General features: G+C 35.3%; 40 protein-coding genes, 3 tRNA genes and 1 pseudogene. 1 reads left to right on the forward strand and 43 read right to left on the reverse strand.

The features are described 5' to 3' along the window. Positions 1–185: 185 nt before the first annotated feature. From MWH30_RS07385 to MWH30_RS07585, 43 genes and pseudogenes are all read right to left on the reverse strand, one after another. The gene (locus MWH30_RS07385) at positions 186–794 is read right to left on the reverse strand and encodes a class I SAM-dependent methyltransferase (protein ID WP_248663427.1); all 609 of its coding nucleotides are present in this window, start codon (positions 792–794) and stop codon (positions 186–188) included. A gap of 13 nt (positions 795–807) precedes the next feature. After that, the gene (locus tag MWH30_RS07390; RefSeq protein ID WP_248663428.1) at positions 808–1,080 is read right to left on the reverse strand and encodes a metal-sensitive transcriptional regulator; all 273 of its coding nucleotides are present in this window, start codon (positions 1,078–1,080) and stop codon (positions 808–810) included. Between the two features lie 78 nt (positions 1,081–1,158). Further along, positions 1,159–2,637: a lysine--tRNA ligase gene (lysS, locus tag MWH30_RS07395; RefSeq protein WP_248663429.1), complete on the reverse strand. Its 1,479-nt coding sequence runs from the start codon at positions 2,635–2,637 to the stop codon at positions 1,159–1,161. Positions 2,638–2,668: 31 nt separating this feature from the next. Beyond that, positions 2,669–3,142, reverse strand: a complete 474-nt coding sequence (greA, locus tag MWH30_RS07400; protein ID WP_248663430.1) for a transcription elongation factor GreA — start codon at positions 3,140–3,142, stop codon at positions 2,669–2,671. A gap of 163 nt (positions 3,143–3,305) precedes the next feature. After that, entirely contained in the window at positions 3,306–4,382 is a 1,077-nt protein-coding gene (locus MWH30_RS07405; RefSeq protein ID WP_248663431.1) for a shikimate dehydrogenase, read from the reverse strand. Between the two features lie 48 nt (positions 4,383–4,430). After that, positions 4,431–5,336 (reverse strand): DUF8754 domain-containing protein, encoded by a 906-nt coding sequence (locus MWH30_RS07410; RefSeq protein WP_248663432.1) that lies wholly within the window; start codon positions 5,334–5,336, stop codon positions 4,431–4,433. 162 nt (positions 5,337–5,498) lie between these two features. Next, a complete protein-coding gene (dusB, locus tag MWH30_RS07415; RefSeq protein WP_248663433.1) occupies positions 5,499–6,467 on the reverse strand; it encodes a tRNA dihydrouridine synthase DusB in 969 nt (322 codons plus the stop codon). 17 nt (positions 6,468–6,484) lie between these two features. Continuing rightward, on the reverse strand, positions 6,485–7,249 hold the full coding sequence (locus MWH30_RS07420; RefSeq protein WP_248663434.1) for a type III pantothenate kinase: 765 nt from the start codon (positions 7,247–7,249) through the stop codon (positions 6,485–6,487). Positions 7,250–7,277: 28 nt separating this feature from the next. Next, positions 7,278–7,802, reverse strand: coding sequence for a biotin transporter BioY (locus MWH30_RS07425; RefSeq protein ID WP_248663435.1), 525 nt, complete (start codon positions 7,800–7,802; stop codon positions 7,278–7,280). 11 nt (positions 7,803–7,813) lie between these two features. Beyond that, the gene (locus MWH30_RS07430; protein WP_248663436.1) at positions 7,814–8,809 is read right to left on the reverse strand and encodes a biotin--[acetyl-CoA-carboxylase] ligase; all 996 of its coding nucleotides are present in this window, start codon (positions 8,807–8,809) and stop codon (positions 7,814–7,816) included. Positions 8,810–9,450: 641 nt separating this feature from the next. Beyond that, entirely contained in the window at positions 9,451–9,813 is a 363-nt protein-coding gene (panD, locus tag MWH30_RS07435; RefSeq protein ID WP_248663437.1) for an aspartate 1-decarboxylase, read from the reverse strand. Then, the gene (gene panC, locus MWH30_RS07440) at positions 9,807–10,664 is read right to left on the reverse strand and encodes a pantoate--beta-alanine ligase (protein WP_248663438.1); all 858 of its coding nucleotides are present in this window, start codon (positions 10,662–10,664) and stop codon (positions 9,807–9,809) included. Before panC ends, panD begins: the two co-directional genes overlap by 7 nt. Positions 10,665–10,686: 22 nt before the next feature. After that, positions 10,687–11,493 carry a 3-methyl-2-oxobutanoate hydroxymethyltransferase gene (panB, locus tag MWH30_RS07445; protein ID WP_248663439.1) on the reverse strand — a complete coding sequence of 269 codons (807 nt, stop codon included), beginning with the start codon at positions 11,491–11,493 and terminating at the stop codon, positions 10,687–10,689. A gap of 6 nt (positions 11,494–11,499) precedes the next feature. Further along, a complete protein-coding gene (locus MWH30_RS07450; RefSeq protein ID WP_248663465.1) occupies positions 11,500–12,393 on the reverse strand; it encodes a Rossmann-like and DUF2520 domain-containing protein in 894 nt (297 codons plus the stop codon). 218 nt (positions 12,394–12,611) lie between these two features. Next, positions 12,612–14,291 (reverse strand): formate--tetrahydrofolate ligase, encoded by a 1,680-nt coding sequence (locus tag MWH30_RS07455; RefSeq protein WP_248663440.1) that lies wholly within the window; start codon positions 14,289–14,291, stop codon positions 12,612–12,614. 566 nt (positions 14,292–14,857) lie between these two features. Further along, positions 14,858–16,789, reverse strand: a complete 1,932-nt coding sequence (ftsH, locus tag MWH30_RS07460) for an ATP-dependent zinc metalloprotease FtsH (protein ID WP_248663441.1) — start codon at positions 16,787–16,789, stop codon at positions 14,858–14,860. Positions 16,790–16,892: 103 nt separating this feature from the next. Further along, entirely contained in the window at positions 16,893–17,444 is a 552-nt protein-coding gene (gene hpt / locus MWH30_RS07465; RefSeq protein ID WP_248663442.1) for a hypoxanthine phosphoribosyltransferase, read from the reverse strand. 22 nt (positions 17,445–17,466) lie between these two features. Beyond that, positions 17,467–18,879 (reverse strand): tRNA lysidine(34) synthetase TilS, encoded by a 1,413-nt coding sequence (tilS, locus tag MWH30_RS07470; RefSeq protein WP_248663443.1) that lies wholly within the window; start codon positions 18,877–18,879, stop codon positions 17,467–17,469. 66 nt (positions 18,880–18,945) lie between these two features. Beyond that, the gene (gene spoIIE / locus MWH30_RS07475) at positions 18,946–21,393 is read right to left on the reverse strand and encodes a stage II sporulation protein E (protein WP_248663444.1); all 2,448 of its coding nucleotides are present in this window, start codon (positions 21,391–21,393) and stop codon (positions 18,946–18,948) included. 194 nt (positions 21,394–21,587) lie between these two features. After that, a tRNA-Met gene (locus MWH30_RS07480) sits at positions 21,588–21,664 on the reverse strand. A 30-nt stretch (positions 21,665–21,694) separates the two neighbouring features. Then, positions 21,695–21,771, reverse strand: a tRNA-Met gene (locus tag MWH30_RS07485). Between the two features lie 112 nt (positions 21,772–21,883). Continuing rightward, positions 21,884–21,973, reverse strand: a tRNA-Leu gene (locus tag MWH30_RS07490). A gap of 126 nt (positions 21,974–22,099) precedes the next feature. Continuing rightward, the gene (locus tag MWH30_RS07495; RefSeq protein ID WP_248663445.1) at positions 22,100–23,005 is read right to left on the reverse strand and encodes a Ppx/GppA phosphatase family protein; all 906 of its coding nucleotides are present in this window, start codon (positions 23,003–23,005) and stop codon (positions 22,100–22,102) included. Further along, entirely contained in the window at positions 22,983–23,561 is a 579-nt protein-coding gene (locus tag MWH30_RS07500) for a DUF501 domain-containing protein (protein ID WP_248663446.1), read from the reverse strand. Before MWH30_RS07500 ends, MWH30_RS07495 begins: the two co-directional genes overlap by 23 nt. Before the next feature lie 99 nt (positions 23,562–23,660). Continuing rightward, positions 23,661–24,020 carry a S1 RNA-binding domain-containing protein gene (locus MWH30_RS07505; RefSeq protein WP_248663447.1) on the reverse strand — a complete coding sequence of 120 codons (360 nt, stop codon included), beginning with the start codon at positions 24,018–24,020 and terminating at the stop codon, positions 23,661–23,663. A gap of 109 nt (positions 24,021–24,129) precedes the next feature. Next, positions 24,130–26,271 (reverse strand): Tex family protein, encoded by a 2,142-nt coding sequence (locus tag MWH30_RS07510; RefSeq protein WP_248663448.1) that lies wholly within the window; start codon positions 26,269–26,271, stop codon positions 24,130–24,132. Continuing rightward, positions 26,252–26,608: an FtsB family cell division protein gene (locus MWH30_RS07515; protein WP_248663449.1), complete on the reverse strand. Its 357-nt coding sequence runs from the start codon at positions 26,606–26,608 to the stop codon at positions 26,252–26,254. Before MWH30_RS07515 ends, MWH30_RS07510 begins: the two co-directional genes overlap by 20 nt. Before the next feature lie 83 nt (positions 26,609–26,691). After that, on the reverse strand, positions 26,692–27,126 hold the full coding sequence (yabQ, locus tag MWH30_RS13970) for a spore cortex biosynthesis protein YabQ (RefSeq protein WP_372494149.1): 435 nt from the start codon (positions 27,124–27,126) through the stop codon (positions 26,692–26,694). 46 nt (positions 27,127–27,172) lie between these two features. Beyond that, positions 27,173–27,427: a sporulation protein YabP gene (gene yabP / locus MWH30_RS07520; protein ID WP_248663450.1), complete on the reverse strand. Its 255-nt coding sequence runs from the start codon at positions 27,425–27,427 to the stop codon at positions 27,173–27,175. Positions 27,428–27,500: 73 nt separating this feature from the next. Continuing rightward, positions 27,501–27,689: a hypothetical protein gene (locus MWH30_RS07525; protein WP_248663451.1), complete on the reverse strand. Its 189-nt coding sequence runs from the start codon at positions 27,687–27,689 to the stop codon at positions 27,501–27,503. A 78-nt stretch (positions 27,690–27,767) separates the two neighbouring features. Then, a complete protein-coding gene (locus MWH30_RS07530; RefSeq protein WP_248663452.1) occupies positions 27,768–28,712 on the reverse strand; it encodes a SpoIID/LytB domain-containing protein in 945 nt (314 codons plus the stop codon). Positions 28,713–28,775: 63 nt separating this feature from the next. Further along, on the reverse strand, positions 28,776–29,942 hold the full coding sequence (locus tag MWH30_RS07535) for a D-alanyl-D-alanine carboxypeptidase family protein (RefSeq protein ID WP_248663453.1): 1,167 nt from the start codon (positions 29,940–29,942) through the stop codon (positions 28,776–28,778). Further along, a complete protein-coding gene (gene yabN / locus MWH30_RS07540; protein WP_248663454.1) occupies positions 29,939–31,423 on the reverse strand; it encodes a bifunctional methyltransferase/pyrophosphohydrolase YabN in 1,485 nt (494 codons plus the stop codon). Before yabN ends, MWH30_RS07535 begins: the two co-directional genes overlap by 4 nt. A 1-nt stretch (position 31,424) precedes the next feature. Continuing rightward, positions 31,425–33,032 (reverse strand): stage V sporulation protein B, encoded by a 1,608-nt coding sequence (spoVB, locus tag MWH30_RS07545; RefSeq protein ID WP_248663455.1) that lies wholly within the window; start codon positions 33,030–33,032, stop codon positions 31,425–31,427. 165 nt (positions 33,033–33,197) lie between these two features. Beyond that, positions 33,198–33,758: a stage V sporulation protein T gene (gene spoVT, locus MWH30_RS07550; RefSeq protein WP_248663456.1), complete on the reverse strand. Its 561-nt coding sequence runs from the start codon at positions 33,756–33,758 to the stop codon at positions 33,198–33,200. Positions 33,759–33,964: 206 nt separating this feature from the next. After that, on the reverse strand, positions 33,965–37,483 hold the full coding sequence (mfd, locus tag MWH30_RS07555; RefSeq protein WP_248663457.1) for a transcription-repair coupling factor: 3,519 nt from the start codon (positions 37,481–37,483) through the stop codon (positions 33,965–33,967). Positions 37,484–37,565: 82 nt separating this feature from the next. Further along, a pseudogene (locus MWH30_RS13975) lies at positions 37,566–37,685 on the reverse strand (anti-sigma-F factor Fin); the annotation flags it as partial. A 157-nt stretch (positions 37,686–37,842) separates the two neighbouring features. After that, positions 37,843–38,400: an aminoacyl-tRNA hydrolase gene (pth, locus tag MWH30_RS07560; protein ID WP_248663458.1), complete on the reverse strand. Its 558-nt coding sequence runs from the start codon at positions 38,398–38,400 to the stop codon at positions 37,843–37,845. Between the two features lie 77 nt (positions 38,401–38,477). Beyond that, entirely contained in the window at positions 38,478–39,149 is a 672-nt protein-coding gene (locus MWH30_RS07565) for a 50S ribosomal protein L25 (RefSeq protein WP_248663459.1), read from the reverse strand. Between the two features lie 144 nt (positions 39,150–39,293). Then, positions 39,294–40,241: a ribose-phosphate diphosphokinase gene (locus MWH30_RS07570; protein WP_248663460.1), complete on the reverse strand. Its 948-nt coding sequence runs from the start codon at positions 40,239–40,241 to the stop codon at positions 39,294–39,296. A 40-nt stretch (positions 40,242–40,281) separates the two neighbouring features. Beyond that, the gene (glmU, locus tag MWH30_RS07575; protein ID WP_248663461.1) at positions 40,282–41,643 is read right to left on the reverse strand and encodes a bifunctional UDP-N-acetylglucosamine diphosphorylase/glucosamine-1-phosphate N-acetyltransferase GlmU; all 1,362 of its coding nucleotides are present in this window, start codon (positions 41,641–41,643) and stop codon (positions 40,282–40,284) included. A 248-nt stretch (positions 41,644–41,891) separates the two neighbouring features. After that, the gene (locus tag MWH30_RS07580; protein WP_248663462.1) at positions 41,892–43,451 is read right to left on the reverse strand and encodes an N-acyl-D-amino-acid deacylase family protein; all 1,560 of its coding nucleotides are present in this window, start codon (positions 43,449–43,451) and stop codon (positions 41,892–41,894) included. A 109-nt stretch (positions 43,452–43,560) separates the two neighbouring features. Then, on the reverse strand, positions 43,561–43,947 hold the full coding sequence (locus tag MWH30_RS07585; RefSeq protein WP_248663463.1) for a MerR family transcriptional regulator: 387 nt from the start codon (positions 43,945–43,947) through the stop codon (positions 43,561–43,563). 221 nt (positions 43,948–44,168) lie between these two features. Here MWH30_RS07585 and MWH30_RS07590 point away from each other — a divergent pair, with 221 nt between their 5' ends. Then, positions 44,169–45,263 carry a PRK06851 family protein gene (locus MWH30_RS07590; protein ID WP_248663464.1) on the forward strand — a complete coding sequence of 365 codons (1,095 nt, stop codon included), beginning with the start codon at positions 44,169–44,171 and terminating at the stop codon, positions 45,261–45,263. Positions 45,264–45,609: the final 346 nt, after the last annotated feature.

Raw genomic sequence — 45,609 nt, forward strand, 5'->3', positions numbered from 1 at the left:
TTTCGGCGAGGCACAAAAGGCCTCTTTCTTTCAGGCGACATTTAACAGTCTAACATATAATCTAAACCTTGTCAAGAAAAAAATCTTTTTATTTATAAATCAATCTTCTTCCCTTTAAATGGTAATAGTTATTTTAACACATTTATAATAACTTGTCAAGAAATATAGCCAATCCAAATTAACTACTACCTCTGACAAACAGCTACCATTAAATAATACTTTTGATCCTTTTTAGCAACTTCGATTCTATCATTGATTTGATAATGCATTTCTACTTTTGAAAAAGGAGTTAGTAATTGTCGAAACTCTTCCTCGCGATACTGACGATAATGATAAGGATTAGCACAAGGCTCTTTTCTACCATTACCAAAAGGAGTAGAAATTATCAATCTCCCCTCCTCCTTTAACAGTCTAATTAAGTTATCAATAAAAGCATAATCATCTTTTATATGTTCTATTGTTTCTAAGCTAACTATGGTATCAAACCTGCCAATCTCATCAACTAAGCTTTTATCCTTAGCATCACCTACTTTAAAAGTAATCCAGGGATGCAAATAATGCTGGCGAGCATAATCTATTACTTCAGCCTCTACATCGACCCCTACTATCTCTTTAATTCCTTCCCCTAAAGCTAATAACATCTCTGTCCCATAGCCAACTCCACAAGCAATATCCAAAACTCTACCTTGGCAGTACTGGCTAGCAAATCTATATCTAGCTTGATGTTCAATCAATAATCCATTTTCAGGATTCATTTTTTTAGGAATTACTCTTTCTTCAGTTAATTCCAACATATTTTATCATCACCTACTTATTAAACTTAGCCATTATCTCTAAAGTTTCTTTAATAGTATCCTCTACACTATTATCCTCTTCAATAGAAGAAATAATACATTCATAAGCATGGTTTTCGATAATTGCTAAACCAATCTTATTTATTGAAGACTTAATAGCCGATATTTGAACCAGAATATCTAAACATTCTTTTTCTTCCTCAATCATCTTTTCAATTCCGCCGATATGACCCTTTAAAGTCTTCAGCCTGTTAAGCAAATCTTTTTTCATCTTTTCCTCTTTCATCAAACTGATCACCTTCTAATTTAAAGTTATATATTTAGACCATAGGCTTCAACCCATGATCTAAATACATTTTTCTAACTATTTTTCAGGCCTCATATGTGGAAATAAAATCACATCTCTGATAGAACTAGAATCAGTCAGCAACATAATTAATCTATCAATTCCTATTCCTAATCCTCCGGCCGGAGGCATACCATACTCTAAGGCTCTAATAAAGTCCTCATCCATCATATGCGCTTCATCATCACCAGCTTCCCGCTGCTGCATCTGCTTTTCAAATCTCTCTTTTTGATCTAATGGATCATTGAGCTCAGAAAAAGCATTAGCAATTTCATTTCCAGCTATAAACAGTTCAAAACGCTCTGTAAAATCCTCATCATCTTCTTTACGTTTAGCTAAAGGAGAAACCGCTAATGGATAATCAATAATAAAAGTAGGCTCAATTAACTTCTCCTCCACAAACGCTTCAAAAAAGCTATTAATAATTTTACCTACAGAATCCTCTTCTTCAAGCTCTAACTTATATTCAGCAGCTAACTCTTTAGCCGCAGCCAAATCATCAACTTCACTAAAGTCTACTCCTACCTCTTCTTCAATAGCTTCCAACATAGTCATTCGCTTCCAGGAAGGAGATAAATCAATCTTTTCTCCTTGATATTCAATCTCCAAATTTCCTAAAACTTCTTCAGCAATCTGGACAATAATATTTTCAGTAATCTCAATCATGTCTTCATAGTCAGCATAGGCCTGATAAAGCTCTAGCGAAGTAAACTCGGGATTATGTTTAGTAGAAATGCCTTCATTTCTAAGGTTCTTGCCAATTTCAAAAACCTTTTCAAAGCCACCTACAATTAATCTTTTCAAGTATAACTCCGGTGCTATTCGCAAATAAAGCTCCATATCCAAAGCATTATGATGAGTCACAAAAGGTCTAGCTGCTGCTCCACCAGCAATAGTATGCATTAAAGGAGTTTCTACTTCCAAAAAATCTTCCTCTTCCAAATAACTGCGCATACTATGAATAATTTTACTTCTAGTAATAAAGGTTTCTTTAACTTCAGGATTGACTATTAAGTCTACATACCTTTGTCTATACCTTAGTTCAACATCAGTTAAGCCGTGCCATTTTTCAGGTAAAGGACGTAAAGATTTAGCTAATAACCTAAAATCCTCAATCCATAAGGTAATCTCACCTCGCCTAGTCTTAAAAAGAGTCCCTTCTACTCCAATATGATCTCCAATATCCAAAGAAGCAAAAAGTTCATAAAGCTCTACTCCTAAATCATCCTCTTTAGCATATAACTGAATTTCAGCTGACATATCTGCTAAGTCAGCAAAACTAGCCTTACCATGGCTTCTGACAGCCATTAACCTTCCAGCTAAGCTAATAGTTGTATCTTCATCGAAGTCAGCAAAGTTATTTAAAATTTCTTGAACTTGGTGACTTCTCTCGTACTTTTCACTATAAGCTGGAATCCCTTTTTCTTTGAGCTCCTTCAACTTCTTTCTTCTCTCTTTTCTCAACTCATTCAGTTCATTCAATTCTTCTTCAGACATTAATTATTAACCCCCAATTTAAACTGCTTATTTACTTTTTAATACCTAGAATTTTATATTTAATTTTACCTACTGGAGCTTCTACTTCTACCACTTCTCCTACTTTATGACCAATTAAGGCTTTCCCTACTGGAGAAGCATTTGAAATTTTACTATTTAACGGATCAGCTTCAGTAGTACCTACTAATTTATAAGTGTTTTCCTCTTCAGTTTCTAAATCCTTAATAGTAACTATAGTCCCTATATTAACTTCTGTGGTTTTAACTTCATCTTCGTTAATTACTTCAGCATTTTTTAACATTCTCTCAATTTCTTTAATTCTACCTTCTACAAAGGCCTGTTCATTTTTAGCATCATCATATTCTGAATTTTCACTAATATCTCCAAATTCTAAAGCCTGCTTAATCCGCTTAGCCACTTCTTTACGTTTATTACTCCTTAGATATTCTAACTCTTCTTCTAAATTTTTTAGTCCTTCTTTAGTCAAAATAACTTTTTCACTCATAAAAACTAACCCCTTCTTATTAAATTTAATTTGATTTACCTAACTTAAACAAAGATTCCCATTTAATTATGACAAAAATATAAAATAGTGTCAAGAAATATTTCTTGACACTATTTTTATATTAACTATTAGTAATCAATTATAAGCTAATGTTTTATCTTTGTCAAGTTAGTAAAGCAGCCTCTTTTACTTGCTTAAAGTCTTCTTCCTTAACCGGTCGCTTTAAATTACGAAGTCCAGCTAAACTAAAGCCGTGCTTTTCTCCTAATCTTTTAATCTCTTGTATTTTCCGCAAAGAGATATCTCTACCCAAAGTATAATTTTCATACTTATTTTCTAAAGCCAAAATCATAGTTTCAGCCATACAAGCATAGACACTCCCAGGTGGCAAACCAAAATCAAAGTTAAGCTTTACCGGGCCCGGCGGAGCTACTAAACCACCTTCAATAACTAGCACATCTTCTCGAACTTCACTTACCTGCTGTGCTACATCCCTCGGTCTAGCTATATCACAGACTATAGCGCCTGGCTTTAAATATTGAGCTTGAACTAAAGCATCTACAGAGCTGGAAACAGTAATTACAATATCCGCTTGGGGAAGCAAGCTATTAATATCTGTAGAATAGCCCAATTCTGTACTACTAAAGATGTTTTCTGTTAAGTAATTAATTAATCTTTTTAACTTAACTTCATTTCTAGCCGCTAAAGTTAAACTTTCCACTTCGGAAGCTAATAGTTTACTACAGGCCTTACCAATCGAACCGGTAGCTCCAATTATCGCTAAGTTGCTTTCACTCAATTTTAAGTCCAATTTTTGAGCAGCTAATTTAACAGCTTCTAAAGCAGTAGCTACAGTATAGCTATTACCGGTAGTTACTGGCACTTCTAACTGCTTAGCTACTTCAACTCCTGCTTGACCTACAATAGAGGTATAAGCTCCTAAGCCTATAATTTCTGCCCCTAAATCTATTGCTTTTTTAGCAGCACTTACTATTTGTTTTAAAACTTTATCTTGAGGCAAAGTCAGTATCTGCTTTGAAGTTAGAGTACAAGCTACAAAGTAACCTTCAGCTTCAACTCCTTGTTGAGATCTTAATCCTGTTAAGCGGGAAAGATTAATTGGGGGTAGATATCTAAGAACTTTCTCCAAAATAACGTCTGGAATCCAAGAACTAAAAGAAAACTTGCGTGCTAAATCCTGCAAATGCAAAGGATGAACAATAAAGCCAAACTTATGCAAAGAAACCCCTCCTATAACATATAATTACTCTATAAATAGCCTCTATCTTTACTCTAAAGCTTCAACTCTAGGCTGAAAATCTAGTTTATCAAATATCTTTAAGTAATCCTTAGTTCTAATTTCAGCTAAAGACTTATCCAGTATAGCAACTAACAAGGCTTCTAAAAGATTAGTTCCAAAAGATCTGCCTCTAAACTCAGGAGTAGTAGTTACTAAAGTACTAACCCCTCTTTCCTTTAATAACTTCACTTCAGCAGAGGTTATAGTATTAGTAATCACCGTTTTATCCGTTAAATCCAGAGGTAAATACTTTTTAATTAAATGAAAGTCCCCCGCGATCACATCAGCCCATTGATAATAGCTTGCAAACTTCTTATTTCCTGTAGTTTCTTGTTCAGCTCCAGTAGGATAAATAGTCTTAATAGGTAAAAGCTTCACTAGAGGAGCTAATAACCTAATCAGTACTTCCATTTTTGCTGCTGACTTAATTGGTAAAGGCAAAGCAAAAGCAAAGATTAAGTCACCATAGCAAAGATTACAGTCCAACTCTTCGAAGGCATTAGCCATCCCTAATCTATCAGCAGCACTAGTTAATAGTACATTTTTCCCTTTTAGATTTAACTGATAGTCCTTTTCTAAACTCTTAATAACTCTTTTTTCTAAAGAAATTTTCAAACCACTACCATCAACTACGGGAGTTTCTTCAACATCACTAATTAGCTTAGCTGCTTCTCTTAATTTATACTTTTTAACTTGAGAACGAATATAAAGATCTATCCCCCCTAATCCTAGAGCAGCTACTTCTCCATCCAGTTCCATTAACATCTTTTTAGCTTTTTTCAAGCTACCATCGGTTCCAAGTCGCTCTAAACTAAACTTCTCTCCTAATACTTCAAGCTCTACTGAATAATCTCTAGTAGATGAACCTAAGCTGACGCTTACTACTCTCTTCATTTTTTCAACTCCTGCTCTTTCTTCGCTCTTAATATGTGTAATTAATAGAAATTTAATACCAGTTTAATCATAAACAGCAATAAGTTCATCAAGTTATAGTTCCCTTAATAAAGAATAAGCCTAATACAGATTATCTGCATTAGGCTTAAGCAATTACTTTTCTCATTTTTTCAGTTTTTCAGCATATTCGAATAATATTCTTTCCATCTCTTTTTGACTTTGAGCATTATTCGCCTGCCTTTTAACTTCAGTACAGTTAGGTAACCCTTTAACATACCAGGCTATATGCTTTCTCATTTGTCGAACTCCTACGTCTTCGCCTTTATATTTCACTATAGACCGCAGATGTTTAATAAGCATTTTAAGCTTCTCTTGAGCAGTAGGTGCAGCTAACAACTCATCCTCTACTAAGTAATGAATAACTCTCTTGAAAAGCCAAGGGTTTCCTTGAGCACCCCGACCAATCATTATTCCATTGCAACCGGTCTCCATTAACATCTGCTTAGCATCTTGAGGCTTAAATATATCTCCATTGCCTATTACTGGAATACTCAACTCCTGACTAACTTCTTTGATAATACTCCAATCTGCCTCTCCTTTATAAAACTCTTCTCTTGTCCTGCCGTGAACTGCTACCGCCTGCGCTCCCTGCTTTTGAGCAATCAAAGCAATCTCTACAGCATTGACACTGTCTTCATCCCAACCTTTTCTCATTTTAACTGTAACCGGTCTGCTAGCTGTCTCCACTAAAGCTGATATGATTTCGGCTACTCGCTGCGGTTCCTTCATTAATGCTGATCCTGCCCCGTTCTTAACTATTTTACGGGCCGGACAGCCCAGATTCAAATCTATAATATCCGGCTGATACTCCTCAACTATTTTTACAGCTTCTGCCATTATTTCTGGATCTCTACCAAATAACTGTAAAGAAACAGGTCTCTCTTGAGGATTAATAGTTAACATTTCTTTAGTTCGCCTACTGCCATAAACCAAGCCTTTAGCACTTACCATCTCCATACAGACCAAAGCACAGCCCATCTCCTTAACTAACTGTCGATAAGGAAGATCTGTTACTCCAGCCATAGGTGCTAAAATTACTGGGTTATCTAACTTAACGTTACCAATTTCCATTAATCCATTACCTCCACTTAACTATTTAGTTCCGCTATCATCTCTAACCCCTCTAAAGTTAATAAAGGATTAACTATATCAATTTCTTCAGAATCATAGCTAATTAACTCAGCTAAACCACCAGTGGCAACTACTTGAGCTTCTTGTGCAAGCTCTTCCTTGATTCTACTTACTATCCCATCTACCTGACCTATCGCTCCATAAATTACTCCCGACTGCAAACTATCCACAGTATTTTTGCCTACAATACTCTGTGGCTTGCTCATCTCCACCTTAGGCAGCTTAGCAGCATAAGTAGATAAAGCCTCCAAAGAAATATTAATTCCAGGAGCAATAATTCCGCCTAAATAGTCACCTTGAGCCGAAACCAAGCAAAAAGTAGTAGCAGTACCAAAGTCGACAATAATCAAAGGCCCTCCATAAAGTTTATGAGCAGCTACAGCATTTACTATTCTATCGGCTCCTACCTCTTTAGGATTATCCATTTCAATATTAATTCCTGTTTTTAAACCGGGCCCTACAATCATCGGTTCCACCCCAAAATACTTAACAGCCATCTCCTCCAAAGCATTAACCACTGGTGGTACTACACAAGAAATAATAACTCTATCAATATCTTCAACCTGTAGTTCATTATAGTTGAATAGATCAAAAAATAACATCCCGTATTCATCGGCCATCTTCTGCCTTTCAGTAGTTAATCTCCAATCAACTATTAATTCCTGCTCTGCAAACACTCCTAATACAGTATTAGTATTACCTACATCGATTGCTAAAATCATTTTCTCTACTCCTTTGAATATTCTATTTCTAATAACTTATATTTTTAAGCCGTAAAGTCAAATAGGAACCCGCAATAATCTTAATAATATCAGGAATTATAAAAGGTAAAACTCCAGATATAATAGCAGCCTTAATTCCCATTCCAGTAACAATCATCAAACCAATAACTCCTAAAAGATAAATTAAAGCTAAAGCCAATAACATAGACTTGAAAACTGATTTGAAGTCTAAACTTCTTTTTTCTTCTACTAGACTACCCGCTAAATAAGCAGCTAAAGGAAATGAAAATAAAAACCCGGCTGTGGGCCCTACTAAATAAGCTATTCCGGCTGTACCACCAGCATAAACCGGCACCCCTACAGCTCCTAATAACAGATAAAGCACCTGGCTTAAAGCCCCTAACTTAGCTCCTAACAAAGCTCCAGCAGTTAAGGTGAAAAACACCTGTAAAGTTATTGGAGTAGTTCCTATTGGAATTGCTAATAACGAACCTACTCCTGTTAAGGCTGCAAATAAAGATACTACGACCATTTCTTTGACTGTTAATTTCATTCTCTTACCCCCTAAGTATACTCTTTTTCTAAAGTTACATCTCCAGCTACTACTTTTTTTACTCTACCATCAGCTAATTTAATTAATAAAGCTCCTGTGGAATCAATATCTACGGCTTTGCCTACTAAAACTTCTCTGCCGTTATCAACCTGCACCTCCTGCCCTAAAGTAAGATTATACTCTTTCCAGTCTTCAATAATACTTATAAATCCCTGTTCTTGAAACTTAAAATAAGCCAATTCTAACTCAGTAATTAAGCTTAAAAAGAACTCCAACTTCGATACCCTTTCTCCCAACTCCCTTTGCACAGAGCTTGCCTTATTAACTAGATCAGCTGGAAACTGATCTAAGTCAATATTTAAATTAATCCCAATTCCCATTACTAAGTAATTAATCTGATCAACTTCTGCACTTAGTTCCGTTAAAATCCCACTCACCTTACGCCCATTAACTAAAATATCATTAGGCCACTTAATTCCAGGCTTTAAATCAGTTAACTTATCTATAGTCTTAGCTAAAGCTATCACCCCAATAAAGTTCAACTGAGCAACAAAATCAGGTCTCAAATTCGGTCTTAAAATTACTGAAAACCAAATTCCTCCGGGAGGACAAAAAAAGCTACGGCCTAATCTCCCTTTGCCTGCTGTTTGCTCGCCAGCTATCACAATAGCACCTTCAACAGCCCCCTCTTTAGCTTCAGCTATAGCTATCTTATTAGTAGACTCTACTTTTTCATAGTAAATGACTTCTTGACCTAAAATTTCAGTTTCTAAATCTTTTTTTATTTCCTCAGGCGATAGAATATCAGGAGCTTTAACCAAGGAATAACCTAAGCGAGAAGAGGAATCAATTAAATAGCCTTGTTCTCGCAAAGACTGAATATACTTCCAAATAGTAGTCCGAGAAACATCCAGCTTATTACTTAATTCCTCTCCAGATACATAGTCTGCTTCAGTCTCATATAAGATTTGTAAAACCTTTTGCTTTCGCTCTGAAGTTTCTTTCATGTTTTCACCTGCACTTATCTAATTTTTTAGCACGATTAAATTATATATAATTTCCAACACTTTGTCAACCTTGAAATATATTTAGGTAACAATGATGGCTAATTAAATAATTAAGTTCAAGTTTTAAAAACAAAACAATATCGTTCTAATGTTTCAGAGGATAGATGATAAATGATAAAGGATAGATTAAGATCAAGAAATAAAGTTCAAAGACAATTAGACGCAGCGCCCCGTAGGAAGTGCCCTTGGGGTGACTAAGTTCTGACAAAATCTGACTAAAACATAAAACCTTAAAAAACATTAAAACTTTTGAAACCACGAATGAGCACCAATCAACACGCGCCCTGAAAGGATATTAATCCTTGAAGAAGTAGTCTTGGGCTGAATAAAACCTAAAGCTTTAGTTCAAGCTTAATTATAATTTTATGTTTTAAGGTCTAGTCAGAACTTAGTCAGATTTTAGTCTGTATCCAATAGCTTTTAATCTCTTGAACTTATCTGTGTTAAATCTGCGTCTATCTGTGCAATCTGTGTCAGATTTGTCTTTGAACTTGACTTCAATAATATAACAATATTATGGTGATGAAATTCAGCTCTGAACTTCAATTATTAACTATACACTATTAACTTTATAAATAATATTAGTTCAAATCTTGCTCAATTATTTGATTATCTTGATCAACCAAAACCACCTTAGGCTCCAAAGCCTTAACCTCTTCATTATCCATTAAAGCATAAGAAATAATAATTATTTCATCACCCACTTGAGCCTTTCTAGCTGCTGCTCCATTGAGGCAGATAACTCCTGAACCTCTTTCACCTGGAATTACATAGGTCTCTAATCGAGCTCCATTATGATTATTAACCACCTGTACTCTTTCATTAGGCAGTATATCAGCTGCTTCTAATAACTTTTCATCAATAGTAATACTACCTACATAGTTGAGATTAGCCTCAGTTACTGTAGCTTTATGAATCTTCGCTTTATGCATCATTCTTAACATTCTGTCTCTACCTCCAGCATTATATTATCTATCAATCTAGTCTGACCAATATAAACTGCTAAAGCGATCAATACTTTATTCTTCACTTCTGATAAGGAAGCTAAAGTATTTTGATCAACAATTTCTACATAATCAAGCTCCGCCAAAGGCTCTCCCTTGATCCTTTCGACTATTTTCGTTTTAATAATTTCTGCATTTTTTTCACCTGCTATGATAAGTTTTTTAGCTAATTGCAATGAATTATAGAGAACTAAAGCAGCTTCTCTTTCACTTTCATTCAAATACTTATTACGAGAACTAATAGCTAAACCGTCTTTTTCTCTAGCTATAGGCACTGTCACTATTTCTATCTCAAAATTTAAATCTTTAACTAATCGTTTAATAATTAACACCTGCTGAGCATCTTTTTGACCAAAATAAGCTCGATCTGGGCCCACTATATTGAACAGCTTGCTTACTATAGTACAGACCCCTGTAAAGTGATTAGGTCTTGACTCTCCACATAACCTATCACTTAAATCTGCTACTTGAACTGTAGTCAGCGACTGAGTGGAGTAGACTTCCTCAACCTCCGGTGCAAATACTAAATCAACCCCCACTTCCGCAGCTAATTTTAAGTCTCTCTCTAAATCTCGAGGATACTCTTCATAGTCCTCATCAGGTTCAAACTGGGTAGGATTAACAAAGATGCTTACTACAACTATATCATTATCCTTTCTAGCTTCTTTCATCAAGCTCAAATGTCCTTGGTGAAGATAGCCCATTGTAGGTACAAAGCCTACTTCCTGCCCCTCTCTTTTTTGCTCCTTTACAAATTCTCTTACTTCATTAATCTGACGACATACTTCCATTACTCTACCTCCAATCGATTCATTAAAAGCTTTCTTCTGGACTAGGAAAGTCTCCTTGCTCAACATCTTCTTTAAACTTTTTAAGAGCAGCACTGATCTCTTGATTGAGATTAGCATATTTTCTGACAAACTTAGGCGTAAACTTATCATAAATACCTAATAAATCTTGATTAACTAAAACCTGACCGTCACAGTCCTTTCCTGCTCCAATCCCTATAGTAGGAACTTTCACTTCAGCTGTTATTCTCTGAGCTACTTCACTAGGTATACACTCCAGAACTATAGCGAAAACCCCTGCTGCTTCCAAAGCTTTAGCATCTTCAATCAACTCTCTAGCTGCCTCTTCTTCCTTGCCCTGCACTTTAAATCCACCTAATTGATTAATAGCTTGGGGGGTTAAACCTAGATGGCCCATTACTGGAATTCCCGCTTTAATAATAGCTTTAATTTCAGCTACTACTTCCTGACCACCTTCTACTTTAACTGCTTGGGCCCTACTCTCTTTAATAATTCGACCAGCATTTTCTACTGTCTTTGCAATCTGACTAATTTTATAGGACATAAAAGGCATATCAACAACTACTAAAGATCTGCTAGCAGCTCTAGTAACAGCCTGAGCATGGTGAATCATATCTTCAACTGTTACTTGTAAAGTATCTTCATAACCTAAAACCACCATTCCCAAAGAATCACCAACTAAAATTATATCAATCTCAGCCTCATCGATCAACTTGGCCGTTGGATAATCATAGGCAGTTAACATAGTTATCTTTTTCCCTTGCTCTTTCTTCTCTGTTAACAGAGTTGTAGTTACTTGCTCCTTTGTCATCTTTATTCACTCCTCCTTTAAAATTCGTTGCAAAGCCAAAAACTCTTGTTGATTAATACTACTCTTCTGCTGAGCAATTTCAGTAGTATAAGTTCCTAACACCTGATATAACTCTCTTTCTTCTGGCAGAAGTTCTTTAAAGCTTTCAAGATGGCTCTCAATAATTTCTATATCACCTCTTGAAATAGGGCCAGTAAGAGCTTCAGTTGAACCCATTTTTTTTATATTTGCCAAAGTCCCTTCCGCTAAAGGCATTAAAGCTTTCAAAGCCTGTTCTCTAGAAATACCTACTTTTTCGTTCATCTTAAGTGCTAAATCCATAATAGCTACTAAGTAATTAGAAGTTACACAGGCTGCTGCATGGTAAAGAGGTTTAGCTTCAGCAGAGATCACTTCATAGTCTGCTCCCAAACTCTGGATAATATTTTGACCAACTTTACGTCCTAAATCATTACCTTCAATTGTAAAGAATGATTCAGGTAACTTCTTAATTCCAGCTTCAATATCTGCTATAGACTGCAACGGATGTAAAGAGAGCCTTCCATAATCCAAACTTGCTTCTGCTGCTGAAGTTAAGATATCTGCAGTCTGGGCCCCACTAAAGTGAATCAAACAGCTACCTTTATTCACTAGCTGATTAGCGAATAGTTTCTGAGCTACCCCCTCAATAACTTGGTCGGGAGTAGTAATTAAAATCAAATCAGCCTCTTTAATGAAGTCATCGTATTCTGTAGTAGCAATCCCTCCCCCTAACAGTTCCACACCTGCTTGAGCAGACGATAGAGATCTGCTCACAAAGCCCAAAATAGAATAATCATTTTCAGCTAATAAATAAGCAAAGCTCTGCCCTACAGCCCCAGCCCCAATGATAACTACTTGCTGCTTACCCAAAATTAACACCTCCAAATTAAAAAAATCCTCCTGCCGATAACGGTCAAAGAGGATAAATATTAGACATAAGCAAGCTAATTAGACCTAAAATAGCCTAATCGATTCTTACTTAGCCTCTAACCGTCTAAGTCCTAATTAGGATCCCAGCGATAAAAGCTAATTAATATTTAATTATAAAACCTGTGACCTCAAATGAGGCCACAGGTTAATAAACAATAAGTCTTTATTTAGAATAACCCAGTGATATTACCGTCTTCATCTACATCAATCTCTTCAGCAGATGGTACGGCTGGTAAACCAGGCATAGTCATTACTGCACCAGTTAAAGCAACCAAGAAACCAGCTCCAGCAGAGACATTTACTTCTCTAACTGTAACTTCAAAGTCTGTTGGTCGACCTTTCTTAGTAGCATCATCAGAGATAGAAGATTGAGTCTTAGCCATACAGATCGGCATATCGTCAAAGCCTTTCTCTGTTAAGTTCTCAATCTGTGCTTTAGCTTCATCAGTGAAGTTTACACCATCAGCACCATAGATTCTAGTACAAATTGTTTCGATCTTCTCTTCAATTGGCATATCTAATGGATATAGCTGATCGAAATCTTCATTACCTTCATCCATAGCTTCTAATACTTTATTAGCTAGCTCTTCTCCACCTTCGCCACCTTTGGCCCAGATTTCAGATAGAGCAACTCTAACTCCTTTTTCTTCGCAAAGCTCTCTAATCTTGTCTAGCTCTGCTTCAGTATCAGTTGGGAATCTATTGATAGCAACTACTGCAGGTAGATTAAACTCTTCAGTAATATTCTCAATATGCTTAGCTAGGTTTTCAAATCCTTGTTCTACTGCTTCAACGTTCTCTTCTCCTAACTCTTCTAAGCTAGCATTATCTAATCCACCGTGCATCTTCAATGCTCTAGCAGTAGCAACAATAATTACTGCATTCGGCTTTAAGTCAGCATAACGACACTTAATATCTAAGAACTTCTCAGCACCTAGGTCAGCACCGAAACCAGCTTCAGTAACTGTAATATCAGAAGTCTTCATTGCTAACTTAGTAGCTGCAACACTGTTACAACCGTGAGCGATATTAGCAAATGGTCCTCCGTGAATAAATGCTGGAGTATTTTCTAAAGTCTGTACTAGGTTAGGCTGAATTGCATCCTTAAGTAGCGCAGCCATAGCTCCGTGTACATTTAATTCTTTAGCTTGTACAGGATCTCCTTCGAAAGTATAACCAATAATGATATTTCCTAACTTCTCTTTTAAGTCTTCGATTCCTTCAGATAGACAAAGAATAGCCATTACCTCAGAAGCAACAGTAATCATAAAGCCATCTTCTCTAACCTGACCGTTAGGTCCTCCAACTCCTACAATAACTTCTCTTAGCGCACGATCATTCATATCAACAACTCTTTGGAATACTACCTCTTTAGGATCAAGTCCTAAGTCGTTACCTTGCTTGATATGGTTATCAATAGCTGTAGAAAGCAAGTTATGAGCTACACCAACTGCGTGAACGTCTCCAGTAAAGTGTAGGTTAATATCTTCCATAGGTACAACCTGTGACATACCTCCACCGGCAGCACCACCTTTAACTCCCATACAAGGTCCTAGAGATGGCTCTCTAAGAGCAACTGTAGTCTTATGACCTAGTTGATTTAGAGCTTGTGTTACACCAACACTTGTAGTAGTTTTACCTTCACCAGCAGGTGTAGGAGTAATAGCAGTTACTAGAATTAACTTACTATCATCATTGCTCATTCTCTTCTTATAAGCTTCATACTTAACCTTAGCTTTATTGTCTCCATACATTTCAATCTCGTCTTCACTTAACCCCAGCTGTTCAGCAATCTCCGTAATGTGTTTTAGTTCTGCCTCCTGTGCAATTTCAATATCTGACTTCATTAATTAATCACTCACCTTTCGTTTTTTAGTTTAAAGTAATTTAAAAATAAATTACTTTTAATAAAACTTCTTTTAATTCTGAATATTCAGAACTTAATCTGCACCCAACTAAACTCCTTAAACACCCTTATTTTTTAATAATAGTCTTATCAGCTACTACCTTGCTATCGCCCCCTTTATTAACATACCTAATTTATTAATAAAATACTACAATTTAAATCTCATTAAAAACTTACCTTTAATACATTAATATAAAGGTAAGTTTGGTAATCTAAAAAAGATATTGTTATCCATCACCGTTTATTTTATCAATATATACTTTTAGTTATGTATGCATAATTTAGTAAATAACTATCTTATTAACTCAATTTAATAATAATATGTTTATTTTCTAATCAATTCTTATATGCTATTAATTTAACAGCTATATAATATATTACGCTATAAATTTCAAAAGTCCTTCTTTATATTTAAAAAAATTAAGAAAAAAATTAAAATCAACCTTTTAAACGTAATTAAAGCTACTAAAGAGGCTAGCTTGAGCTAGCCTCTTTATAAAAATAATACTAATTATTATTTTTTAAGTTAATATTAATCTCAGGATTTGCCTCTAAATCTAAATTAGATCCTCGCGACTCTTCTTCTTTACTTTCTGTTTTTGAGTTCGCTTCTTCAGCAGGTTCATATTCGTAATCTTCCTTATATTCAGCAATAATCTTATTAATATCATCTGATACTAAGGTTTCTTTCTCTTTCAATTCTGCTACCATTGCTTCAACCATTTCCTTGTTTTCATTCAAGATTTCCCTTGCTTTATTATAAGCAGAATCAATAAAGTCCTTAACTTCTTCGTCTATTAAGGCAGCTACTTCTTCACTATAATTTTTACTTCTAGAAATATCTCTGCCTAAAAAGACCTGATCTCCATTCTTTTGTCCTAAAGTTAAAGGACCAATCTCATCGCTCATACCGTACTCTGTAACCATACTTCGAGCAATCTTAGTAGCTCTTTCTAGATCATTTTGAGCCCCTGTACTGATATCGTTTAAAAATATCTCTTCAGCTACCCTACCTCCCAGTAAAGCAGTTATTTTATCAGTTAACTCCGACTTAGTAACATAGTTTTTATCAGCTTCAGGCAAATTAATAGTAAAGCCTCCAGCCCTACCTCGAGGAATAATCGATACTTTATGAGTTGGGTCAGCATGCTCTAAAAGTTCACCCAAAAGCGCATGACCTGTTTCATGATAGGAAACTATATCCTTTTCTTTATCACTTATTAAACGACTCTTTTTCTGTGGGCCTGCAATTACTCGGTCAATAGCATCATCAAATTCCAACATACTTATCTGTCGTTTATCTCTTCTAGCAGCTAATATAGCAGCTTCATTAGCTAAATTCTCCATATCAGCTCCGGTAAAGCCAGGAGTTCGTTTGGCAACTATATCTAAATCAACATCATTAGCAATAGGTTTATTTTGAACATGAATCTTGAGAACACCTCTACGCCCCTTAAAGTCAGGCTTATCCACTATAACCTGTCTATCAAAACGACCTGGTCTCAATAAAGCGGGATCTAAGACATCAGGCCTATTAGTAGCAGCCATTAAAATAATTCCTTCGTTAGGTTCAAAGCCATCCATCTCTACTAACAGCTGATTTAAAGTCTGTTCTCGTTCATCGTGCCCTCCTCCAACTCCAGCACCTCTCTGTCTACCTACAGCATCTAATTCATCTACAAAAATAATGCAGGGAGCATTCTCTTTCCCTTGTTCAAATAGATCTCTTACCCTAGAAGCACCAACTCCTACAAACATTTCTACAAAGTCTGAACCACTAATAATAAAGAAAGGAACACCTGCTTCTCCAGCTACAGCTCTAGCCATTAAGGTTTTACCAGTTCCAGGAGGCCCCACCAATAAAATCCCTTTGGGTATCTCTGCTCCTAGTTTACTGAACTTTTCTGGACTTTTCAAAAACTCTACAACTTCCCTCAGTTCTTCCTTAACCTCTTCATAATTAGCTACATCATCAAAGGTCACCCGTTTTTTACCTTCTTCATCATGGCGACGGGCTTTACTCTTACCAAAGGACATTACCTTATTTCCTCCACCTTGCATCCTTTTCATAATAAAGAACCAAAAACCTAAAATTAAGATAACTGGAAATAAATATCCTAAAATACTGGCCCACCAGGGTGGTTCAGGTGCCGGCTCAGTATTAATAACTATATTATTATCTTGTAAAGTTTGCTCTATTTTTTCAATAGTACCAGGAATATTTATTTCAAACTCCTTACCATCAATAGTTTCTCCTTCAATTATATTTTCTCCTACAATAGTAACCTCTTCAATCTGTTCAGTTTCTATTAATTGAATAAACTCACTGTAACTGAAATCTTCTTCAACTGGAGTAGGAGTTATAAAATACTGGGCTATCAAAAATGAAATAGCAATTATTATCAAGTAAAAGCCGATGTTTTTCGAAAACTTATTCAATAAATAATCCCCTCCCTACATATAGGATTTATTACGATTAGTTATTATACCACAAATGAATTGGATTAGCAAGAAATAAGATTAATCAACTTTAATTACTATCTTATTCATAAAACTCCTCTTTTAAAACAAAAATATAAGGCAAATTCCTGAATTTTTCTTGATAATCTAAACCATAACCAACTACAAACTCATCCGGAATTTCAAAACCATTATAATCTACTTCAACTTTTTTCTCTTTTCTACGTTCAGGCTTATCTAATAAAGTACAGATCTTAATACTAGCCGGATTCCTAGTTTCCAAAAAGCTAACTACATGCCTTAAGGTTAAGCCTGTATCTATTATATCTTCTACAATTAAGATATGTCTACCTGCAATATTCTCCTCTAAATCCTTAATAATTCTTACTATTCCAGAACTTTTAGTCCCATCATAGCTAGAAACATCCATAAAATCTAAAGTTACTGGCAAATCTACACAACGAGCTAGATCAGACATAAACATAACTGCTCCTCTGAGAATACCCACCATTACAATATCGTCATCTAAGCTATAATCAGCTGTAATCTGAGCTCCTAACTTTTTAACTCGCTTCTTGATTTCTTCTTCTGTAATTAGAACTCTATCTACTTTTTCTTTTAAATCTGCCCGCAAAATTAGTTCCTCCTTAAATTAATTAGATATATTCAACTTCTAAAACTAAAATTTCTTCTGTTTTTTCAGTAACTTTAAAGCTATCCTCAATTCTAAAATCACCTACTGCAAATATAACCCCTTTTAAAGTAGTAAAAATGGGAACTTTATCCCTGACTTCTTGAGCAATCTTCTCATCAATAAAAAAATCTTTAATCTTTTTAGTCCCTTCCATTCCTAAAGGACAAAAGCGATCACCAGCTCTTCGATTTCTCACTATAACCTGCTCTCCAATTAAGCTAGCATCTAAAAATAGCTTCTTTGAATCTTTAGTTAATCTTTTTTTATTGAAAAAAATAGCTAATTCAAAGTTAAAGCTTATCTTAACTCCTAATTCAGTTACTGTATACTGGCCCGGTACAGTAAACACAGTTTCAAACTCTTTTATATCCTGCTTAAGTCTTTCTTGCCACGTAAGTCTTAAAGTTTTATATATTCTTTTAACTCTTAATCCTTGAGGTAATTGCAACAAGCTACCTGTAATTCCTTCTTTAATTAATTCTATAATCTGTTCAATATGTTGAAAATAATAATCCTTCTTATCCCCAGTAAACTCTTTTATAGCTTGCCTGATCACTCTTCTCAAAATAGCCAAGTCTAATGATTGCAAAGTCTCTAAATCCAAATCTATTCTTTCGGACTTATCAATAAGCAAAGACTGAGTATACTTAGTAGCAGCATGCTTCTCTAAAAAGTCCTCCTCTTCTCTAAATAGCTTAGCCATTCTATTTAAAGATTCTTTAATAGAGCTATTAAACTCCCGCTCTAAATAAGGTAATAACTCTAATCTTACTTTATTACGCAGATAAATAGCTTCCAAGTTAGAACTGTCTAGCCTAGGATTAAGATCATGCTTAGAACAGTATTTCTCGATATCCACCCGCCAGACCTCCAATAAAGGACGAATAAATTTATCATTTCTAAGCGGAGCTATCCCACTCAAGCCTGTTAGGCCAGCTCCCCGCAAAAAATTAATCAATACCGTTTCTGCTTGATCATCGGCATGTTGACCAATAGCTATTTTATCTGCTTCCAACTGCTCAGCTAATTCTAAACAAAAACGATAACGAATTTCACGAGCGGCTGCCTGTTTAGAAAGTCCTTTTTTCGAGTTAATATACTCAGCAACATCATACTCTTTAATAGTTACTGGTACCTCTAACTTAGCAGCAAATTCAACTACAAACTCAGCATCAGCTGCCGATTCCTGGCCTCTAAACATATGGTCTAAATGAAAAACATGTAACTGCAAATCATAATCAAAACGCAAGCGCCATAAAAGATGTAATAAAGTCAAAGAATCCGGGCCCCCGGAAACACTAACTATAACCTTATCTCCACTTGCTAATAAGCCATATTTATCGATACAACCTCTAACCCGTTCTATTAAATCCATTGCTAATTCTCCTAACTAGATTCTCATCAAAATATTTATTTCGACAAAGATATTTTAGCTCCTTCCTTAATCAAGCGATTTCTGAGGATAAGCAGTTAATTTTATGGTTAAAACAGTCATATCATCATTAATTTCAGTCTTAGAATCCAAAGCCTGCTCCAATATATAATCAGCTAATGATTGGGGATCATTAATTAAGCAATTTTTCAATAACCTCTTCATCCATGTTTCCTGTTTAACCTCTCCCCACTGCGAATCAATTACTCCATCAGTTAACATCACTACCATATTCCCCGCTTCCAAGGATAACTGTCTATTTAACTTTATATCTATGTTATCTATAATACCTATCGGCAAAGAAGTGCCTTTAATCACTTCAATCTCTCTATTATTTCGCTTAATAAATGTTGGGGCAGAGCCAATCTTTATAAAGTCAGCCTGACCTGTATAGCGATCAATTGCACTTATATCAACAGTAGCAAATACTTCTTCACTAGATCTCAATAATAAAGCAGAATTAACTATCTTAATTGCTAATTCTTTATCAAATCCAGTTGCAATTAATTTTTCTAAAAGATCAACTGCACTTTGACTTTCCAAAGCAGCTCTCTTTCCAATTCCCATACCGTCACTTAAAATTGCAACCTCTTCTTTGTTATTGACATTTACTACTTTATAATCATCTCCTGAGACTTCTTCTTGTTCAGGTGAAGTTTGAGCAACCCCAACTTGCACCTGATACTTAACAGCAGATGCTATCTTAAGTAAACAGTTCTCCTCCCCTAGACTAGCCCCACATTTACTCCACTTTATTCTAAACTTTTGCTTCAAAATTTTATTTAAAGTAGGAAGAACTTTGCTAGTACATTCCTTTTCTCCAGCACAAGTTCTCTTGTTTAAAATAAATTCCATTTCTTCCTGTTCTTTTTCAAGCACAGTCAATTCTTCAATAAAGATCCCATAAGCCTCTAGCTCACTCTGTACTACCTTTTTCAAATTATTATCTAAATTAATTTCCACTTCTAAATCAGTAGCTAACTTTTCTAAAAGCTCTACTAAGCCAATTACTTGATTACTAATTATTTCTTGACTATCTTTTAATTTTTTATGCCAAAAATTATTTATTTCATACTTTTCTAAAAATCTATTCACCTTCTCACTTAACTTTCTCGGGAACTTACAGTCTCCCTCCATAATTTCATTCAGCCTTCTAGCTTTAATCTGGCCCTTCTTTTCAGCCCTAGATAGTATTTCTAAGCAAGATTGATAAGTTTCGAAAAATTTCTGCTCCCAACAAATATTATATAGCTCACATTTTAAACAAACTTGATTAGCTACTATGTTAAGTAATTCATCTAAACTACTATTTTCAGCTCTTCCTTGCTTAGCTGTAGGTTGTTTTTCAAAGGTATCTACTATCTCCATAAACACACCTCTTACTCTATTAACTTTCTGAATAACCTGTTGAGAAAGTTTATTTCTCTGCTCAGTTTGAGCACTAATTACTAAGTCCGGCACTAAAAAGCCCAGGGAATCTATAGCGAAGGCTGGAATTAAAAGCAAGACACCACCAGCTAATAAACTCTCAGCTAAAATAGCATTAATATCATTAATTTCAACCAAAAGTACAGTATACATCAAAGCAGTTAGAAAAAATCCAACTATTACTCCTAACTTACCTTCCCTATTAAAATGACCTCCAATTAAACCAGCCAAAGCATAAAGCCCTGTTACTTCTACTACATAAAGATTAGAAATACTATAAACTAAACCTATTACTGCTCCCGCAACGGTAGCTACCGCCCCTCCACCTAATAAAGCAATTAGCATTACTACTAAACTACTAAAAACCCGCGGCAGATTAATAACCCCTACTTCAATATTAGGTAAGCCGATATTCAAAACAGCCAAAGTAGTTAATAAAGCTAAAATATTAATATCAGCTAAACTGTCTTTATGCTCTACATAAAATAAAGGAGATAAGCCTTTCACTAAAATAAAAGTTAAGATCATTACTAATATAGCCCCTAATAATGATAATAAATCTTCATGTAAAAAACGAGCAGCTAAAACTAAGCCTATAACTTCAATCATTAACAGAACTCCACCATTTAAAATGGAAAATTTCAATTTGGAAATTCCTTCTTTATATTCAAAAAAATATATTGCTAAAGAAGCAAATATCAAACCGGATAAAAAATATTTGCCTAAAGACCAGCTAAAACCCAAAATATTATAATAACCTAAATAAATACTAAACACAAATAAGACTACTCTACTCAATTTTTCACTTCTACAGAGATATTGATAAAGAATTAAAGCTATAAATGATAAACCAAAAGGTAATAATTCACTGGATAAAAAAGCTCGTCCAATTATTAAACCTACTATAGTATAAACAATATGCAACACATCAATTCCCAATATTAACTCTTTAAACCTATTTTTTAATCTTAATAATTTCCCAGCCTTTTCTTTCATTCTCTGATAGCTAGATAAATCAGATTCAATCAATATAATCCCTCCTGTGATAGTTAGCAACTATTTAAATTGCTTACAAGAGTTATTATACATTCTTTGACCGAGAAAGTTTGTCGTTTTTTTTAGATAGTCGTTCTAAAAATATTTACATTTTATTCCAAAATACAAAAACACCCCTTACTCAAGGGTGTTTTATGTAAAAAAATGTAAATAAATAGGCATAAAAATGGTGGCGGTGCAGGGACTTGAACCCCGAACACTACGGGTATGAACCGTATGCTCTAGCCAGTTGAGCTACACCGCCACATTATAATTAACTATCTATTTAAATTTTTGGTTGCGGGGACTGGATTCGAACCAGTGGCCTCCGGGTTATGAGCCCGACGAGCTACCATACTGCTCTACCCCGCGCTATAAGTTCAGATAATAAATGATAAATAAGTTCAAAATCTTTACAATCATAAAGTTCTTGAATTTTAATCTATCCTCTATCCTTTATACTATATCCTCTGCTCTTGAAAAATGGTGCCGGGGGTCGGATTCGAACCGACACGGGTACTAAGGACCCATCGGATTTTAAGTCCGATGCGTCTGCCAATTCCGCCACCCCGGCAATTAAAGTTTACCATTACTGACGACAAGACATATTATAGTATAGATTTTCTCAAGGGTCAATCTCCAAATGTAGCGATTAAAAACTCTCATCTCAAATTAAATACATTAAACTGCAGATTGCTTCTTAATTCTCACCTTTACAGCAATCATAAATAATACCCTCTAAAATATCAGCCTCACTAACTATAATTTCTGTTAACTCCAATACTTCCATTATTAATAATAAAATCTGTACTCCGGCTACAATGATATCGGCTCTTTTAGGCTGCAAACCAATAACTTCTTTTCTTTCTTCAATAGTCTTTGCTGCTAAATCAGAAAATATTCTCTCGATCGTTGTTAATTTAAGTAGATATCCATGTACTTTTTGAGGATCATAAGTAACTAATTGTCGCTCAATTGCTGCTAAAGTAGTAATAGTACCTCCTACTCCGAATAAAGCTTTAACTTTCCCTGTTAATTTCCTGATTTGCGGCAATAAAGTTTTCTTAATTAGCTTTTCTCTTTCACTTATAACCTTACTCTGCTCGGTCATTCTTACTGCTCCTACATTAAGACTAAATTTATCTTCAATTCTTTGCGAAGAACCAAAAATAAACTCCGTACTCCCCCCACCAATATCCAATACTAGATTATCAGTAGCAAGTAATTCGGAGAGACTTTTAATTACTCCTAAATAAGAAAGTCGGGCTTCTTCAGTTCCAGTAATTATCTCTACTTTCAAACCTGTTCTTTCTTTAACCTTATTAATAAATTCTGCTTGGTTACTAACATCTCTAGCAGCACTAGTAGCAACTACTCTTACTTCTCTCACTTGATACTGCTCTAATAAGGACTTATATTTAGCTAAAGCTTCTATAGTTCGCTGTATAGACGCTTGATTTAAGCGACCTGTTTGATCAACCTTAGCTCCTAAACGGGTTATTTGTAGCTCACTAGCTAAAGGGGTTATTTTTCCTGTTTTATTTAATTCACCGATAAGTAATCGAGTTGAATTAGTGCCAATATCAATTGCTGCCGCTCTGTTCATCCTTTTCACTCCCACATTTTGATTTACATTCTTCGTTAAACTTTTCATTTAATAGTTTAGCTACTATCTCCCCTACTGGATTAACCCCATTAACTAAAAAATCAGCATAATGAGTATGCAAGCACTTAATCCCTTCTTCGTTCATAATTCCTCCCACTCCTGACTCAGAAATAACTCGCCAAAGCTCAGGATTTTCCTGGGGTAGCCTTTTTAAATCCTCCTCAGTCAATAAATCCACTCTAGCTTGAGCATAGTTTTGATAAGCAGTCTTCAACTGAGCAAACTGCTGAGGGTTATTATTTATTATAGATTGAATTTTTTTAACCTGTCCTACAGCTTCTAACTTTGAAATCTCATTGACTAGTTTAGGACAACTTAACCAATAAGTAGTAGGAAAAACTCCGTAATCTCCTTGCTTAACTAACAAGGGATAGGTAGTTAATACTTCTGGATAACCATAGGCACAGTACTTTTCAACTCTAAGTAAGTTCCGAGGAGTTCTTCCGAGTTGTTCAATAATTATCTCCATTTCTTCAGCTTCAACTTCTTTTTTCATACTTTCCCCCTCATAAATAAACACCCTCTAATTAATTAGAGGGTGTTTAAAATGTTCAATATCACTCTTTACCGAAGTCCATATATATAAAAGCTAAATTTAATAGGCAGAACCACCACGTTTAGATTCAATACTTTTCTTTAGGTCTTTCTGTCGCTGGCTACTTTCTTTCATAAACTCTTCCATTTGCTCTTCAAAAGACATCTTCGGGGCTTTCTGGTTTTCAGCATCTAATTGCTTAATAGATAAGCCAATCTTTCCGTCATCGTCTATAGAAATCACTTTAACCTTAATCTTTTCCCTCATGCTCAAATAGTCTTCTACATTTTTAACATAAGTATCAGCGATTTCCGAAATATGAACTAAACCAGTTTCACCTCCAGATAGCTCTACAAAAGCTCCAAAATTTGTTATGCCAGTCACTACTCCTTCTACAGTATTCCCAACCTCAATTGACATGCTTTAAAAACTCCTCCTCATGATAATTTAAAATTTTATAAGTGCAAAATAACTTACACTAATTACCCACATTATACCGCATATATTATTTGATGTCAAACGTACTTAGCTAAAAATTCATAGTTAAAGCTATTCTTTTTCTTTTTTGATCAATTGATAATACTTTCACCCTTACTACATCTCCTACCTTAAGCACTTCCAAAGGACTATCAACATAACCAGAACTTAGTTCGGAAACATGAACCAGCCCTTCAACTTTAACTCCAATATCTACAAAAGCTCCAAAATCAACAACATTGCGTACTGTGCCTCGTAAAACCAGCCCAGATTTTAAGTCTGCTAACTTAACTACCCCCTCTTTAAAAATTGGCTTCGGTAGATCCTCTCGAGGATCCCTACCTGGTCTCAATAATGCTTTTTTAATATCTAGGAAGGTATAATTTCCCATCTCAAATTCCAAATCTTCAAAGTGTAAATTTTTTAATCTTTCTTTCAATTCAGCCTGATCCCTTTGAAAGTCTATAGTTTGCAAGTTAAACCCTATTTTATTTAATAACTTCTTTACTAAAAAATAAGATTCCGGATGAATAGGAGTCATAGCTAATTTGTCCTGTCCTTCATAAATTCTTAAAAAGCCGGCTGCTTGTAAAAAGGTCTTAGGACCTACTCCATAAACCTCTTTTAGTTCATTCCTTTTCTCAAATCTTCCCTTTTCCTGGCGCTGCTCAACTATTTTTTCAGCAACCTGTTTATTAATACCGGCTACATAGTTTAACAAAGCTGGAGAAGCAGTATTAAGATTCACTCCTACATAGTTTACCACTGACTCTACTACTGATTCCAAAGCAGCCGCTAATTCACTCTCTTTAAGATCGTGTTGATACATACCTACTCCAATATGCTGCGGTTTAATCTTAACTAGCTCTGCCAAAGGGTCTTGTAATCTTCTAGCAATAGAAACGGCACCTCGCAAAGAGACATCTAATTCCGGCAGTTCCTTTTGAGCTACTTGAGAAGCAGAATAAACTGAAGCTCCAGCTTCATTAACTATAGTATAAGCTACTTTTTGCTCAAGAGTTGAAATTACTTCTGCTATTAATTCCTCAGTTTCTCTGCTAGCTGTACCATTACCAATAGCTATAATATCTACTTGATAATTATTTATTAAACTTCTAATTATCTGCTCAGCCTTAGCTGAGGAGTGAAGATATACAGTTGCTGTCTCTAACAAGTTCCCTAGCTGGTCAACTATAGCTAACTTAGCACCAGTCCTAAAGCCAGGATCAACCCCTAACACCACTTTATCTCTGATCGGTGGCTGCAAAAGCAATCTACGCAAATTTTTAGCAAAGATATCGATAGCATGGGTGCTTGCTTTTTCGGTCAGTTTAGACCTGACCTCTCTAGCAATAGCCGGAGCAATTAAACGCCGATAACTTTCTTCAATAGCCTTTTCTAAGTGTTTTATAAATAATGTGTTTTTATTTTTAATTATTAATTTTTTAATTTCCGTTAATATTAATCTAGCCGGCGCTACTACTTTTACCCTTAAAACATCCTCGGCTTCTCCGCGATTTATAGCTAAAGTTCTATGAGGAGGGATTTTTGATAACGCTTCCTGATAGTCATAGTAGTCTCTATAGGTTCCTTGTTTTTCTGTAATTACTACTGACTTCAAGCTGCCTTTATTAAAGGTCAGCTTTCTAGCTAAGGCTCTTACTTGGGCCCGATTAGCTACCTCTTCAGCAATAATATCTTTAACTCCCTGTAACACTTCCTCTATCCTGGCCAGTCCTTTATCAGGAGCTAAATAAGATTGAGCTTCTTTGGCTATTGATCCAGTTTCAATCTTTTGAGCCAAGAATTTTTTAGCTAAAGGATTTAAACCTTTTTCTTTAGCCTTAGCTGCTCTAGTCTTCTTTTTAGGCCGATAAGGCCTATACAAATCCTCAACTGTCTGTAGTTTAGTAGCTTTTTCAATTTTAGCTTTTAACTCTGGCTTTAATTTTCCCTGTTTAGCTATTAACTTAAGCACCTTTTCTTTACGAGCAGTTAAGTTGCGTAAGTATGCTAATCTTTCCTTTAAATTCCTTAGCTGAGTTTCAGTTAAATTATTAGTTGCTTCTTTTCTATACCTAGCTATAAAAGGAATAGTATTTCCTTGATCAAGTAAGCTGATAGTACTTGCCACCTGATTTAAGTCCAAGTCCAACTCTGCTGCCAACTTTTTTTTAATCTCTTTTTCTTGCATCCTCTTTATCTACTTCACCTCTAATCGTTATGTATAATATCTCCCCTGGTTTAACTAAACCTAGATTCTTTCTAGCTACTTCTTCTACAAACTTTGAAGAATTTACTGCTTCTAATTTATGCTCTAGGCTATATATTTCCTCTTCTAAAGTTTGAACTTCCTTTTTAAACTCAAGTAATTCCTTATTTTTAGCTTGCTGATAGTTATCAACTTTCAAAAAATTATATACAATAGCAATTACCACTAATAAAATAACTACTATAATTTTTTTAGAAAATAATAAGGACTTGCCAGCACTTTTAGTTCTTTGTTTTGGATTTTGATAGTTATTAGCCACTAGCTTAACCTCCTTGCCTCCACTAGCTATTTATTTAAATTACTTCTATATTAATTCTAAATAACCTTTATCTATTACAAAATTCAATCCAAAAATGAACTAAGTTTAGACTTAAACTTAAATAATATTTGCTGTAATCGCTTCAATAAATTTTTGAAAAATTTATAAATTTTTTTGATTACTTTTAAAAACTTGTTAATTAATTTAAAAAATTCAGCCCATAAAGAACTAAAAAACCTTAAAAAAAAACTACTCAAAGTTTGATTATAAATTAAAGCTCCTAAAAGCAGACTTAAAAAAATATAAAATCTAATTTCTCCTAAATTGGCTCTCAACAAAATAATAAAAACTATAACTCCTGCTAATATACAAAAACTAAAATCAATTAATTTAGTAATTATATCTCCTAGATAACCTAAACTCCTTAAAGCCCTATAAAAATCAAAAACTAAAGCTAAAATAAAACCAGTTGTTAACATATATATAAAGGTTATAAACTGCACTTCTAAAACAACCATTACCCTCACCTCAGTCTTTAAAAACTAACAGCTTAAATAGGGAAAATTATTTAAACAAACTACTAAGTATACCACCTTCTTTTTGCTCAGCAGAATAGTCTAAGCTAATCAACTGTCCATCAATTATTAATTTACCTTCATCTAAGTTTAGGTGTCTAATATTTAACTCTTTACCAACGATAAATAAAGGACCTAACTCGGTAGCTAAAGATATCTCTTCTTCACTAAAATTAATGACTTCTATTACTCCACTTAACTCCATAGCCTCCCGGTTTTCAATTTCAATTCTATGCTTCCCCATTCTACTCTCCTCCTTTCACCTCTCTAGTCTATACCTATGCCGTTTAAAAAGTATCTATTCCTAGCCATTAATTTTAGTCTTTCTCTTCGTGATCACTCATATTAGTCCATCTGTTAGACCACCAGCCAACAGAACTAATCTGCTTAGCTAATTCCATATCAAAATCACCTTGAATATACCGGTTAGGGTTTAAGTGTATTTCTTCTTCAATATTCCGATCAGCTTCAATAAATTTATCAAACTCTGTTTTTTCATCTTTCATGATTTAGCACCTCCTAAAATAATTATTATCTTTAGTATTAGCTAAATCAATAGACAAAATAAAAAAAGAAGCAGGAGTTTAATCCCACTTCTCTATAATCTGGATATTTTTATAATAATGATCAATTATTTCTTCTGCTGATCTACCATCTTCAGCCATAGAATGAGCTCCCCACTGGCTCATACCTACTCCATGACCCCAACCACTACCTGCAAAAGTAATCTGATTACCATCAGCTTCAATAGAGGTTATCAAAGTGGATTTTAAGCTATCAGGGCCCAGAGCATTTCTAAATTCAGCAGCTCCTACCCTGTCTGCTCCACTATTGTGATTGATAGTAAAGTCTACGACTCTTTCCGTAGGATCCTTTTCTGCTATTTCAATACTCTCTATCTGCTCTACACCTTCTAAACCAAGTTCGGTTAAAGCAGTTAAGACCTCTTGCTGCTCAAAATCTGCTTCCCAACTTTGAACATCTTCGGGAGCATTTTGGTCAGGTGACTCAACTATAGCAGTATATTCAGGTTCTGGCCCATCAAAACCTAAGCCGACTTGAGCAGTAGTTGTTTTACCGGCGGCACTAGAATGAAACCAGCTATTAATAAATTGACCATTATGAATAGCCACTTCACCTCTAGTCTTCTCTACAGCCTCTCGAACATCTTCAGTAATACCTTCAGATGTATATGCCTGAGCCTGTCTATGGTCGCCACTAATCAAATCTGTACCTTCTTCAGTAAACTGCTTCATAGCAAAAGTACGAGCCAAAATAGCTTGAGCTCCATAAGCATTCACCGGCCAGTCTGCCTTCATCTCGGCCGTTACTACTCCTGCTACATACTCTTCTATAGGCATTTCTTCAATCTGTCCATCCGCTAATTCAACTTTGACTATTGGTTCCTCAATTTTTTCTATATCTTCTTGACCAATTTCACCATCTTGAGCATCACAAGCAGTCAATACTACTATTAATCCCAATATTATCAATAAAAATTTATACTTATTAACTTTACTAAACCTCAACTACTAATCCCTCCCTATTGGTTTAAGTTTATTCTATCTCTATCAGGGAGGGATTATGCATAATTAAATCCTACCTAAAAATCCCAAAATAAGCTCTCGAGCCCTACGCAAAAGTCTAGCCAAAAATCCTAACTGCTCCACCTCTTCAGCTGCTACTAATTCTACCCTGCCCAACTCTTCATTTTGATTACTTAAAATTAACTCTCCTAAGACCTTTCCTTTTTCAACCGGAGCTGTTATATTTTCATCAACTACTATTTCTCTCTCTATCTCATCTCTACTACCAACTAGTACACTTCTTCGTAAATCATTAGCTGTTTCTAAATTTACTACCGGTTGTTTACCTTCTTGCACCTCTACTTCTCCTACCAACTCACCTTTACTAACTATATCCTCTACGTTAAATCTTCTAAAGCCATAATTTAATAACTTAGCCGACTCCTCCAAGCGCTCCTCTTCACTATCTGTTTTCATTATTACTGAAATTAATCTTCTACCATCGCGAGTAGCTGTAGCAGCTAAGCTATAACCCGCTTCTGTAGTCCAACCTGTCTTTAAACCGTCAACACCTGGATAACGTCTTAGTAATTTATTGGTGTTATATAATATAAACTCGCCATCTCTAATTTCATCCATCCAAATAGCTGTCCAGTCCAAAACTTCAGGATAGTTAAGAATTAACTCTCTAGACATTAAAGCAATATCATAAGCGCTAGCATAGTGATTTCCCCCTACTACCGGCAAGCCAGTAGTATTAACAAATTTAGTATTATTCATCCCTAACTGCTCAGCTCTTCTATTCATCATTCTCACAAACTCTTCTTTAGAGCCAGCAACATGTTCACTAAGAGCCACCGTGGCATCATTAGCCGAAGCAATAGCTACAGCCTCCAATAAAGTTTGTACAGGCATTCTTTCCCCAGCAGATAAATAAATCTGAGAACCACCTTTACTAGCCGCCCGTCGACTAGTAACTACCTCTTCTTCCAAATCAATATATCCCTCTTCCAACGCTTCCATAGTTAATAACATAGTCATTATCTTAGTCATGCTAGCTGGCGGCAGTCCATCATGAGCATTTTTACTGAATAAAACCTGGCCGGTTTCCACTTCCATCAAAAGTGCCGTTTCCGCTTCCACCTCAAAAGCAAAGGCTGGATATGAAAGCAAGAGAATAATAAGCAATAATATGCTGATTGATAAGTTTTTCCAAAGTTTCAATATCTTCACTCCTTCATTTTTTTAACTCTTTGCCATAATTCTTCTAGTTCAATTAAAGATATATCTTCTAGTTTAAGGCTACTGTTTTTGAGTTCTGTTTCCATATCAGCAAATCTTTTTTTGAACTTCTGAGTAGCATCTCTTAGCACTAATTCGAGATTAAAATCCAAAAACCTGCCTATATTAACGATGGCAAATAATACATCTCCTAACTCTTCTCTAATTCTATCAGCGCCTTGCTCTTCCAAAGCCTCTGCAAACTCTCCTAACTCCTCTTGGAGTTTAGCTAAGGCGCCTTCAATACTCTCCCAGTCAAAACCTACTGTTGCTGCTTTCTGTTGTACCTTTTGAGCTTCCATCAAGCTAGGCAGTCCTTTAGGAGTAGCCAATATATCCTCATCTTTTTTAGCTTTAGACTTTTGAGCATTCTTTATTTCTTCCCATCTACCTTCTACTTCAACAGCTGAATTTAAGTCTTCATCGCTGAACACATGTGGGTGACGCTTAATCATCTTTTCACAAATACCATAAATTACATCTTCAATTTCAAAGTTATTATTCTCTTTAGCAATTTGAGCGTGAAAAATAACCTGTAGCAATAAGTCACCTAGTTCTTCACATAAAGCTTCAATATCTCCAGCCTCTATTTCTGCCAGCACCTCATAAGCTTCCTCAATTAAATAAGGCCTCAAGGAATCATGAGTCTGTTCTAAATCCCAAGGACAGCCTTCTTTACCTCTAAGTTTAGCCATTATTTGAACTAGAGTCTTAAACTCAGTTAGCTCATTCATATAAAAGGCTTCACTCTCCTTAGGAGGAACGTGAACAGTAGTTAAATGGTCTAGCCAGTCCAATCTATCTAATTGATAGAGAGGTAGCTTAGATCTTTTTTCCAATGCAGGTACTCCCGCAGCTCTAACTACCTGTATTGAATGTTCTGCTGGATAGACTTCTAATAAAGTTAATTTAAGATCAGCAGCCACTAATGAATTATATACTTGAGTTAAAATCAAGTCCTGTTGAGGCTGTAACTGCTCTTTGCTTAGACTTAAAGCATCTAAAATCTGTAATCCAGCTATAGGGTCCAGTTCAAGAGCAATAAATAGCGGCTCTAAAAAACTAAGTCCAGCAATTATTCCTACTTTATCGCTAGGAAGCTTAGCTAATAATTGCTGTACAGACTTTTCAGCCACTAAAGGATTGCCTGGCACTCCATAAACAATATCTAAGCCTGCTTCAATTTCTTTCAGCAACTTATTAACAATCTGATTATAGACTTCAATAAAATCATCTTGGCTTTCATATATATCATCAAAGGAATTAAAATCTATCTCCTTAGCTTTTAATTGAGTTACAACTGGATGCTCTACTGTTCTTAAAAATAGTTTATCTGCTTTCTGTAATGCTTCATAAGCAGCTAGCGTCAAATCTCCTAAATCTCCCGGGCCCAAGCCAACTATTTGCAAAGAACCTAATTCATCTTTATCCATATTATCCCCTCACTAATCCAATTCTCATTAAAAACTCAGCTAATCTATCACCAATTTTGGGAATCAGCTTAATATCTGCTTCTTTTACAGCTCCACTAAATAATAAAGTTGAGATATAAACTACAGCTCCTAAAAATACCGCTCCTAAAGTAATAACAGTATTTCTAGTTAAGATCTCTATCCCCTGTGAATAACCCGTAGTAACTGCTATAGCCATCAAGACTACCGCCAAGATAGGTTTGATTAACATATCACGATAGTTATACCTATAACCGATCAATCTAGCAATAGCTAATAAGTTCAAAATAGCAGCTATAAAAAAACCGGAAGCAGTAGCTAAAGCAGCCCCTCTAATACCCAACATTGGATTAGCCGTTAAGAAAAAGTTCATAGTAGCATTTACAGCCGCTCCTATAAATAAGTTTCTAGCTGGAATCCCCGGCTTGCCTATTCCCTGTAAAATACTAGAAGAAGTCTGTTGCAAGCAAACAAAAATTACTCCCCAAGAAACATACTGCAACGGAATTCCCGCCTCTGGAATAGCAAATAACATCTGACTAATCGGAGTAGCTAAAATAAATAAACCTACTGCTGCTGGTAAAGAAATAAAAAGGGTAATCCGCAAAGCAGCCTGAGTTCTATGTTTAATTAATCTTTTTCTTTCCAAAGCAAAGGCTTCAGAAATAGCCGGTACCAAGCTAGCAGCCAAAGAAACAGTAATTACTGTCGGAAAGTTAACCAAAACCATAGCCATCCCTGCAAAATTACCGTAGAGACCAGTAGCTTCCCCTACAGAGAAACCAGCCACTTGTAAACGCCAAGGAATCAAAGTAGCATCCACAAACTGCATTAAAGGTAATACTAAAGCTCCTAAGGTAACGGGTACCGCTAAAGATGTTATCCTGCTAATAACTTTTGTCATTGATAAATTATCACCGGGCCCGCTTAAAGAGAACTCATTAATCTCCTCTTTACGTCGATTATATATATATAAGAGCACCGTTAAACCAGCAATAGCTCCCGTCACTGCTCCAAAAGCAGCTCCAGCAGCTGCAAACTCAACACCTCTCGTTAATAAAAGATAGGCTAAGAGTAGCATAGTACTCATTCTCACCAACTGCTCCACTACCTGCGAAACAGCCGTAGGTACCATAGTCTGCAGGCCCTGGAAAAAACCTCGATAAGAAGCCATTATCGAAACAAAAAAGACAGCCGGAGCAATAGCTAAGATTGAATAAAAAGCCCTAGGGTCTCTTAACAGATTGCGAGCAAAAAAATCAGCAGATAACATCAAGATCGCAGTAAAGCACAAACCCAAAATAAAGCTAATTCTACGAGCAATACTAAAAATCTTATGAGCACTCATTTTATTATTCTCTGCTACCTTTTCTGCTACTAATTTTGAAATAGCTACTGGAATTCCAGATCTAGAAATAACTAAAATAGTAGTATAAATAGGATAAGCCATCTGATAAAGTCCAATTCCCTCTTGACCGATTAATCTAGTTAACAAAATTCGATAAACCAAACCCATAGCTTTACTAATGAAAGCAGCTAAGGTTAAAATCATAGCTCCTTTTAAAAAGCTCTGTTTATTTTTTTTAGTCATCTTCTGACTTCCTTCCCCAAGCTAAATACCAAAAGATGTTAAAATCTTTTTAAAGTTACCTCTATATATCCACCATCTATGTATTCCAGATAAGATTAAAAACTCCTTCAAATTTACTTAATTATTCAATAAAAAAGGTGAGCCAAAAGACGACTCACCTTAAACTTAATCCTCCATCTGCTTTGCCAAAAATCCAGCAGCAGTTTTGGCTAGTTTAATTTCTAAATCTCCCATTTTATCATTTTCCTGTTGCGAGCTTAAAGCAACTACCCCTATTGCATCTCCGGAGGCAGTAACAATTGGTGCTAAGACCTGAGCACTAAATTGACATTCTTCTTTAGTTCCCCGACAATCTTTACAGAAAGAGTATTCTCCCGGCTCCTCCATCACTACTGTTTCTTTCTCCGCTAATACTTTTTCTGCTGCCTCGCTAATAGGCTTATCCAAAAATCTCTTTTCTGGAGCTCCAGCAACGGCTACTACTACATCCTTATCTAAAACACAGGCTATATAACCCGTCACTTCATGTAAAGAATCAACATATTCACCAGCAAACTCACTTAATTGACCGATGGGAGAATACTTTTTTAAGATCACTTCTCCATCGCGATCTACAAATATTTCTAAGGGTTCTCCTTCTCGAATCCGCATAGTTCTCCGAATCTCTTTAGGAATTACTACTCTTCCCAAATCATCTATTCTTCTCACTATTCCTGTAGCTTTCATAATTTCCTGGTTAAATAACTTTGTTCAACAAAATACAATTTAACCAGTTTTCACCTCCTTGAATTATATTAATGAGCCTCTGTATTCATTCATAGTATATAGTTAAATTTAGATTTTTATTCTCAAACTTTATTAAACAGCAGGAATTAACAGTCTCGAAACAGCTAATGAAATATTAATCATATTTTATCCTTTTCAACAGTTAACTATTCTTGGAGCTGTTTTAAAATTTTAGTTAACTTATCTAAAGCTACAGACTTATTTTGGATAACTTGCAAAGCTAGAAGCGGTTCTTTAGCCGATCTAAAACGAAGCTGATACTGCTTACTTAACTCTAGTATTTTTTCACCAGTCAAATTAGTAGCAGAACTAAACTTAACAGCAATCTCACCCTCTTTTGAAAAAACTTTATCTACATTCAGCTTTGTAGCTAAAACTCTAATTCTAGCTAACTTGATTAGATTTAAAAAAGGCTTAGGCATAACCCCGAATCTATCCTCCATCTCCCGTTCAATTTCCGCAATATCATTTAAACTTGTTACCTTAGAAATCTTTTTATAAATCTCTATTTTTTGCTTAGAATCACTTATATAATCATCGCTTATATAGGCATCAACCTCAACATCCACTACTGCCATCTCCGGCTCCGATTCCAGCTCAGGCTGATCTTTTAAATCTGTAATAGCTTGATCTAATAGTTTACAGTACAAAGAAAAACCTACAGCTTCAATATGACCGTGCTGCTTAGGGCCTAAAATATTACCAGCACCTCTAATTTCAAGATCACGCATAGCTATCTTAAAGCCGGAGCCTAAATTAGTAAACTCTTTAATAGCCTGTAATCTCTTCTCAGCTACCTCCGATAGTACCCGACCTTGCTGATAGAGCAAGTAAGCATAAGCAACCCGATTGCTCCTCCCTACTCTACCTCGGAGTTGATAAAGCTGAGCTAAACCCATTTGATCAGCTTTATTAATCACAATAGTATTAACATTGGGAATATCTAAGCCAGTTTCAATAATGGTAGTACAGACCAAAACATTATGCTTTTCCTCTAAAAAAGACATCATAATCCGTTCTAGCTTCGATTCACTCATCTGTCCATGAGCTACCGCTACTTCAGCTTCCGGTAATAACTTTTGAATACGAGCTGCTACCTTATCAATATCAGCTACTCGATTATGTACAAAGTAAACCTGCCCTCCCCGATTTAATTCCCTAGTAATTGCATTACGAATTAAGCCGGGATTATATTCTCTTACATAAGTTCTAATCGGATATCTATTCTCCGGAGGGGTTTCAATCAAACTCATATCCCTAACCCCAACTAAAGACATATGCAAGGTACGAGGAATTGGAGTAGCAGTTAAGGTTAAAACATCTATATTACTCTTAAGCTCTTTCAATTTTTCTTTATGCTTAACTCCAAAACGCTGTTCCTCATCTACAATCAACAGCCCTAAGTCCTTAAATTGAACATCAGCAGATAAGAGCCTATGAGTACCTATAATAATATCCAAAGAACCTAGTTTTAAATCTTTAATAAGCTGTTGTTGTTCTTTAGCGGTTTTAAATCTACTCAAAACATCTATTTTAATAGGATAACTAATAAATCTTTCGGTGAAGGTATTTAAATGTTGCTGAGCTAAAATAGTAGTCGGAACCAACATAGCCACCTGCTTCCCATCCATTACCGCTTTAAAGGCAGCTCTAATAGCTACTTCAGTCTTTCCATAGCCCACATCACCACAAAGCAAACGATCCATAGGCTGCGGTGACTCCATATCCTCTTTAACTTCTTGAATAGCTTTTAACTGATCCGGAGTCTCCTGATAAGGAAACTCATCTTCAAATTCCTGTTGCCAGACTGTATCTTCAGCAAAAGCATAACCATTTGCTACCTCTCTTTGAGCATATAGCTCCAGTAAATCCTCAGCCATCTCCTGCACCGACTCTTTAACCCGTTTTTTTACTCGCGACCATTCACTACTATCCAAGCTATACAGTTTAGGCTGAGCTCCTTCGCTACCTACATACTTTTGGATTAAATCCACCTGATCAGTAGGAACATATAATTTATCCTGATCAGCATAATTAATCAATAGATAATCTTTATTGTGTCCTTGTACTTCCAAGGTTTTAACACCTAAATACTTACCAATACCGTGGTTTTCGTGCACCACATAATCTCCTATTTCCAACTCCTCTAAAGAAGCTATTTTAATTCCTTGATCATAGGTCTTACTCTTGCGTTTATTTTTTCGCTGCGGGTCAGCAAATATATCTCCTTCCGTAAAGAGAATAAAGTTCACTTCAGGTATAATTAATCCTTCAGCCAAGCTATCGACCGTTACCACTATATTGCCAACTTTTAACTGATCTTTTACTTCGGCTACGTAAATAGCTGCTAAACCCTCTTCCTGTAATCTTTCGACAAGAGTTTTACATTTACTAGCAGTAGAAAGAGTAATTAAAATTCTGAATTTTTGCTCTTTCCATTCTTTTAACTCCTTTATAAATTGATTAATCTGACTTCTAAACTTGGTAGTTTTGTTAATCTTTAAGCTAATCTCTCGATCTATTTTAAATTTTTTAATTTTTTGAGTTTCACTTAAATAGAGCTGGGGAAAGTTATTAATCTTTAACAATAGCTTTTCAAAGTCTGCAAAATGTTGATCATAATTCTTTAAAACAGTTCCTTGATTTAAAAGCGAAATCCGTAGTTCATTAAAATCATTAATTAAGTTAAAAGCCTGTTCACAAACTCTATTAGGAGAGTCAAAAATTAAACTTCCGCTTCCAAAGTAATCTATCACCGTAGCCATATCCTGATATATAAAAGGTAAATACTGTTCTATCCCTGGAAAAACAACTTCGGCTTTGATTTTTTCCAAATCCTCGTTGTATCTTGCTAGTAACTCCTGGGCTTCAGCCTCTTTTGAGGCCGATATTAGGCTCTTTTTTCTAGCCAACAATTTTTTTTCTATTTTAGGAACTAAATTATTCAGATTTTTAAAGTTTAATAAAGTTTCTGTAGCTGGAGAAATAAGAACTTGTTCTATCTTTTTTATAGAACGCTGAGTATCTAAATCAAAAGTTCTAATAGAATCTATCTCTTCTCCAAATAGTTCTATCCTCACCGGACTATCCATAGTTAAGGAGTAGATATCTATAATTCCACCTCTAACACTGAATTCTCCCTTGTTGGTCACCATATCTACTCTTTTATAACCTGCTGCTACTAAGTCTGATTTAAGCTTTTGAAGGTGTAAATGATTACTTTGTTTAATCTCAAAGCAGTGCTCTACAAATACAGGCTGAGGAACTAACCTTTGTAATAGACCCTTAATAGGTAGAATAACTAATGGTTTAGCGGTAGAGTTTAGAGCAGTTAATACCTCTAACCTTTCTATTCTTACTGAAATATCCTCTTCAATTCTTTCGTGAGGTAGCACCTCCAATTCTGGAAATAAAAACAACTTTGCTGCCGGGATAATTCTCAATAACTCTTCATAAATATCTATAGCTCGCTGGCGATTATAAGTAAGTAACATTGCTCTATCTTCAAGCTCAGCATAAAGATTAGCTATAATAAAAGCGCGCTGAGAAACCGATAGATTAAGAGTTAATTTAGTATTTAATTTTAAATCCATAGCTTGCTTTAAATTTTTAAAGGCTTCAAACTCAGTTAAAAGTTTTGTTAAAGCATTTATCATTTTCGTCATAACTCCTTATAAGTTAGCTATATATTAAAAAGGACCCTAGTCTTCAGCCAAGGTCCTAAAACTTAATTTAAAAAATTGTTAACTAAATAAAATCTATTCCTTGTTCACACCGACCACAAACAGTCCTAATTTCTATGCTACCTCTTTTCTTATTAATTATATCTTTTTTTTCCAATATCGTCAAGATAGAAAAGTCTAGTCTATCTTTATCTACTTCCTATACTTTCCAGGTAACCAATTAAAATGCTCCAATAACTTAGTATTTGAGCATTTTCATTTTAAATTCTCTTTAACAAGTGATAGAGTATTTTTCAAAGCTTCAATTATGAGTATTCACTATTATTAGCATAAATATGTAATCAATTATACTTATTCATAGCTGTGGTTAAATCATCCGCTAAAATAACCTTTAATGCTGCTTGAGCCCGCTCAACACTATCCTCTATTAAGCTGCTTTGTTCAGCTGTAAACTTTCCTAACACATATTCACTAACTGACATATATTTCGGCGGCCTACCGATTCCAATTCTAATTCTAGGTATTTCTCTAGTGTTTAAGCTATTAAAAATTGACTTTAAACCTTTGTGCCCTCCATGTCCTCCACTACGTCTAATTCTTAAATGACCTGGCTCTAGATCTAAATCATCATAAATAACAATTATATCCTGAGGATCAAACTGATACCAATCAACTAACCCTTTAACTGCTTGCCCACTCTTATTCATATAAGTCTGTGGCTTAGCTAGTATCACTTTTTCGCCTTTAATATAAAGCTTACCCGTTAAAGCTTTCTGCTTTTCCTGCTTAATTTTAACTTTATTCTTTTCAGCAAAAGAATCTAAAACTCTAAAACCGATATTATGCCTAGTTCGAGCATATTTAAAACCAGGATTTCCTAATCCTACTACTAATCTCACAGCTATCAACTCCTTTTAAAAATTAAAAAAGGCGTAACCATTGACCGTGATTACGCCTAAAACTAATAGTTTGTAGTCTATTCTTCGTAGCTTTCTTCTCCTGGTACTTCTTCTCCTTCTTCTAACTCTTCGTCTGGCTCTTCTCCAATTACTTCTGGTTCTTCTAGAAGATCTTCTTCGTCTTCCTCTGGCTCTTCAAGATCAAGCTCTGTAGGAGCAACTACAGTTACTAATACCTCATCACCTGAAGTTATGATTTCTACTTCATCAGCAGTTTCTAATTCAGCTACGTGAAGCGACTCGCCAACCTCCAATTCAGAAATATCTATTTCAATGCTGGCTGGAATTTCGGTTGGTAAGCATTCAACCTTTACTTCTCTAAGTAACTGCTGTCGTACTCCACCTTCTCGTTCACCTGCTGAAGTACCTACTAGATCTACGGACACCTCTACAACTACTGTTTCATCAAGATTAATTTGGTGAAAATCCACATGCAAAAACTCTCCAGTTATAGCATCTTTCTGTAGATCTTTAATCATCACTGCTTCCACATCATCTTCTAACTTTAAATTAATAATCTTATTACCGCCCGTTACCTCAGCTAGATCATTAGCATCTAGCTTTAAAGTAGCCGGTTCTCGATCTTGACCATAAATTACCCCCGGCACTAGACCTTCTTCTCTCAATCTCCGAGCCTGATTTCTTCCAGTTTCATCCCTTAATTCGACTTCAAGCTCTAACTGTTCCATTGATACCCTCTCCTTTTTCCTAAGTTCTTTCTTAATAAATTATTTAACCATATTTAGCAAACACTTATTACCCGAACTCTTCAATTAAGATTCTAATTTCTTAGCTTATTCATTATAACATTTTTTTAACTAATTATCAAAGTTCTAATCAAATAATACACTTACCGATAAGTCTTTAAAGATTCTATCAATTGCCTCTCCTAATAAAGGAGCAATGGAAAGCACTGTAACCTTGTCCAAATTTTTCTCTTTAGGTAGAGGAATAGTATTAGTAACTACTACCTCTTTTAACGGCGAATCCTCTAAACGCTCAATAGCCGGCCCCGAAAAGATAGGATGAGTACAGCAAGCATAAATATTCTTAGCTCCTCTTTCTCGTAAAGCTTTAGCTGCTCGAGTAATAGTACCGGCTGTATCTATCATATCATCCAAAAGAACTACATCTTTCCCGTCTATATAACCAATAATATTCATTATTTCAGAAACATTAGGTTCTGGTCTTCTTTTATCTATGATAGCAATAGAGGTATTAAGCCTTTCTGCAAAGTCCCGCGCCCGCTTAACAGCCCCCACATCAGGAGCTACCACAATAAAATCGTCTAACTCCTTATTTAAAAAGTACTCAGCTAAAATCGGAGCACCTAATAAATGATCTACCGGAATATCAAAAAAGCCTTGGATTTGAGCAGCATGAAAATCAATAGCAACTATTCTATCCGTCCCAGCAGAAGCCAATAAATTGGAAATCAACTTTGCTGAAATAGGATCTCTAGGCTTAGCCTTTCTATCCTGTCTAGCATAGCCAAAATAAGGTACCACTGCCGTAATACTTCTAGCCGAGGCTCTTTTTAACGCATCAATCATAATTAAAAGCTCCATAATATTTTCATTTACGGGGTCACAAGTAGGTTGAATAACAAATACATCGGAGCCCCGGATACTTTCTTCGATAGTAACTTCAATTTCACCATCACTAAACTTAGATACATTAGAAGTAACTATAGAGGTTCCCAAATAGTTACATACTTCGCGAGCCAACTCCGGATTTGAGTTTCCAGTAAATATTTTCAGCCGTTCCTTATAAGATCCCATTGTCTATACTGCCTCCTAGCAATCTCAATCTTAGTTAAACTTAGTCATTATCTTCTTTGTTTATTTCACATTCAGTGGCAGGTACACCTAGTACTAAGCTATCAGCAGCTACATCCTTAGTAACTACTGAGCCAGCCCCAGTAATCGCTGATTTACCAATGTTGAGAGGAGCAATCAAGGTTGAATTACTACCTATAAAAGCCTGATCTCCAATTTCAGTCCGATGCTTCTCTTGACCATCATAGTTAGCAATTATAGTACCAGCACCGATATTCACATCTTCACCAATCTCTGCATCACCTACATAGCTCAAATGAGGTATCTTAGTTCTCTGAGCTACTTTAGATTTTTTAATCTCTACAAAGTCTCCTATTTTAACTCCAGCCTCTAACTCTGTTCCCGGACGCAGATAAGCAAAAGGCCCTATTTGCACCTCGGCTCCCACTTTAGCCTTTTTAATAACTGAATTTTGTACTTCGACCCCAGCAGCTAATTGAGAATCAATAATTCTGCTGTGAGGCCCAATAGTACAGTTACTACCTATCTGAGTCGCCCCTTCAATAATAGTATAAGGATAAATCACCGTATCCTGTTCGATTTCTACTTCTGAATCTATAAAAGTATTTTCAGGATCGATAATAGTTACTCCAGCTGCTAAATGCTTATTACAAACCCTCTTCCTTAATCGTTTTTCAGCCGTAGCTAAATGCCGCCTAGTATTAACTCCTAAAGTCTCAGCCGAATCAACAGCCAGCTCCGCAGCTACATTTTCTCCTTCATAAGTAAGCACTTCAATAACATCAGTCAAATAGTACTCACCTTGAGCATTATCGGCTTCAATCTCTTGCAACGCCTTAAATAAATACTGGCTATCAAAGCAATAAGTTCCAGTATTAATCTCCTGTATTTGACGTTCCTCCGGAGTAGCATCCTCCTCTTCGACTATCTTAACTAAATCACCCGAGCTATCCCTAACTATTCTTCCGTACCAGCTAGGATCATCAACTTCAGTAGTTAAAACTGCTGCCACACCTTGTTGTTGCTGTTTCTCCACTAAATTACTTAAGGTTTCAGCAGTTAATAAAGGAGTATCACCACATAAAACTAATACCGAACCTTCAAAGTCCTGCAAAAACTCTTCAACCTGCATTACAGCATGCCCAGTTCCTAACTGCTGTTTTTGATAAGCAAAGTCTACTTCTAAACTCTCCAACTCTGCTTTAACTATCTCACCTTTATAGCCTACAACTACTATGCTTCGTTCTGGATTTAAGTCTTGAGCAGCAAAGAGAATATGTTCAACCATAGCTTTACCGCACACCTTATGTAAAACTTTAGGAAGTTCTGACTTCATTCGCGTCCCTTTACCAGCAGCTAAAACCACCACGGCCAGTCTATCCATTCTCTAAGAACCCCCTTCAAAGGAATATCTATAAATAAACTCTACTTACTAAGAAAGAGCAAAGTATAATTTCCTTAATAATAAAAAAAGGAGCAAAGGCTCCATTAATAGCTAATTTCAAATCCTTTTTCTTAACTAAAAAGTCAACTACTAAATGATAATACAATCACTAACAACAAGAGATATTATAACAAGTAAATAATCTTATGTCAAGTTTATGGTATGCGATTTTTTAAAAAAATATTAGCCTAAAAATAGCTTTTCTTAGTTAAAATCTGTCCAGGTAATCTTTTCTCTAAAGTAGAGTCTTTAATCACAAATTGACCATTGACTAGTAAATGCTTAATTCCTTGTGCATATTGATGCGGCTCTTCGTAAGTAGCTAAATCCTTAAATTTATCTAAATCAAAAACTACTAAATCAGCTACTAATCCCTCTTTAATCCTACCTCTATCTACTAAACCCAATTTTTCGGCTGGCAAATAACTCATTTTTTTAACTGCTTCTTCCAAACCAAGAACTTCCTTTTCTTTTACATAACTATTTATTACTCGCGGAAAACTACCGTAAGCTCTAGGATGAGGAATTGAGCGATCTAATAAACCGTCTTTAGCCCTAGCTGCTGCATCAGAAGCAATCATAGTCCCATCATAGCTCATTACTCGTTCTAAATCCCTAGCACAGATTGAAAATTTAACCATACTAACCGCTAGGCGCTCTGCTAATAATAACTCAATTACTACCTCGGCAGCCTCCTCTCCTTTTTCAGCAGCTATTTGGGCAATACTTTTTCCTTCTAAATATTTATTTTGACTCTGATTAACCTCAGCAATAATAATTTGCTCCCAAGATTCCTGATTAGCTCTTTGCTGCTGCCAATAAGTTCTCAGCTGTTGCTTGTTTTTTTTCTGTCTCAACCTAGCTAAAACCTTTTCTTTCCCTCCTTGTTTAAACTCCCGAGGCAGCAAAGCTGCTAAACCAGTAGAAGTAGCTAAATAAGGATAGACATCACAGTTTATATTTAAACCTCTTTGATTAGCCTTTTCAATTAATTCTAAAGTCTGTTCTACCTTCCCCCAGTTTCCTTTACCATTAGCCTTATGGTGAGAAATCTGTACTGAAACTCCTGTCTGTTCAGCAATTTCAATAGCCTCTTTAACTGCTGAAATTAACTGATCACCTTCATCGCGCAGATGAGTAGCATATATTCCACCTTGCTCTGCTACTACTTTAGCTAATTCAATCAACTCCGCAGTATTTGCATTTGCAGAAGGCGGATAGATCAAACCAGTAGATAGTCCCCAGGCTCCTTCCTGCATAGCTACTAATAAGTGTTTTTTCATAGTAGCTAACTCTTCAGCCCTAGGCTCTCTAACTTGATCACCTAATACAGCTTGACGAAGTAAACTATGCCCCACCAAAGTAGCTAAATTAACACTACTCCCTTGCTCTTTCACTGTAGCTAAGTATTCAGCTACTCCTTCCCACTGTAGTTCTAAGTTATATTTAGCTAGCTTTTTGCTAATTGATTCCGTAGTCTGCTCTAAAACAGGAGCCACTGAAGAGCCACAGTTTCCTACCACTTCGGTAGTTACTCCTTGGTATAGCTTACTAGTAACGTGAGGATTAGCTAAAATAGATAGTTCCGAGTGAGAGTGAATATCTATAAATCCTGGCGCCACTACCAACCCTGCTATATTGTACTCTGCTAAAGCTTCTCTTTTTTGTAAGTCACCAACTTCAGCTATTACTCCTTGCTTTATACCAATATCAGCTACAAATACCTCTTGGCCACTTCCATCTATCACTAAACCAGAGCTTAACTTTAAATCTAAAATCTTAACTCAATCTCCCTTCTCAAAATATTATTAACATCAAAAAAACTCCACATCTATTGATATGGAGTCTTCAAAATATTTATTCTTCAAACTCTTCTTCATTTAACAGCTCTATTAAGTCTGCTCTATTGGATACTGGATACAAAGATGTAAGCTTTTTTTGACTAACCTTACGTCCGCTTGACAAACTTTTTTTATTTGAACTCTCTCTCTTTTTTTGCTCTTCCTCAGCCGTTCCCAGTTGTTTTTTTATTCCAGCAATATTCAAGCCTGATTCTAATAGCTCTTTAATTTTATTTAGACGAGCGATATCGTTTTGAGAGTAAATCCTCTGATTACCTTCAGTTCTAGCGGGTTTAATCAAATCTACTTCTTCATAATAGCGAATCTGCCTTCTAGTCAATCCAGTTTTCTCATTAACAGCCCCAATAGAATAAATGGGAGTATTAGGGTTAGCATTATTCATTTATCCTCAACTCCTTTAACCTCTATAAATTTATATTAACAAATGATAAACCTTATGTCAATTGACTAGTCTAAACATCTACAGAAAAGCTCACATAATATCCAGTTATTCATTAAAAAGCTCACATAGTATCCAAATATTCATAGTTTTTATTCACATTTTTAATGCTAACACATATTATAAATAATAGATAGTTAATTTTAAATTAAGGAGGACTACCGATGGCTAAAGGAAATATTATTAACTTATTTTCCGGAGGGAATACTGCCCAAGGTTTTTGTTCATTTTATGAGTACTTACCTCATCAAGCTGAAGATATATTCATTATTAAAGGCGGGCCCGGCACTGGCAAATCTACTTTCATCAGAAAAATTGGAGAAAAAATGGTAGAAGCCGGTTTTGATATTGAATTTCACTGGTGTTCATCGGATAATAATTCTTTGGATGGAGTAGTGATTAAGAAGTTAAAAGTGGCTATTTTAGATGGCACTGCTCCCCACTTAGTAGACCCTAAAAATCCAGGTGCTGTTGATAGGATTATTAACTTTGGTAGACACTGGAATGAAAAACTGCTTAAAGAATACAAAAAAGAAATTCAAGAACTAAATAATCAAATTTCCATAAGCTTTCAAAAAGCTTATGATTATTTAGCTATAGCTAAATTAACTTATGATCAATGGCAAAATTATTACATAGAAGCAACTAACTGGCAAAAAGTGGAGGCGCAGCTTAATAAATTAAAAAATGAGATCTTTGGCAATAAAAAAGTTACTGCCCAAAAAGGAGAAGTACGTCGTCTTTTTGCCAGTGCTCTCACTCCTCAAGGCTCTGTAAATTATTTAGATAGCATTACGGCTCAAATAGATAATCGCTATATTTTAAAAGGAAAGCCTGGTACTGGCAAATCTGATTTAGCTAGTGAAATAGGAAATACTGCTCTCAAAAAGGGGTATCAAGTGAACTTCTTTCACTGCGCTTTCGATCCTGAAAGTATAGACACAGTTGTAATCCCTGAATTAAGCACTGCTTTAATCGATGGGTCTCCACCTCACCAACTACAAAACGAACGAGAAGAAGATATAATCATTAATATGTTGAATTTCAGCAATGCAAAAATAATTAACCAATCAAAAACAGAAATCTTGGATGTAGAAAAGCGCTATCACCACCTAGTCTCCCAGGCCACTGCTAAAATATCTACTGCTAAGCAGCTACATGATAAATTAGAAGACTACTATATAAAGGCTATGGACTTTGAAGCTATCAATAGACTACGTAAAAAAATAATTAAAAAGATTTTAAAAAAAGCTACTTAAGTTGCAACTTCAAAACCAATTTGACGCTGACTAAGTTCTGACAAAAATCTGACTAAAACGTACAAAATTAAAATAAAAAGACTAAATATTTTAAGCTCTTAATGTACTAATGTTTTAGTCCGAACTTAGTCGGATTTTAGTCAGCGTCTAATAGAATTTGAACTTAAACTTATGTTTTTATTTTTCCTCTATCATCTATCATTTATCATCTGAATTAAACAATTTATCTCACTAGCATTGCATAAAAAATATTTTCATTTGTCAAGGGTAAATTTTTATTAATTATATATCCCTTAAATGTAAATAAATACAAATAAGATAAAAAAGCAACACCTATTGAGGATAG

It is taken from the genome of Fuchsiella alkaliacetigena (assembly GCF_023227765.1).
Classification (GTDB): domain Bacteria; phylum Bacillota; class Halanaerobiia; order Halobacteroidales; family Acetohalobiaceae; genus Fuchsiella; species Fuchsiella alkaliacetigena.

What these genes read in the sequence shown, in the direction of transcription:
- MWH30_RS07385 (WP_248663427.1), bottom strand. Translation starts at nt 794, where the DNA reads ATGTTGGAATTAACTGAAGAAAGAGTAATTCCTAAAAAAATGAATCCT.
- MWH30_RS07390 (WP_248663428.1), bottom strand. Translation starts at nt 1,080, where the DNA reads ATGAAAGAGGAAAAGATGAAAAAAGATTTGCTTAACAGGCTGAAGACT.
- lysS (WP_248663429.1), bottom strand. Translation starts at nt 2,637, where the DNA reads ATGTCTGAAGAAGAATTGAATGAACTGAATGAGTTGAGAAAAGAGAGA.
- greA (WP_248663430.1), bottom strand. Translation starts at nt 3,142, where the DNA reads ATGAGTGAAAAAGTTATTTTGACTAAAGAAGGACTAAAAAATTTAGAA.
- MWH30_RS07410 (WP_248663432.1), bottom strand. Translation starts at nt 5,336, where the DNA reads ATGAAGAGAGTAGTAAGCGTCAGCTTAGGTTCATCTACTAGAGATTAT.
- dusB (WP_248663433.1), bottom strand. Translation starts at nt 6,467, where the DNA reads ATGGAAATTGGTAACGTTAAGTTAGATAACCCAGTAATTTTAGCACCT.
- MWH30_RS07420 (WP_248663434.1), bottom strand. Translation starts at nt 7,249, where the DNA reads ATGATTTTAGCAATCGATGTAGGTAATACTAATACTGTATTAGGAGTG.
- MWH30_RS07425 (WP_248663435.1), bottom strand. Translation starts at nt 7,802, where the DNA reads ATGAAATTAACAGTCAAAGAAATGGTCGTAGTATCTTTATTTGCAGCC.
- MWH30_RS07430 (WP_248663436.1), bottom strand. Translation starts at nt 8,809, where the DNA reads ATGAAAGAAACTTCAGAGCGAAAGCAAAAGGTTTTACAAATCTTATAT.
- panD (WP_248663437.1), bottom strand. Translation starts at nt 9,813, where the DNA reads ATGTTAAGAATGATGCATAAAGCGAAGATTCATAAAGCTACAGTAACT.
- panC (WP_248663438.1), bottom strand. Translation starts at nt 10,664, where the DNA reads ATGGAAGTATGTCGTCAGATTAATGAAGTAAGAGAATTTGTAAAGGAG.
- panB (WP_248663439.1), bottom strand. Translation starts at nt 11,493, where the DNA reads ATGACAAAGGAGCAAGTAACTACAACTCTGTTAACAGAGAAGAAAGAG.
- MWH30_RS07455 (WP_248663440.1), bottom strand. Translation starts at nt 14,291, where the DNA reads ATGAAGTCAGATATTGAAATTGCACAGGAGGCAGAACTAAAACACATT.
- tilS (WP_248663443.1), bottom strand. Translation starts at nt 18,879, where the DNA reads ATGGATTTAATAGAACGGGTTAGAGGTTGTATCGATAAATATGGCTTA.
- MWH30_RS07495 (WP_248663445.1), bottom strand. Translation starts at nt 23,005, where the DNA reads ATGAACAGAGCGGCAGCAATTGATATTGGCACTAATTCAACTCGATTA.
- MWH30_RS07500 (WP_248663446.1), bottom strand. Translation starts at nt 23,561, where the DNA reads ATGAAAAAAGAAGTTGAAGCTGAAGAAATGGAGATAATTATTGAACAA.
- MWH30_RS07505 (WP_248663447.1), bottom strand. Translation starts at nt 24,020, where the DNA reads ATGTCAATTGAGGTTGGGAATACTGTAGAAGGAGTAGTGACTGGCATA.
- MWH30_RS07510 (WP_248663448.1), bottom strand. Translation starts at nt 26,271, where the DNA reads ATGCAAGAAAAAGAGATTAAAAAAAAGTTGGCAGCAGAGTTGGACTTG.
- yabQ (WP_372494149.1), bottom strand. Translation starts at nt 27,126, where the DNA reads ATGGTTGTTTTAGAAGTGCAGTTTATAACCTTTATATATATGTTAACA.
- yabP (WP_248663450.1), bottom strand. Translation starts at nt 27,427, where the DNA reads ATGGGGAAGCATAGAATTGAAATTGAAAACCGGGAGGCTATGGAGTTA.
- MWH30_RS07525 (WP_248663451.1), bottom strand. Translation starts at nt 27,689, where the DNA reads ATGAAAGATGAAAAAACAGAGTTTGATAAATTTATTGAAGCTGATCGG.
- yabN (WP_248663454.1), bottom strand. Translation starts at nt 31,423, where the DNA reads ATGGATAAAGATGAATTAGGTTCTTTGCAAATAGTTGGCTTGGGCCCG.
- spoVB (WP_248663455.1), bottom strand. Translation starts at nt 33,032, where the DNA reads ATGACTAAAAAAAATAAACAGAGCTTTTTAAAAGGAGCTATGATTTTA.
- spoVT (WP_248663456.1), bottom strand. Translation starts at nt 33,758, where the DNA reads ATGAAAGCTACAGGAATAGTGAGAAGAATAGATGATTTGGGAAGAGTA.
- mfd (WP_248663457.1), bottom strand. Translation starts at nt 37,483, where the DNA reads ATGACGAAAATGATAAATGCTTTAACAAAACTTTTAACTGAGTTTGAA.
- MWH30_RS07565 (WP_248663459.1), bottom strand. Translation starts at nt 39,149, where the DNA reads ATGGAACAGTTAGAGCTTGAAGTCGAATTAAGGGATGAAACTGGAAGA.
- MWH30_RS07570 (WP_248663460.1), bottom strand. Translation starts at nt 40,241, where the DNA reads ATGGGATCTTATAAGGAACGGCTGAAAATATTTACTGGAAACTCAAAT.
- glmU (WP_248663461.1), bottom strand. Translation starts at nt 41,643, where the DNA reads ATGGATAGACTGGCCGTGGTGGTTTTAGCTGCTGGTAAAGGGACGCGA.
- MWH30_RS07585 (WP_248663463.1), bottom strand. Translation starts at nt 43,947, where the DNA reads ATGAATAATGCTAACCCTAATACTCCCATTTATTCTATTGGGGCTGTT.
- MWH30_RS07590 (WP_248663464.1), top strand. Translation starts at nt 44,169, where the DNA reads ATGGCTAAAGGAAATATTATTAACTTATTTTCCGGAGGGAATACTGCC.